62 protein-coding genes and 6 pseudogenes are annotated in these 47,698 nt (G+C 51.0%); 64 read left to right on the top strand and 4 right to left on the bottom strand.

All coding sequences use genetic code 11. From position 1 onward, the window contains the following. The 23 genes and pseudogenes from G434_RS23950 to G434_RS24035 form a co-directional block, all read left to right on the top strand. A partial coding sequence (locus tag G434_RS23950; protein ID WP_001642742.1) for an IS1 family transposase occupies positions 1 to 225 on the top strand: 225 nt, incomplete at its 5' end. 1 nt (position 226) lies between these two features. Then, positions 227 to 571, top strand: a complete 345-nt coding sequence (locus G434_RS31055; RefSeq protein ID WP_071841884.1) for a tyrosine-type recombinase/integrase — start codon at positions 227 to 229, stop codon at positions 569 to 571. Beyond that, on the top strand, positions 564 to 1,577 hold the full coding sequence (locus G434_RS23955) for a tyrosine-type recombinase/integrase (RefSeq protein ID WP_016239111.1): 1,014 nt from the start codon (positions 564 to 566) through the stop codon (positions 1,575 to 1,577). The genes G434_RS31055 and G434_RS23955 overlap by 8 nt, the downstream gene beginning before the upstream one ends. 192 nt (positions 1,578 to 1,769) lie before the next feature. Next, positions 1,770 to 2,345 (top strand): hypothetical protein, encoded by a 576-nt coding sequence (locus G434_RS23960; protein WP_001004766.1) that lies wholly within the window; start codon positions 1,770 to 1,772, stop codon positions 2,343 to 2,345. Positions 2,346 to 2,486: 141 nt separating this feature from the next. Further along, positions 2,487 to 2,666: pseudogene (locus G434_RS26655) on the top strand (DNA methyltransferase); the annotation flags it as partial. Continuing rightward, positions 2,667 to 2,888, top strand: a complete 222-nt coding sequence (locus G434_RS23965) for a hypothetical protein (protein ID WP_001104879.1) — start codon at positions 2,667 to 2,669, stop codon at positions 2,886 to 2,888. Between the two features lie 13 nt (positions 2,889 to 2,901). Then, on the top strand, positions 2,902 to 3,336 hold the full coding sequence (locus G434_RS23970; RefSeq protein WP_016239110.1) for a DUF1380 family protein: 435 nt from the start codon (positions 2,902 to 2,904) through the stop codon (positions 3,334 to 3,336). A gap of 45 nt (positions 3,337 to 3,381) precedes the next feature. Beyond that, positions 3,382 to 4,158 carry a hypothetical protein gene (locus G434_RS30190; protein WP_016230901.1) on the top strand — a complete coding sequence of 259 codons (777 nt, stop codon included), beginning with the start codon at positions 3,382 to 3,384 and terminating at the stop codon, positions 4,156 to 4,158. A gap of 416 nt (positions 4,159 to 4,574) precedes the next feature. Beyond that, positions 4,575 to 5,000, top strand: coding sequence for an antirestriction protein (locus G434_RS23980; RefSeq protein ID WP_016230902.1), 426 nt, complete (start codon positions 4,575 to 4,577; stop codon positions 4,998 to 5,000). 46 nt (positions 5,001 to 5,046) lie between these two features. Further along, entirely contained in the window at positions 5,047 to 5,469 is a 423-nt protein-coding gene (locus G434_RS23985) for a DUF1380 family protein (RefSeq protein ID WP_000271725.1), read from the top strand. Beyond that, on the top strand, positions 5,466 to 5,657 hold the full coding sequence (locus G434_RS23990; protein ID WP_016230903.1) for a hypothetical protein: 192 nt from the start codon (positions 5,466 to 5,468) through the stop codon (positions 5,655 to 5,657). Before G434_RS23985 ends, G434_RS23990 begins: the two co-directional genes overlap by 4 nt. 1,037 nt (positions 5,658 to 6,694) lie before the next feature. After that, positions 6,695 to 6,925 carry a hypothetical protein gene (locus G434_RS23995; RefSeq protein ID WP_000218642.1) on the top strand — a complete coding sequence of 77 codons (231 nt, stop codon included), beginning with the start codon at positions 6,695 to 6,697 and terminating at the stop codon, positions 6,923 to 6,925. A 51-nt stretch (positions 6,926 to 6,976) separates the two neighbouring features. Next, positions 6,977 to 8,338: a DUF3560 domain-containing protein gene (locus G434_RS24000; RefSeq protein ID WP_016239109.1), complete on the top strand. Its 1,362-nt coding sequence runs from the start codon at positions 6,977 to 6,979 to the stop codon at positions 8,336 to 8,338. A 46-nt stretch (positions 8,339 to 8,384) separates the two neighbouring features. Beyond that, a complete protein-coding gene (locus tag G434_RS24005) occupies positions 8,385 to 8,948 on the top strand; it encodes a class I SAM-dependent methyltransferase (protein WP_001377760.1) in 564 nt (187 codons plus the stop codon). Positions 8,949 to 9,099: 151 nt separating this feature from the next. Continuing rightward, entirely contained in the window at positions 9,100 to 9,357 is a 258-nt protein-coding gene (locus G434_RS30600; RefSeq protein WP_023147917.1) for a hypothetical protein, read from the top strand. A 239-nt stretch (positions 9,358 to 9,596) separates the two neighbouring features. After that, positions 9,597 to 9,802, top strand: a pseudogene (locus G434_RS31050) (single-stranded DNA-binding protein). Next, positions 9,789 to 9,866, top strand: a pseudogene (locus tag G434_RS30890) (single-stranded DNA-binding protein); the annotation flags it as partial. The pseudogenes G434_RS31050 and G434_RS30890, both read left to right, overlap by 14 nt. Before the next feature lie 613 nt (positions 9,867 to 10,479). Beyond that, positions 10,480 to 12,381: a group II intron reverse transcriptase/maturase gene (ltrA, locus tag G434_RS24010; RefSeq protein ID WP_000936285.1), complete on the top strand. Its 1,902-nt coding sequence runs from the start codon at positions 10,480 to 10,482 to the stop codon at positions 12,379 to 12,381. A 149-nt stretch (positions 12,382 to 12,530) separates the two neighbouring features. Next, a complete protein-coding gene (gene ssb / locus G434_RS24015; RefSeq protein ID WP_050572919.1) occupies positions 12,531 to 13,022 on the top strand; it encodes a single-stranded DNA-binding protein in 492 nt (163 codons plus the stop codon). Positions 13,023 to 13,079: 57 nt separating this feature from the next. Then, complete coding sequence (locus G434_RS24020) at positions 13,080 to 13,313, top strand: DUF905 family protein (RefSeq protein WP_000006012.1); 234 nt, start codon at positions 13,080 to 13,082, stop codon at positions 13,311 to 13,313. Positions 13,314 to 13,371: 58 nt separating this feature from the next. Further along, entirely contained in the window at positions 13,372 to 15,330 is a 1,959-nt protein-coding gene (locus tag G434_RS24025; RefSeq protein WP_016239107.1) for a ParB/RepB/Spo0J family partition protein, read from the top strand. 54 nt (positions 15,331 to 15,384) lie between these two features. Further along, positions 15,385 to 15,819 (top strand): conjugation system SOS inhibitor PsiB, encoded by a 435-nt coding sequence (psiB, locus tag G434_RS24030; protein WP_016239106.1) that lies wholly within the window; start codon positions 15,385 to 15,387, stop codon positions 15,817 to 15,819. Further along, positions 15,816 to 16,578: pseudogene (locus tag G434_RS24035) on the top strand (plasmid SOS inhibition protein A). Before psiB ends, G434_RS24035 begins: the two are co-directional and overlap by 4 nt. Here G434_RS24035 and G434_RS30185 read toward each other — a convergent pair. Continuing rightward, the gene (locus G434_RS30185; protein ID WP_001336239.1) at positions 16,547 to 16,735 is read right to left on the bottom strand and encodes a hypothetical protein; all 189 of its coding nucleotides are present in this window, start codon (positions 16,733 to 16,735) and stop codon (positions 16,547 to 16,549) included. The pseudogene G434_RS24035 and the gene G434_RS30185 overlap by 32 nt on opposite strands. 21 nt (positions 16,736 to 16,756) lie before the next feature. Between G434_RS30185 and mok the strand changes: the two are divergent. The 3 genes and pseudogenes from mok to G434_RS30590 all read left to right on the top strand — a co-directional run. Further along, positions 16,757 to 16,906: pseudogene (gene mok, locus G434_RS30595) on the top strand (plasmid maintenance protein Mok); the annotation flags it as partial. Next, on the top strand, positions 16,848 to 16,973 hold the full coding sequence (locus tag G434_RS0124460; protein WP_001372321.1) for a type I toxin-antitoxin system Hok/Gef family toxin: 126 nt from the start codon (positions 16,848 to 16,850) through the stop codon (positions 16,971 to 16,973). The pseudogene mok and the gene G434_RS0124460, both read left to right, overlap by 59 nt. Before the next feature lie 219 nt (positions 16,974 to 17,192). Continuing rightward, positions 17,193 to 17,423, top strand: a complete 231-nt coding sequence (locus G434_RS30590; RefSeq protein WP_071593758.1) for a hypothetical protein — start codon at positions 17,193 to 17,195, stop codon at positions 17,421 to 17,423. On the opposite strand, the pseudogene G434_RS29510 reads toward G434_RS30590, so the two are convergent. After that, positions 17,421 to 17,618, bottom strand: a pseudogene (locus G434_RS29510) (hypothetical protein); the annotation flags it as partial. The gene G434_RS30590 and the pseudogene G434_RS29510 overlap by 3 nt on opposite strands. Position 17,619: 1 nt before the next feature. On the opposite strand from G434_RS29510, the gene G434_RS24040 reads away from it, so the two are divergent. Further along, positions 17,620 to 17,907 (top strand): hypothetical protein, encoded by a 288-nt coding sequence (locus G434_RS24040; RefSeq protein ID WP_000107535.1) that lies wholly within the window; start codon positions 17,620 to 17,622, stop codon positions 17,905 to 17,907. Positions 17,908 to 18,026: 119 nt separating this feature from the next. Continuing rightward, positions 18,027 to 18,848: a DUF932 domain-containing protein gene (locus G434_RS24045; RefSeq protein ID WP_001234469.1), complete on the top strand. Its 822-nt coding sequence runs from the start codon at positions 18,027 to 18,029 to the stop codon at positions 18,846 to 18,848. Between the two features lie 294 nt (positions 18,849 to 19,142). Here the strand turns inward: G434_RS24045 and G434_RS24050 are convergent, their stop codons facing one another. Further along, the gene (locus G434_RS24050) at positions 19,143 to 19,745 is read right to left on the bottom strand and encodes a transglycosylase SLT domain-containing protein (protein ID WP_077539848.1); all 603 of its coding nucleotides are present in this window, start codon (positions 19,743 to 19,745) and stop codon (positions 19,143 to 19,145) included. Positions 19,746 to 20,065: 320 nt separating this feature from the next. On the opposite strand from G434_RS24050, the gene traM reads away from it, so the two are divergent. The 26 genes from traM (at position 20,066) to trbA (ending at position 37,538) form a co-directional block, all read left to right on the top strand. After that, positions 20,066 to 20,449, top strand: coding sequence for a conjugal transfer relaxosome DNA-binding protein TraM (gene traM, locus G434_RS24055; protein WP_001151538.1), 384 nt, complete (start codon positions 20,066 to 20,068; stop codon positions 20,447 to 20,449). 186 nt (positions 20,450 to 20,635) lie between these two features. Then, on the top strand, positions 20,636 to 21,325 hold the full coding sequence (gene traJ / locus G434_RS24060) for a conjugal transfer transcriptional regulator TraJ (protein ID WP_016239105.1): 690 nt from the start codon (positions 20,636 to 20,638) through the stop codon (positions 21,323 to 21,325). 98 nt (positions 21,326 to 21,423) lie between these two features. Then, a complete protein-coding gene (gene traY / locus G434_RS24065; protein WP_001309237.1) occupies positions 21,424 to 21,819 on the top strand; it encodes a conjugal transfer relaxosome DNA-bindin protein TraY in 396 nt (131 codons plus the stop codon). Between the two features lie 32 nt (positions 21,820 to 21,851). Then, positions 21,852 to 22,211: a type IV conjugative transfer system pilin TraA gene (traA, locus tag G434_RS24070; RefSeq protein WP_016239104.1), complete on the top strand. Its 360-nt coding sequence runs from the start codon at positions 21,852 to 21,854 to the stop codon at positions 22,209 to 22,211. Positions 22,212 to 22,225: 14 nt separating this feature from the next. Continuing rightward, positions 22,226 to 22,537, top strand: a complete 312-nt coding sequence (traL, locus tag G434_RS24075) for a type IV conjugative transfer system protein TraL (RefSeq protein ID WP_000012113.1) — start codon at positions 22,226 to 22,228, stop codon at positions 22,535 to 22,537. Positions 22,538 to 22,558: 21 nt separating this feature from the next. Beyond that, positions 22,559 to 23,125 carry a type IV conjugative transfer system protein TraE gene (gene traE / locus G434_RS24080; protein ID WP_016239103.1) on the top strand — a complete coding sequence of 189 codons (567 nt, stop codon included), beginning with the start codon at positions 22,559 to 22,561 and terminating at the stop codon, positions 23,123 to 23,125. Beyond that, complete coding sequence (gene traK, locus G434_RS24085) at positions 23,112 to 23,840, top strand: type-F conjugative transfer system secretin TraK (protein ID WP_001230787.1); 729 nt, start codon at positions 23,112 to 23,114, stop codon at positions 23,838 to 23,840. Before traE ends, traK begins: the two co-directional genes overlap by 14 nt. Next, positions 23,840 to 25,291, top strand: coding sequence for an F-type conjugal transfer pilus assembly protein TraB (traB, locus tag G434_RS24090; RefSeq protein WP_016239102.1), 1,452 nt, complete (start codon positions 23,840 to 23,842; stop codon positions 25,289 to 25,291). Before traK ends, traB begins: the two co-directional genes overlap by 1 nt. Then, positions 25,281 to 25,856, top strand: a complete 576-nt coding sequence (gene traP / locus G434_RS24095) for a conjugal transfer pilus-stabilizing protein TraP (RefSeq protein ID WP_016239101.1) — start codon at positions 25,281 to 25,283, stop codon at positions 25,854 to 25,856. The genes traB and traP overlap by 11 nt, the downstream gene beginning before the upstream one ends. Continuing rightward, complete coding sequence (locus tag G434_RS24100; RefSeq protein ID WP_001057297.1) at positions 25,843 to 26,160, top strand: conjugal transfer protein TrbD; 318 nt, start codon at positions 25,843 to 25,845, stop codon at positions 26,158 to 26,160. Before traP ends, G434_RS24100 begins: the two co-directional genes overlap by 14 nt. Further along, on the top strand, positions 26,160 to 26,675 hold the full coding sequence (gene traV / locus G434_RS24105) for a type IV conjugative transfer system lipoprotein TraV (protein ID WP_000809872.1): 516 nt from the start codon (positions 26,160 to 26,162) through the stop codon (positions 26,673 to 26,675). The genes G434_RS24100 and traV overlap by 1 nt, the downstream gene beginning before the upstream one ends. A 134-nt stretch (positions 26,676 to 26,809) precedes the next feature. After that, entirely contained in the window at positions 26,810 to 27,031 is a 222-nt protein-coding gene (traR, locus tag G434_RS26595; RefSeq protein ID WP_001278689.1) for a conjugal transfer protein TraR, read from the top strand. Then, positions 27,024 to 27,437: a hypothetical protein gene (locus tag G434_RS24110; RefSeq protein ID WP_000549589.1), complete on the top strand. Its 414-nt coding sequence runs from the start codon at positions 27,024 to 27,026 to the stop codon at positions 27,435 to 27,437. Before traR ends, G434_RS24110 begins: the two co-directional genes overlap by 8 nt. Then, positions 27,430 to 27,903: a hypothetical protein gene (locus G434_RS24115; protein WP_016249716.1), complete on the top strand. Its 474-nt coding sequence runs from the start codon at positions 27,430 to 27,432 to the stop codon at positions 27,901 to 27,903. Before G434_RS24110 ends, G434_RS24115 begins: the two co-directional genes overlap by 8 nt. Positions 27,904 to 27,983: 80 nt before the next feature. Further along, entirely contained in the window at positions 27,984 to 28,202 is a 219-nt protein-coding gene (locus G434_RS24120) for a hypothetical protein (protein WP_000556751.1), read from the top strand. A gap of 27 nt (positions 28,203 to 28,229) precedes the next feature. After that, positions 28,230 to 28,577, top strand: coding sequence for a hypothetical protein (locus G434_RS29505; RefSeq protein WP_000836682.1), 348 nt, complete (start codon positions 28,230 to 28,232; stop codon positions 28,575 to 28,577). Positions 28,578 to 28,702: 125 nt separating this feature from the next. After that, positions 28,703 to 31,333: a type IV secretion system protein TraC gene (traC, locus tag G434_RS24130; protein WP_015075088.1), complete on the top strand. Its 2,631-nt coding sequence runs from the start codon at positions 28,703 to 28,705 to the stop codon at positions 31,331 to 31,333. Beyond that, positions 31,330 to 31,716: a type-F conjugative transfer system protein TrbI gene (gene trbI, locus G434_RS24135; protein WP_000214084.1), complete on the top strand. Its 387-nt coding sequence runs from the start codon at positions 31,330 to 31,332 to the stop codon at positions 31,714 to 31,716. Before traC ends, trbI begins: the two co-directional genes overlap by 4 nt. Next, positions 31,713 to 32,345, top strand: a complete 633-nt coding sequence (traW, locus tag G434_RS24140) for a type-F conjugative transfer system protein TraW (protein ID WP_016239099.1) — start codon at positions 31,713 to 31,715, stop codon at positions 32,343 to 32,345. Before trbI ends, traW begins: the two co-directional genes overlap by 4 nt. Further along, positions 32,342 to 33,334: a conjugal transfer pilus assembly protein TraU gene (gene traU / locus G434_RS24145; protein ID WP_000830838.1), complete on the top strand. Its 993-nt coding sequence runs from the start codon at positions 32,342 to 32,344 to the stop codon at positions 33,332 to 33,334. The genes traW and traU overlap by 4 nt, the downstream gene beginning before the upstream one ends. A gap of 29 nt (positions 33,335 to 33,363) precedes the next feature. Next, entirely contained in the window at positions 33,364 to 33,669 is a 306-nt protein-coding gene (locus G434_RS24150) for a hypothetical protein (RefSeq protein WP_000224416.1), read from the top strand. An 8-nt stretch (positions 33,670 to 33,677) separates the two neighbouring features. Continuing rightward, complete coding sequence (gene trbC, locus G434_RS24155) at positions 33,678 to 34,316, top strand: type-F conjugative transfer system pilin assembly protein TrbC (protein WP_001080256.1); 639 nt, start codon at positions 33,678 to 33,680, stop codon at positions 34,314 to 34,316. Then, a complete protein-coding gene (gene traN / locus G434_RS24160; protein ID WP_001570866.1) occupies positions 34,313 to 36,163 on the top strand; it encodes a type-F conjugative transfer system mating-pair stabilization protein TraN in 1,851 nt (616 codons plus the stop codon). The genes trbC and traN overlap by 4 nt, the downstream gene beginning before the upstream one ends. Before the next feature lie 26 nt (positions 36,164 to 36,189). Next, entirely contained in the window at positions 36,190 to 36,447 is a 258-nt protein-coding gene (locus tag G434_RS24165; protein WP_000864309.1) for a conjugal transfer protein TrbE, read from the top strand. Next, complete coding sequence (gene traF / locus G434_RS24170; protein ID WP_016239098.1) at positions 36,440 to 37,183, top strand: type-F conjugative transfer system pilin assembly protein TraF; 744 nt, start codon at positions 36,440 to 36,442, stop codon at positions 37,181 to 37,183. The genes G434_RS24165 and traF overlap by 8 nt, the downstream gene beginning before the upstream one ends. Before the next feature lie 13 nt (positions 37,184 to 37,196). Beyond that, the gene (gene trbA / locus G434_RS26590; protein ID WP_000556795.1) at positions 37,197 to 37,538 is read left to right on the top strand and encodes a conjugal transfer protein TrbA; all 342 of its coding nucleotides are present in this window, start codon (positions 37,197 to 37,199) and stop codon (positions 37,536 to 37,538) included. On the opposite strand, the gene G434_RS24175 is transcribed toward trbA, so the two are convergent. Further along, positions 37,519 to 37,854: a hypothetical protein gene (locus G434_RS24175; RefSeq protein ID WP_000736414.1), complete on the bottom strand. Its 336-nt coding sequence runs from the start codon at positions 37,852 to 37,854 to the stop codon at positions 37,519 to 37,521. The two genes, trbA and G434_RS24175, sit on opposite strands and share 20 nt — an antisense overlap. Positions 37,855 to 37,934: 80 nt before the next feature. Between G434_RS24175 and traQ the strand changes: the two genes are divergently transcribed. The 10 genes from traQ to traD all read left to right on the top strand — a co-directional run. Then, complete coding sequence (gene traQ / locus G434_RS24180) at positions 37,935 to 38,219, top strand: type-F conjugative transfer system pilin chaperone TraQ (RefSeq protein WP_000624107.1); 285 nt, start codon at positions 37,935 to 37,937, stop codon at positions 38,217 to 38,219. Beyond that, positions 38,206 to 38,751 (top strand): type-F conjugative transfer system pilin assembly thiol-disulfide isomerase TrbB, encoded by a 546-nt coding sequence (trbB, locus tag G434_RS24185; protein WP_000059831.1) that lies wholly within the window; start codon positions 38,206 to 38,208, stop codon positions 38,749 to 38,751. The genes traQ and trbB overlap by 14 nt, the downstream gene beginning before the upstream one ends. After that, positions 38,681 to 39,028, top strand: coding sequence for a P-type conjugative transfer protein TrbJ (trbJ, locus tag G434_RS0124445; protein WP_001309242.1), 348 nt, complete (start codon positions 38,681 to 38,683; stop codon positions 39,026 to 39,028). The genes trbB and trbJ overlap by 71 nt, the downstream gene beginning before the upstream one ends. Beyond that, on the top strand, positions 39,009 to 39,401 hold the full coding sequence (gene trbF, locus G434_RS24190) for an F-type conjugal transfer protein TrbF (protein WP_000660700.1): 393 nt from the start codon (positions 39,009 to 39,011) through the stop codon (positions 39,399 to 39,401). Before trbJ ends, trbF begins: the two co-directional genes overlap by 20 nt. Further along, the gene (gene traH, locus G434_RS24195; protein WP_000944331.1) at positions 39,388 to 40,761 is read left to right on the top strand and encodes a conjugal transfer pilus assembly protein TraH; all 1,374 of its coding nucleotides are present in this window, start codon (positions 39,388 to 39,390) and stop codon (positions 40,759 to 40,761) included. Before trbF ends, traH begins: the two co-directional genes overlap by 14 nt. Continuing rightward, positions 40,758 to 43,580, top strand: coding sequence for a conjugal transfer mating-pair stabilization protein TraG (gene traG / locus G434_RS24200; protein WP_001007081.1), 2,823 nt, complete (start codon positions 40,758 to 40,760; stop codon positions 43,578 to 43,580). Before traH ends, traG begins: the two co-directional genes overlap by 4 nt. Positions 43,581 to 43,594: 14 nt before the next feature. Further along, a complete protein-coding gene (locus G434_RS24205) occupies positions 43,595 to 44,098 on the top strand; it encodes a hypothetical protein (RefSeq protein ID WP_000605510.1) in 504 nt (167 codons plus the stop codon). Positions 44,099 to 44,129: 31 nt separating this feature from the next. Next, positions 44,130 to 44,861, top strand: coding sequence for a conjugal transfer complement resistance protein TraT (gene traT / locus G434_RS24210; protein ID WP_000850424.1), 732 nt, complete (start codon positions 44,130 to 44,132; stop codon positions 44,859 to 44,861). 202 nt (positions 44,862 to 45,063) lie between these two features. Then, complete coding sequence (locus tag G434_RS24215; RefSeq protein ID WP_016239096.1) at positions 45,064 to 45,801, top strand: hypothetical protein; 738 nt, start codon at positions 45,064 to 45,066, stop codon at positions 45,799 to 45,801. A 50-nt stretch (positions 45,802 to 45,851) separates the two neighbouring features. Beyond that, positions 45,852 to 47,698 (top strand): type IV conjugative transfer system coupling protein TraD (gene traD, locus G434_RS24220; protein WP_016249715.1); only part of this gene is annotated, 1,847 nt, incomplete at its 3' end.

Below are 47,698 nucleotides of genomic sequence, written 5' to 3'. Positions count from 1 at the left end.
GACGTGGTGATATGGATGACGGATGGCTGGCCGCTGTATGAATCCCGCCTGAAGGGAAAGCTGCACGTAATCAGCAAGCGATATACGCAGCGAATTGAGCGGCATAACCTGAATCTGAGGCAGCACCTGGCACGGCTGGGACGGAAGTCGCTGTCGTTTTCAAAATCGGTGGAGCTGCATGACAAAGTCATCGGGCATTATCTGAACATAAAACACTATCAATAAGTTGGAGTCATTACCTTTTTTCTCCAGCCCGGAAGGTAATAGGATATGTGCTTATACACTTCAAAGTTATTTCCGTCGGCTCTGTAATAATTGCAGTATCTGGCGCCAGGATGGTGCACGATACCAGCCACGAATACATGATTTACGTCATTCATTTGCCGTGCATCGTTTAGTTTCATGGTACCAAAAAGGTGAGGATGTACAGCTGTTATTACCTCATCTTTCAGTTTATCTGGGACATGTTCATCTCCGGGCGACACAAGTCTATTTAAGCATGACCCCACAGTTGCTTGATGAGGCCAGCCTTCGCTTTGAAGCTTATGCTTTTGGAGGAAAATATGAGTAATAATCAGTTGTTAAGTACATGGGTTCGGCGTTTTCTGCTGGAATATTTGATTAGCGAACGAAATTTTTCCCATAACACACAGAAAAGCTACCGAGATATGCTCCGTTTGTTACTTCCCTTCATATCGTCTACAGTGGGAAAAGAAATAGATAAACTAACTGTCGAAGATCTTTCAGAAAGCTGCGTACGTGGTTTTCTATGTAATCTTGGCGATCATAGGCATTGCAGTGCGACAACACGAAATCAACGCCTTGCGGGAATACGTTCTTTGGCCCGTTATATAGCTATAAAGGCACCGGAATACACAGAATGGTATGGTAGCTTAAAAAGTATCCCACAGCGGAAAAGTAGTGCACCTATAATGAACTATCTGGAAAAGGATGAAATGGATGCTTTGTTGGCGGCACCTGATATCACGACCATTCAGGGGAGAAGAGATCATACCATTTTATTGTTCCTTTATAACACTGGGGCTCGTGCAGATGAAGTTGCACATGTCAAAATCGGTGATTTAACTCTAAACCGATTTGACAGACGTGAAAGCTCATCAGTTGTGTTACACGGAAAGGGTAATAAGCGTCGGCATTGCCCTATCTGGCCGGAGACTGCACGACTTCTACGATTATTAATCGGAGATCGCCAACCAGATGAAGCGGTTTTTATTAATCGAGAACATAATCCGCTGACACGCTTTGGTATCCATGACATTGTTGTACGTAACGCAGCTCTTGCTGCACGTTCACTTCCATCATTAATCAGTAAGCGAGTGAGTCCGCATACTATACGCCACACAACAGCCACTCATCTGCTTCGAGCAGGTGTGGACATTAATACTATCAGAGCATGGTTGGGACACGTTTCATTGTCTACAACACTAATATACGCAGAAGTTGATATTGAAATGAAAGCACAGGCACTCAAGATGTGTGAACCGGAGCAGAAGGAGAAAGTATTGAAACCATGGAAAAAACAGAATGATATAATGGCTTTTCTCAAATCAATATAAAATTTTCAAACTGTATATACAGGGAATATCTTCTGTTCTTATTCTAAGAATACTCATGAATAATTATTATTTGACATGTTATGCATTCATAAATTAGCTCTGGGTATAGTATAAAACAAATTTGATATATTCCAGTTAATTGTGGGTAAACTATAGTCAACACGATAAAAAACAGACGAAGGAATAGTTAACATGAACGAGAATTTTTCCAAAGAAAAACTTTTTCAGGGAATGATATTTACCCTCTTGATTACTTTTGCTACTGGTCTTGGTAACGTTCTGTCCGAGTTCTTTATGCTGGATGTAAAAAAACAAGAGGCTGAAGACAATCTACATGCGGATGCCAGACGACAAGCGACTGAACTACACTGTACAAAACTCCAGGAAAGTGCATCTTTGGCAACTGAGATTATGTTTCGGGCGGACCGCGGGTATCCCAATGTAGTTACTCTGGAAGATCTTATATACGGTGAACAAATGCCAGAAAAGAGGGTTCCTGATGAAAAAATTAAAGAAGAACAGAAAAATCTGGAACATCAGGTGTTTAAGTTGCTTCCATATCTTCTGCCTGATGAAGCACAAATAATGGAGAAAGTCATGCTACAACACTCCATATTAACGAGCATGCGCACCAGTAAGGTCCCTGCTGAACATCGGAGTGCCCCATCAGAAGGTGGATTTAATTTCAATAATGAAATGCATGAACTCCGCAGGGCAGGAACACAGATGAGCCAGATATTCAGAGAAAGATGCATGCGTGTTGATTGATTTTGAACGTTCTCTACGTCAGAGACAACATCTCCCTTCAATTCAATACTCACCGTTCGTTATGTTGTCTTCATCTTTCTCATTCACACAATTAAAAACTCCTAAAAAGATATACGCAACATAACGATCATCACAACATAAGACCCGTTTGCAGGCAGCGGCTCAACCTGCGTGGCCGCCCTCCAGTCCGGACGCCGGTATATCGGTATCGAGCTGCTTGAGCAGTATCACCGTGCCGGGCAGCAACGCCTTGCCGCCGTACAACGAGCCATGCAGCAGGGGGCCGCGAATGATGACTGGTTTATGCCGGAGGCTGCGTAAATGAACTATGCCGGACACGAAAAACTTCGCGCCGAAGTGGCGGAGGTGGCCAATGCCATGTGCGACCTGCGTACAACCATGAATGAGATGGAGCAGCGGTACAGCTTTAATGCCGACACCCTGCCGGAACGTCTGGTGCGTCAGACGCTGTTTCGCGCAAACCGCCTCCTGATGGAGGCATATACCGAAATTCTGGAACTGGATGCGTGCTTTAAAGATTGAGAAGGAGACGAGAATGTACGGAACATGCGAAACGCTATGCCGGGAGCTGGCAGTAAAGTATCCGGGAGACATGCCGCTGATGCTGCTTATCTGGTCCCCGGAAGAGATTCAGGCCCTCGCTGACGGAATGGATATTTCCCTGTCCGATCATGAAATCAGAACCGTCCTGGCGCGCCTGGAGGACATCCCGGAAGACCAGCGGACTGAATCCGGTATTTCTTCCGGCGTGGCGATGGAGATCATCAATAACGTGAGCGAAAACCGCCAGGTGACCGTCCCTGCTGAACTGCTGGCGTCCCTGATTCAGACCGCTGAACAGGCATTGTGGAAACGTGAATGGGCCGCCCGGGATCATGGCCTCGCCGTCCCGGAATGCGTCACCCGCCGTCAGGCGGTGATTAATCAGGCCCGCACCCTGCTGAAAAACAACAGACACGAAAACGACTGATGTTATCGCCGCCTCCGGGCGGCGATTCAGGGAGAACGATTAATCATGAACGAAAACACAACGCTGAACGCACTGATTTGTCGTCACGCCCGCAACCTGCTGCTGGCGCAGGGCTGGCCGGAAGAGACGGATGTTGACCAGCGGAACCCGAAGTATCCGGGCTGGATCAGCATTTATGTTCTGCTGGATGCGCCCCGGCTGGCGACGTTACTCATCAACCGTCACGGCGGCGTACTGCCGCCGCTCCTGGCCTCCGCCATTCAGAAACTGACCGGAACCGGGGCGGAACTGGTACTGTCCGGCAGTCAGTGGCAGTCGCTGCCGGTACTTCCGGCAGACGGAACACAGGTGTTTTTCCCGTATGCCGGAGAATGGCTGACCGAAGACGAAATCAGGGCAGTTCTTGATGCAGTGCGCGATGCGGTACGCAGTGTCAGTTGCCGGGTGGCAGAAGATGCGCAGCGTATCAGGGCGGCGCTGACCACAACCGGTCAGACGTTGCTGACCCGCCAGACGCGCCGCTTTCGCCTGGTGGTGAAGGAAAGCGATCACCCCTGCTGGCTCGATGAAGACGACGAAAACCTGCCCGTGGTGCTCGATGCCATCCTGAACCGGGGAGCACGTTTTTCGTCGGTGGAAAAGTATCTGGTCAGTGAGTGTGTGGAGCATATCCTGTCCAGTGGGCTGGCCTGCGATGTGCTGCGTATACCGGATGAACCGCCCCGCCGGTGGTTTGACCGTGGTGTTCTGCGGGAGGTGGTCCGGGAAGCCCGGGCTGAAATTCGCAGCATGGCGGATGCCCTGGCAAAAATCCGGAAATGATGACGATGGCGGGGAAAATCCCCGCCTTTTTCCTGCCGGTCACCGGAAAGAGCACAAAGGAAGTCGCCGCCGGCTCCGCTTTACCCGGCCATGCAGGGCATGGCCTTGTGGTTTTTCAGTTATGTGGCCTCAGCGTCGTGTGCGGGCTGTGCCGTGCCTCCATCTTAGCCGGGCTGGCGTTGATGCAAGGGTACGCTTCGCCGCTACGGTCACCCGGTCCCTCCTTCCCGTCTGCCGTGATTTTCCGGTCGTTCGCCCGCTCAGGTTTCGCGGCCTCACCCTGCAACTCCCGTCAGCCGTGTGCGTCAGGCTGCGGCTTCCCTTGCGCCCCTGCATCCCCGCCTGTTCGCCCGGCTTTTATGGAGGCACGGCACCGCCCGGTGTCGCGGAATATGTGAACAACGGAGGAAAACATCATGCAATATGCGAAACCTGTCACTCTGAATGTTGAAGAATGCGACCGCCTCTTCTTTCTGCCTTACCTGTTTGGCCTGGATTTTCTGTATGCCGAGGCATCTGTGTACGCGCTGGCGAAAAAAATGATGCCGGAATATGAAGGCGGATTCTGGCACTTCATCCGCCTGCCGGACGGTGGCGGTTACATGATGCCGGATGGCGACCGTTTCCACATGGTGAACGGTGCAAACTGGTTTGACCGTACCGTGAGTGCTGATGCCTGCGGCATCATTCTGACTTCCCTTGTGATTAACCGCCAGTTGTGGCTGTACCACGACAGCGGTGATGCAGGACTGACCCAGCTTTACCGGATGCGCGATGCGCAGTTGTGGCGTCACATCGAATTTCACCCTGAATGCAACGCGATTTACGCGGCTCTGGACTGATTAACGGACGGGGCGGCAATGCCGCCCCTGTAAAGGAGACGAGAAAATGTACTGTACTGTTAAAGAAATTATCCGCGAAGTGCTGGATACAGACGTGCCGGACAGTGAATGCGTTTTTGCCGTGGTGCTGACCCGTGGGGATGTGCGTCACATAGCCCAGGACTGGAACCTGCCAGACGATGAGCTGGAAACCGTCATGCAGCGGCTGGACGATGCCTTTGAGCATGGTGCGGATGTCAGCGTTGTTCACGACGTTGTTCGTGAACTGATGGAAGAAAAGCGCGTCAGCCGTCAGGTGACAGTCCCGGCGGTGATGCTGGAAAAAGTGATGGCGCTGGCAGGCAGTGAAATGAAGCGCCTGTATGCCGTCGGGAGTGAGAACGGGGGCGACGGTGACGCATTCGTCAGGGAAGAACGCGAAGCGATGGACGTTGTGTTACAGGCGCTGGACGGGGAGCACATGTCATGAATATCAGCACAGAAACCCGCGAAATTCTGCGCAATTACAAAGCCGTGATTAATGCGCGGCGTCGTGAAATGGGGCAGAAACCGCTCACCACTGCGCAGATTGTTGATGAAATCTGCGATTTTGTGGTGAATCAGCAGGCGGTTTTCCTCGGTGGTCACTATATCCTTCAGGGCTGCAGAAACAGGTGATACAGGGCAGGCGGTGGAGGCCGCCTGTCAGCCCGCGCGAAAATCCCTGGCAGGCTGGCGCCTGCCGGAAGGGAAGCGGGCCACGCTGGCGCGTCGCCCGTTACCCTTCCCGTCTGTGATGTGTCTGACTCAGGAGTGTTTCTTTCTTATGTTATGGAACTGTTCCTGATGTTGTTGTTCCTTTATCTGCTGCTCTGATTCTGACTACTGCAGCGTTGTTCTGTCTGCCGGGCGCACCTTCGGCTCCCGGCTGCCTGGCGGCATCCGGTCGTCAGGCCCGACTCCGACAGGCAGCTGCTGGCGCACCTGCCAGTCTCCGCCGAACCCGCTGGCGCGGTTTCGGGCTGCCGCTACGGTCCGATGCGTGAAAACCCCTGGCTTGCAGCGACCGTTCCGGTCGCGCCGCCTCTGTCGCGCCGTGGCCTGCGCTCCCGGCATCCCGGCAAAAGGCCGCCGGGATGTGAGGGGCAACGCCGTTTCGCGCACGCGCTCTCCGTCGTTGCGGCGGGTCCCTGCTCATTGCCTGCCGGGTGCCACACACCCGTATGAGTCCCTGTCGCCGGGGGCATAGACAGCCACAACCTGCCGCACTGACTGTCCAGGGTAAATGAACAGCCCACAAAATTTTTTACCCAAAACCCGGTAAAAAATTTTGCGTTCTGCCCAGGACAGGTGCGTCAGGCCGTGGCAGTGATGCCCCTTGCGGCGAAGGTTCTCAAACGGGTGAAGTTCATACCACAGGGAATACAGCAGCAGGTTCCCGCGAAACGTCAAAACCGCGGCTCCCGAAACTCAACGGGTGATGTTCTTTAAAAATCAGGATTTATTTCAGGCTCCGGCAATATGCATTTATTTGTTCTGTCAGTCATCCGGCTGGCAGGTAATGAGAACGCAGGAACAGAAGGAGGAAAACACCGGAGAACGTCAGACGCAGATATGAAAAAAGCAGGTCAGGGACCTGCTTAATCCACGCCGTAAGAATTGCGCAACCAATTTTGACGGCATTATTAACCAATTTGTCATAAGGAGTTTCATTTATGACAGTAAGTATTGTTTCACCTTCCGCAGCGGCTGTAAAGCCCCGCCGTCATCCCCGTTTCAGACGCGAAGACATCCCCGCGCCGGAAATTGACCCCGTGCTGAAAGCCTTCGGGCGACACATTGCCCGGAGTTTTCACCGGGGGCGTGGTGTACACATCCCCGCCATGAAAAACACGGCCTTCGGGCAGGTGCTCCGCACACTCGAACTGAAACGCGCTTTTAACTGATGAGGTGAGCCGCCCCGCGAGGGGCGGCAACAGACGGAAGGAGAACATTTTATGACATTAGCAGCAATCACCATGACCGCCCCGGAAGCCGCCAGCCCTGTGCAGATGTACCGCGCGACCTACTCACCGGATGACAACAAACTGCGCCTGTATGCCGCGTCACGTCTTGACCAGGAAACGTATAAAAAAGTGCATGATGCCGGTTTCCGCTGGGCACCCAGACAGGCGCTGTTTGTGGCACCGGCCTGGACACCGGGCCGGGAAGACGTGCTCCTCTCACTTGCCGGAGAGATTGAGGATGAAGACAGCACGCTCGCTGAACGTCAGGAAGCACGGGCGGAGCGGTTTACCGGATACAGCGGAAAGCGGGCCAGTGAATCCGCACAGGCACTTGATGAAGTGGAAAGACTGGCCGCGATGATCCCGCCCGGTCAGCCCATTCTTGTGGGGCATCACAGCGAACGCCGCGCCCGTCGTGATGCGCAGCGTATTGAAAACGGCATGAAACGAGCCGTGATGCTCTTTGAACGTGCGGAATACTGGGAGGAGCGGGCGCGGTCGGCACTGCTTCACGCGAAGTATAAAGAACGTCCGGACGTTCGCTGGCGTCGTATCAAAAAAATCGAAGCTGATTTGCGCAAGGCTGAAAAGACCATCGCGCAGTCGCAGAAATATCTGACGATGTGGCGGGCTGAATCGCTGGATCTGAATATGGCAAAACTCATCAGCAGTCATGACCATATCAGCGCCTGTTTCCCGCTGGATACGTATCCGCGCCCGGCAGAAAAAAGCCAGTATGAAGGGAGCCGGTCGTTATGGTCGGCCCTGGATGATGACATCATCACCACGGAGCAGGCCCGCGAAATTGCGATCCGCTGTCATGAACGGCAGATTCAGCATCAGCAACGCTGGGTTAACCACTATCAGAACCGCCTGATCTATGAGCGTGCCATGCTGGACGAAAGCGGCGGCGTGGTTACCCGGACACAGGATTTTGAGCCGGGCGGACAGGTTTTCAGCCGGGGCGAGTGGCTGACCATCATCCGCGTGAACAAAAGCAACGGGGCGGTGAGTTCAGTCACAACGCCGAATTACAGTTTTCTCGGGTACAGCGGCACGATGAAAGTGACGCCCGATCGCATCACGGACTACAAAGCACCATCGGCAGAAGAGGCTGCCATCGCCAGCCAGGCCGCGAAGCGTCCGCCGGTAGTCAACTATCCGGGGGAAGGTTTCCGGGAAATGACAAAGGCACAGTGGGCCGCCCTGCCCCGGGACTGTAAGGCCGTGCGCAGTGTGGCAGAAGCAGAAGACCACGGGGCATACCGCTACCGCCGCACAATGGACAATAATTTCCGTCTGGTGAATGTGTATATCACCGACATGAAAATTACGGAAATCCCACAGAAATAAGGTATATCCCCCCGGGAAATCCCCGGGGGATGACGGAGATAATGACATGCACAGTCAGTTAAGAGAACGTATCCGGCTGATGCGCGCAAGGCTGGATAACGCCGCGCCGGTTGCTGAAATCCGGGCTGAATCTCAGCTTTTTGTGACTCCTGCCCCGGTCTGTGATCGCCTGGTGATGCTGGCGGAGATCAGCAACCGTGATCACATTCTGGAACCCTCTGCCGGCACCGGGGCCATACTGCGGGCGATTCGGGATACCGCGCCGGGGGCCATGTGTGATGCGGTGGAAATCAACAGCGGGCTGGTCCGGTATCTGCGGGAAAATTTTAACGGTGTCAGGGTTCAGTGTGGCGACTTCATGGAATGGCAGCCGGCGCAGTATTACAGCCGGGTTATCATGAATCCGCCGTTCAGCCACGGGCAGGATATCCGGCATATCCTGCGGGCCTTTTCCCTGTTGCGTCCGGGTGGCGTGCTGGTCGCCGTCTGTCTCAACGGACCACGCCAGCAGGAGAAGCTGTTACCGTTTTCTGACGTCCGCGAGGAGCTGCCGCGCGGCACGTTTGCTTATACCGATGTCCCGACGATGATTATTCGTCTGCGTGCCTGAAGACGCCGGGCAGGCGGGAGGATAAATGCCCGTCTGCCCGCGCCGGGAAAAGACCGCGCGCCGGTGGCGCTGAAAGGGGCCGCGCTCACGCGCCGCCCCTTTCATTACGCGGACGTTCTGATGGGGGCTTCTGTTTCTTCATGCCTGTCATTTGTCTGTTACTGATGTTGTTGTTCCTGCTACTGCTACTGCTACTGCTACTGCTACTGCTACTGTTCTTCTTTTTCCTGCTGCTCTGATTCTGACTACTGCAGTGTTGTCCTGTCTGCCGGGCGCACCTTCGGCTCCCGGCTGCCTGGCGGCATCCGGTCGTCAGGCCCGACTCCGACAGGCAGCTGCTGGCGCACCTGCCAGTCTCCGCCGAACCCGCTGGCGCGGTTTCGGGCTGTCGCTACGGTCCGATGCGTGAAAACCCCGGGCTTGCAGCGACCGTTCCGGTCGCGCCGCCTCTGTCGCGCCGTGGCCTGCGCTCCCGGCATCCCGGCAAAAGGCCGCCGGGATGTGAGGGGCAACGCCGTTTCGCGCACGCGCTCTCCGTCGTTGCGGCGGGTCCCTGCTCATTGCCTGCCGGGTGCCACACACCCGTATGAGTCCCTGTCGCCGGGGGCATAGACAGCCACAACCTGCCGCACTGACTGTCCAGGGTAAATGAACAGCCCACAAAATTTTTTACCCAAAACCCGGTAAAAAATTTTGCGTTCTGCCCAGGACAGGTGCGTCAGGCCGTGGCAGTGATGCCCCATGCGGCGAAGGTTCTCAAACAGGTGATGGTGAATACCGGAGGGAACAAAGAGCAGGTCCCCGCAAAACGTCAAAACCGCGGCTCCCGAAACTCAACAGATGATGGGGGCTGAAAACATCAACAGAAGGAGACACATCATGGCAGTTCGTGGCATTAACAAGGTCATTCTTGTCGGTGTGCGCCGTTGAAGCGCGGTGTTTTATGGAGTGTTGCATGAAAAGCAACATGGCTTAGTGGTATAGCCATTGCATACTGTGGTTAGCCTCGCTTGGTAACAGGCTCGGAGATCCTGAAAAGGAGAGGTGAACATAGCATCCACAGAAAAGGGTGGTGAATACGGAAATCGTTATAAGTATCACCACTCAATGCAAGATGTATATGGATAAACTGGGTTTGTTGAAGTCGAGATCTATGTGGGAAACAGGAAACCAATAACGCAGAACGATTGAAGCGTTATTCCCGTAATAGCACAAGAAATCCGCCCTACGTTGATTGTGACCACTCTAACGGGCCAGCTATTGATGAAATAGTTAAACGATCGAAAGACATCCTAAGTACATCGCATCTCCACACCGTGAAACTACGGGACTACCTAAACTGGATTTATACCCAGCATGGTAGCGGAGTCTCCATAGTACTCAAGGTCGGCCTGTAATGGGCTACGGCAGTCCGCATTATACGGAAGCAGCAAAGGTATAAATCAACCGGAAGGGAGATGAAAGCCTCACAGTGCTGCGGGGAAGGGAGACAGTTGTTAGATACATCAATCTCTAAGAGGAGGGTTAGCCAATGCTGCCTGATGAACTTGAGAAAAGATTAGATGGAATTGAGGATGCTTCAAAAAAAGGGTATCCAGTACGTAATCTATACAAAATTGCGTGTGAGCCCGGACTGTGGCTGCAAGCCTACGTGAATATACGGGCCAATGCAGGTGCACTGACTCAAGGTGTATCAACAGATACCATTGATGGCTTCTCTATCGAAAGAGCAGAGAAGCTGGCAAAAACATTGCGGAGTAGAGAATACGTAGCGAAACCTGTACGCAGAGTTCAGATCCCAAAAAAGGACGGAAAAACCAGACCGCTGGGGATTCCAGGTGGAGACGATAAACTGGCGCAAGAAGTAGCAAGAATTATTCTGGAAAGGGTTTATGAACCAGTATTCTCTGAACACTCTCATGGATTCAGACCAAAACGTTCGTGTGAAACTGCGCTCAGATCTATTCGTCCAGTCTGGAACGGAGTTAAATGGATCGTGGATGTTGATATCAAAGGTTTCTTTGACAATATCCCCCACAAACTATTGCTGAATACACTGGCAGAGAAAATTAAGGATAAGAATTTCCTGAAATTAATCGAACAGTGGCTGAAGGCAGGATATGTGGACAATTGGAAATACCATCGCTCATATTCTGGCACGCCACAAGGTGGGATAATTTCTCCCTTACTGGCAAATATATACCTCGACAAACTGGACCGTTTTGTAGAACAGAACTTAATTCCTGCATATACAAGCGGTACAAAACGAAGAGCGAATCCAGATATGAACAGGCTGGCCCATAAGATTCATAAACTACGAAAGAAAGTAGACGGTATGGCAACTGATTCTGAATCAGAAAAAGAAGCCATAAAGAAAGAAATTGAACGACTGCTTGAAGAAAAACGTTCTATACCATCTCAGGTCATGAACGATCCAAACTTCAGGCGTATGTACTATGTTCGATATGCTGATGACTTCGTAATTGGTGTCATCGGCTCGAAGAAAGATGCTGAACATATATCAAGACAGGTCAGAAACTTTATTACTACTTCACTGGGATTGGAAGTTAATGAAGCAAAGACCAGGATCCGCCATATCTCAGAAGGAGTTAATTTTTTAGGCTATGAAATCAGACAGGCAGATGCAAAGAAATTGCTGAAGCAGAAAATGCAAGGGCGGCATGCTCTCCGGAGATCCACCACAGGAATTGTGCAGCTCTTCGTTCCTGACAATATAGCCGCTAAATTTTGTCACCAAAAGAAATATGGCTGTTATGAGAATGTGAAGGCTGTACATCGTTCAAGTCTACAAAATCTCAGTGAAGCTGAAATTGTTCTGACTTTCAACGCGGAAATGCGCGGATTGGCGAACTACTACAGTCTGGCGCTGGACATGAAATATAAATTATCAAAATTATATTTCATATGGCAAATAAGCCTTTTTAAGACCCTAGCGAATAAACGACGTAGTTCAGTGAATAAAGTCGCCAAATCGCTACGGCAAAATAATGGAGATCTGGCTATTACCGTTCAGGCCAAAAATGGATCCCGAAAGATTGAGGTTTTCAAACTCAAACATGTCAATCGCAACCGAACAACGATTGTCGATACGGAACCGAGAACCGCACATATCACAACCCGCACAACAGAGATCATGCGTCGATTAGGGGCAAGGATCTGCGAGTATTGTGCGAAGACTGGGCGCTGCGAAGTACATCATGTCAGAAAGCTAAAAGACCTGAAGAAAGGTCGTAAGGCCGGATATAAACCCAGCCTGTGGCAACTAATGATGATCGCACGCCGCCGGAAAACGATGATTTTGTGCGCAAGTTGCCACGACAAGTTACATAGCGGAAAACTACCCGATCTGAGACAGGAAAAGGGAAGAATACTCCTGCAACCACCTGTCTCAAGTGGGGATTCTGCTAAATGAGTTTATCCCCAATAAGCTAGCAATGGAGAGCCGTATGCATTGAAAGGTGCACGTACGGTTCGGAGGGGGGGTAACGGTGATCTAACTCAAGATAAGCAGGACATATTCGCCATTTATCTTGAAAGACCACACGTACCCTACCCTACCGTCTGGGAAAAGATCCGGAAGTCCGTTACATCCCAAACGGGGGCGCAGTGGCAAACCTGCAGGTGGCCACGTCAGAAAGCTGGCGCGACAAACAGACGGGGGAGATACGGGAGCAGACAGAATGGCATCGCGTGGTGCTGTTCGGCAAGCTCGCGGAAGTGGCTGGTGAGTATCTGCGCAAGGGCGCGCAGGTCTACATCGAAGGTCAGCTTCGCACCCGTAGCTGGGAGGATAACGGTATCACCCGTTACGTCACCGAAATTCTTGTTAAGACCACGGGCACCATGCAGATGCTGGGACGTGCCGCAGGTACTCAGACTCAGCCGGAAGAGGCGCAACAGTTCAGCGGTCAGCCTCAGCCGGAATCACAGCCGGAACCGAAAAAAGGAGGCGCGAAAACGAAAGGCCGTGGACGTAAGGCCGCGCAGCCCGAGCCTCAGCCGCAACCGCCGGAGGGGGAGGATTACGGGTTTTCAGACGATATCCCGTTCTGACTGGCCTGACTGTGATAACCGCCCCGCCCTGCGCGGGGCATCACCGGAGATATGAGGATGAGCGAATATTTCAGAATACTTCAGGGGCTGCCGGACGGCTCCTTTACCCGCGAACAGGCGGAAGCCGTTGCCGCACAGTACCGGAACGTCTTTATCGAGGATGACCACGGGGAACATTTTCGCCTGGTTGTCCGCAATAACGGTGCCCTGGTCTGGCGTACCTGGAATTTTGAGGACGGTGCCGGGTACTGGATGAATCATGCCATCAGGGATTTCGGGATTCTTAAGTAAGAGAGGTGCCGGACGCGCGAACGTCCGGCAGGACATAAGCAATTATAAGGGGATGATTATGCCTGTAACGAAGTGTGAACCAGAAACCACCCGCAAAGCAAGCCGTAAATATGCAAAAACGCAGGAAACAGTCCTGTCTGCCCTGCTGGCGCAGACGGAGGAAGTGAGCGTGCCGCTGGCCTCACTGATTAAATCACCGCTGAATGTGCGCACGGTGCCGTATTCTGCGGAGTCCGTCAGCGAACTGGCAGGGTCCATTCAGGGCGTCGGACTGCTGCAGAATCTGGTCGTGCATACCCTGCCTGGTGAGCGCTACGGTGTCGCCGCAGGTGGTCGCAGACTGGCAGCACTCAACATGCTGGCAGAGCGTGGAATCATTCCGGCTGACTGGCCTGTCCGCGTGAAAATTATTCCGCAGGAACTGGCGACTGCCGCATCGATGACCGAGAACGGTCATCGTCGGGATATGCACCCTGCCGAACAGATTGCCGGATTCCGCGCAATGGCGCAGGAAGGCAAAACACCTGCACACATCGGTGATTTGCTGGGCTATTCACCCCGCCACGTTCAGCGAATGCTGAAACTGGCTGACCTTGCGCCTGTCATCCTCGATGCGCTGGCAGAAGACCGCATCACCACCGAACACTGTCAGGCGCTGGCGCTGGAGAACGACACCGCGCGTCAGGTGCAGGTGTTTGAAGCCGCCTGTCAGTCGGGATGGGGCGGTAAACCGGAAGTACAGACCATTCGTCGTCTGGTGACCGAAAGTGAAGTGGCGGTGGCGGGGAACAGTAAATTCCGCTTCGTGGGGGCTGATGCCTTCTCGCCAGACGAACTGCGCACCGATTTGTTCAGCGATGACGGGGACGGTTATGTCGACCGCGTGGCGCTCGATGCTGCCCTGCTGGAAAAACTCCAGGCTGTCGCAGAGTTCCTTCGGGAAGCCGAGGGCTGGGGATGGTGCGCCGGACGCATGGAGCCTGTCGGTGAATGCCGTGAAGATGCCCGGGCATACCGCAACCTGCCGGAGCCGGAAGCGGTGCTGACGGAGGCGGAAGAAGAACACCTGAACGAACTGATGGCACGTTACGACGCGCTGGAAAACCAGTGTGAGGAATCCGACCTGCTGGAAGCAGAAATGAAGCTGATTGACTGCATGGCGAAGGTCAGGGCGTGGACGCCGGAGATGCGTGCCGGAAGTGGCGTGGTGGTGTCCTGGCGTTATGGAAACGTATGTGTCCAGCGTGGTGTGCAGTTACGCAGTGAGGATGATGTGGCTGACGACGCTGACCGCACGGAACAGGTGCAGGAGAAAGCATCAGTGGAGGAAATCAGTCTGCCACTGCTGACGAAAATGTCTTCCGAACGCACGCTGGCAGTCCAGGCGGTACTCATGCAGCAACCGGACAAATCTCTGGCACTGCTGGCATGGACGCTCTGCCTGAATGTGTTTGGCAGCGGAGCGTACAGTAAACCAGCACAAATCAGCCTGGAATGTGAACATTATTCGCTGACCAGCGATGCGCCATCGGGGAAGGAAGGTGCCGCATTCATGGCGCTGATGGCAGAAAAAGCCCGTCTTGCTGCCCTGTTACCGGAGGGATGGTCACGGGACATGACGACATTCCTGTCACTCAGTCAGGAGGTGCTGTTATCCCTGCTCAGTTTCTGCACCGCATGCAGCCTTAACGGTGTCCAGACCCGTGAGTGTGGTCACACGTCACGCAGTCCGCTTGACTCGCTGGAGAGCGCTATCGGATTCCACATGCGCGACTGGTGGCAGCCGACAAAAGCAAACTTTTTCGGACACCTGAAAAAGCCGCAGATTATCGCAGCCCTGAATGAGGCAGGACTATCCGGTGCCGCACGGGACGCGGAGAAGATGAAGAAAGGCGATGCGGCTGAACATGCAGAGTTCCACATGAAAGACAACCGCTGGGTGCCTGGCTGGATGTGTGCACCACGCCCACAGACGGATGCCACTGAACGCACCGATAACCTGGCTGATGCCGCCTGATGAACAACCACACCGCCCCGCCGGAGACGGGGCGGCAGCAAGGGAGATACCGTGATGAAAACTGAACTGACCCTGAATGTATTACAGACCATGAACACACAGGAATATGAAGATATCCGGGCTGCCGGAAGTGATGAACGCCGTGAGCTGACACACGCCGTGATGCGGGAGCTGGATGCGCCGGACAACTGGACGATGAACGGCGAGTACGGCAGCGAGTTTGGCGGATTTTTCCCCGTCCAGGTCCGTTTCACGCCTGCCCACGAACGTTTTCACCTGGCGTTATGTTCACCGGGCGATGTCTCTCAGGTCTGGGTGCTGGTTCTGGTGAATGCCGGTGGTGAGCCGTTTGCGGTGGTTCAGGTACAGCGGCGGTTTGCACCGGAAGCCGTCAGCCATTCACTGGCACTGGCGGCGTCACTGGAGGCGCAGGGGTACAGCGTCAGTGACATCATCCATATCCTGATGGCGGAAGGAGGTCAGGCATGAGCGCACGTTCACAGGCACTGGTTCCTCTCAGCACAGAGCAACAGGCCGCATGGCGGGCGGTGGCGGAGACCGAAAAACGCCGCCATCAGGGTAACACGCTGGCTGAATATCCGTATGCGGGGGCGTTTTTCCGCTGTCTGAACGGAAGCCGCAGGATATCGCTGTCTGACCTGCGATTTTTCATGCCGTCCCTGACCGCAGAAGAACTGCACGGCAACCGTCTTCAGTGGCTGTATGCCATCGATGTGCTGATTGAAACACAGGGCGAGGTCTGCCTCCTTCCCCTTCCCGGTGATGCAGCAGAGCGGTTGTTCCCGTCGGTGCGGTTTCGTGTCAGGGAACGCAGTCGCCATAAATCCGCGCTGGTCATGCAGAAGTACAGCCGCCAGCAGGCACGGGAGGCAGAGCAGAAAGCCCGTGCGTACCAGGCGCTGGTCGCCCAGGCTGAAATCGAACTGGCGTTCCATTCACCGGAAACAGTCGGAAGCTGGCATGCACGCTGGAGTGACCGGGTGGCAGAGCATGACCTGGAAACCCTGTTCTGGCAGTGGGGCGAGCGTTTTCCGTCACTGGCCGGAATGGAACGCTGGCAGTGGCAGGATATGCCGTTCTGGCAGGTTATTGCGGAAGCCAGTCTTGCAGCAAGAGAGGCCGGTCACGCTGTCCGTGAGATGGAGCGGTGGATGGTGCCGAACAAACTCCGGGAGGCAGCGTGATGCGGCAACAATCACACGGATTTCCCGTGAACGGTCTGAATGAGCGGATTATTTTCAGGGAAAGTGAGTGTGGTCAGCGTGCAGGTATATGGGCTATGATGTGCCCGGCGCTTGAGGCTTTCTGCCTCATGACGTGAAGGTGGTTTGTTGTCGTGTTGTGTGGCAGAAAGAAGATAGCCCCGTAGTAAGTTAATTTTCATTAACCACCACGAGGCATCCCTATGTCTAGTCCACATCAGGATAGCCTCTTACCGCGCTTTGCGCAAGGAGAAGAAGGCCATGAAACTACCACGAAGTTCCCTTGTCTGGTGTGTGTTGATCGTGTGTCTCACACTGTTGATATTCACTTATCTGACACGAAAATCGCTGTGCGAGATTCGTTACAGAGACGGACACAGGGAGGTGGCGGCTTTCATGGCTTACGAATCCGGTAAGTAGCAACCTGGAGGCGGGCGCAGGCCCGCCTTTTCAGGACTGATGCTGGTCTGACTACTGAAGCGCCTTTATAAAGGGGCTGCTGGTTCGCCGGTAGCCCCTTTCTCCTTGCTGATGTTGTACGGGCATGAACAACCTGACTTCAGGAAGGTCGTTTCCCTTCAGGAACGGGGATGAACGTGCGCCTGCGGCGCCCGTTCTTTTCCCCCGCCTTCTCTGGTTATGGCCTGTCAGAAATCACATCACCTTCCCTGTGATTATTCTCTTTTTCTTCCTGCTCTGATTCTGACTACTGCAGTGTTGTCCTGTCTGCCGGGCGCACCTTCGGCTCCCGGCTGCCTGGCGGCATCCGGTCGTCAGGCCCGACTCCGACTGGCAGCTGCTGGCGCCCCTGCCAGTCTCCGCCGAACCCGCTGGCGCGGTTTCGGGCTGTCGCTACGGTCCGATGCGTGAAAACCCCGGGCTTGCAGCGACCGTTCCGGTCGCGCCGCCTCTGTCGCGCCGTGGCCTGCGCTCCTGGCATCCCGGCAAAAGGCCGCCGGGATGTAAGGCGCAACGCCGTTTCGCAAACCGCGCTTCACGTCGTTGCGGCGGGTCCCGAAACTCAACAGATGATGGGGGCTGAAAACCAGAGAGAGGAGAAAGCAGGATGAGTACCCGAAATATCCACGTTAACACCGCGTCGTACACGCTTCTTGTTGCCGGGAAGAAAAAAAACACCGGGGAAGAGTGGGACGTCCTGGAATTCAGCAGCCTGACTGAGCTGAAAAAATATCGCAAAAGCCACCCGGAAAAGATGGCCTTCAGTTATAGCTACGCGCTCAGTCAGGGTGTGGATAAGCAGTTCCGCCATATCAACATTGCGGAAGCCGATCACTTCAAACAGTTCCTGCGTCAGATTAAGCGTGCCGGCCTCGATATCCGGGCGATCTGCTGACCGGATGTGATGAATATCCCTCCTGATTGTTGCAATCTTGTTAATGGAGATCGGGGGGGGATGATATTAAGCGGAAAAATTTTTTATTAAATTTATTCTTTCATAAAGGAGTAGCTGTTATGCGATTAGCTTCCCGTTTTGGTCGGTATAATTCCATCCGCCGTGAACGTCCTTTAACGGATGATGAATTAATGCAGTTCGTGCCTTCGGTATTTTCCGGTGATAAACATGAGTCCCGGAGTGAACGTTATACGTATATTCCAACAATCAATATCATCAATAAGTTACGTGATGAAGGTTTCCAGCCATTCTTTGCCTGTCAGAGTCGGGTTCGTGATTTGGGACGTCGCGAATACAGTAAACATATGTTACGTCTTCGCAGGGAAGGGCATATTAACGGACAGGAAGTTCCTGAAATTATCCTGCTTAATTCACATGATGGTTCATCCAGTTATCAGATGATCCCCGGAATTTTTCGTTTTGTCTGCACAAATGGCCTGGTGTGCGGAAATAATTTTGGCGAAATCCGCGTTCCACATAAAGGTGATATTGTCGGGCAGGTTATCGAGGGAGCGTATGAAGTGCTCGGTGTCTTTGATAAGGTCACTGATAATATGGAGGCGATGAAAGAAATTCATCTTAACAGTGACGAGCAACATTTATTTGGCAGAGCTGCACTGATGGTCAGGTATGAAGATGAAAATAAAACGCCAGTGACACCTGAACAGATAATTACTCCCCGTCGTCGGGAAGACAAACAGAACGATCTCTGGACAACCTGGCAGCGGGTTCAGGAGAATATGATAAAAGGTGGATTATCGGGGCGAAGTGCCTCCGGGAAAAATACCAGGACAAGAGCCATTACAGGTATTGATGGTGATATAAGAATCAACAAGGCGTTATGGGTGATTGCCGAACAGTTCAGAAAGTGGAAGTCATGATAATATAAGTAAAGCCCCGAAAATTTTTCGGGGCTTTACTTATATTATCATTCTTCGGCATCGCTGTGTCGTCTGATATACCTCAATTCCATCAACCGGCTTTCCGGTTGTCTGTAAATATTGTGCCCGCGAAAAATGGTCTGGCAGGAGGCTGCGCAGTTACCGGGTATATATAAGATGGGTTCCCGCTTCGCGGGGCTTCGGCCAGTCAGCATTGTCACTCATATGATATTTTTGTGTGTGGCCTTCATGCCGCTTTTGCGGCATAACCGGTATCTGACAATGTCTGTAAGATTAATTGTTCTGCACGCTGTTGATTTCCGGAAGTGATTTCTTCGTGACCGGAATCCGGATACCTTTACTGCTTTTTATCCCGGTATAAATCCGGTAAACCTCTGATGCGTAGGCAAGACGTCTCTGGTTCTGGCGTTCGGTCTTCCTGAATCCGGCATTGTATGCACCAACGGCCTCCCAGGAGACGCCCCATTTTTTAAAGGCTATTGCCAGATAATAAGCACCGGTATAAATGTTCATGCAGGGATCTGTTGTCAGATGTTCCGGCTTAATTCCATAGCGGGCCAGTTCGTTAAAATGCTGGGAATCTACCTGCATCAGTCCGCTGCCATATCCCGTTACCGGATTAATACCGATGGCATTAACCCGGTAACGGGATTCTTTCCATGATATTGCTCTCAGTAAATCAGGATCTATTTTGTAATCCCGGCCTGCAAGATCAAAGCAATCAGTGGCCTGGCAGATCTCATTTATAAACATCAGGCAGATGGCTAACATCCATTTTTTCATTTTCCCACCTCTGGTGACTTTATCCGTAAATAATTTAACCCACTCCACAAAAAGGCTCAACAGGTTGGTGGTTCTCACCACCAAAAGCACCACACCCCACGCAAAAACAATTTTTTGCTGATTTTTCTTTATAAATAGAGTGTTATGAAAAATTAGTTTCTCTTACTCTCTTTATGATATTTAAAAAAGCGGTGTCGGCGCGGCTACAACAACGCGCCGACACCGCTTTGTAGGGGTGGTACTGACTATTTTTATAAAAAACATCATTTTATATTAGGGGCGCTGCTAGCGGCGCGGTGTGTTTTTTTATAGGATACCGCTAGGGGCGCTGCTAGCGGTGCGTCCCTGTTTGTATTATGAATTTTAGTGTTCCGAAATTAACTTTATTTTATGTTCAAAAAAGGTAATCTCTAATGGCTAAGGTGAACCTGTATATCAGCAATGATGCCTATGAAAAAATAAATTCGATTATTGAGAAGCGTCGACAGGAAGGGGCAAGGGAAAAAGATGTCAGTTTTTCAGCAACAGCTTCAATGCTTCTTGAACTGGGGCTTCGTGTATATGAGGCTCAGATGGAGCGTAAAGAGTCTGCATTTAATCAGACTGAGTTTAATAAATTGCTTCTTGAATGCGTTGTAAAAACACAATCATCAGTAGCGAAAATTTTGGGTATTGAGTCTCTCAGTCCTCATGTCTCCGGAAATCCAAAGTTTGAATATGCCAATATGGTTGAAGATATCAGGGAGAAGGTATCATCTGAGATGGAACGATTTTTTCCAAAAAATGATGATGAATAAAAGAAATTTGACTTCGTTCAAATATCAGAGTTTTTATGATTTAAAAAGGTGACAGTACGAAAGATAATTAGTATATTAATTACGTGGTTAATGCCACGTTAAAATTTGAATTTGAAAATCGCCGATGCAGGGAGTTCTCTCCTCCCCGCATCGACTGTCCATAGAATCCTTTGTGAGGAGGTTCCTATGTATCCGATGGATCGTATTCAACAAAAACATGCTCGTCAAATAGATCTGCTGGAAAATCTGACGGCAGTTATTCAGGATTATCCAAATCCAGCCTGTATCAGGGACGAAACTGGAAAATTTATTTTTTGCAATACGCTGTTTCATGAGTCATTTCTTACACAAGATCAAAGTGCTGAAAAATGGCTTCTGTCGCAGAGAGATTTTTATGAATTGATCTCTGTCACAGAGATGGAAGCATACAGGAATGAGCATACGCATCTTAATCTTGTAGAGGATGTTTTTATTCAGAACAGATTCTGGACAATATCTGTCCAGTCATTTCTTAATGGACACAGAAATATTATTCTGTGGCAATTTTATGATGCTGCTCATGTTCGTCATAAAGACAGTTATAATCAAAAAACGATTGTCAGTGATGATATCAGAAATATAATCAGAAGAATGAGTGATGATTCTTCTGTATCATCATATGTAAATGATGTATTTTACTTATATAGCACCGGAATCAGTCATAATGCTATAGCAAGAATATTAAACATATCCATCTCCACATCAAAGAAACACGCATCTCTGATATGCGACTACTTCTCTGTTTCTAATAAAGATGAGTTAATCATCTTACTCTACAATAAAAAGTTTATTCATTATTTATACGAGAAGGCTATGTGTATCATAAATATGCGTTAATAAAGTGTTAATAAAATATAGGCTTTCCGTCTATTTACCTTTTCTGATTATTCTGCAAACATAAGTGGTAACCAGAAGATAAACAGCGGGAGGTGTTATTGAAAAGATTTGGTACACGTTCTGCAACAGGTAAGATGGTAAAACTAAAATTACCTGTAGATGTGGAAAGTCTATTAATTGAGGCAAGTAACAGAAGCGGAAGAAGTCGATCGTTTGAGGCAGTAATAAGACTTAAAGATCATCTTCACCGCTATCCAAAGTTTAACAGGGCAGGAAATATCTATGGTAAGTCGCTGGTTAAGTATCTGACAATGCGTCTGGATGATGAAACTAACCAGCTACTTATTGCAGCAAAAAATCGTAGTGGATGGTGTAAAACAGATGAGGCTGCAGACAGAGTTATTGATCATTTGATCAAGTTTCCTGATTTTTATAACTCGGAGATATTCAGGGAGGCAGATAAAGAGGAAGATATAACATTTAATACACTCTAGTTTTATTCATTTATCCGAAATTGAGGTAACTTATGAATACTGTTTTAAGTGTTCAGGGTGCTTCTGCGCCCGTCAAAAAGAAATCGTTTTTTTCTAAATTCACTCGTCTGAATATGCTTCGCCTGGTTCGTGCAGTGATCCCGGTTGCTGTTCTGATGATGTTGTTCCCTGAGTTAGCTATGGCTGCTGGTAAAGGCGACCTGATGGCTAAAGGTAACGATACGGTTAAGGCGACCTTCGGTAAGGACTCCAGTATCGTTAAATGGGTTGTTCTGGCTGAGGTGCTGGTCGGTGCGGTCATGTACATGATGACCAAAAACGTCAAGTTCCTGGTCGGCTTTGCCATACTCTCTGTATTTATTGCAGTAGGTATGTCTGTTGCCGGATTCTGACAGGAAATAAAACGATGTCGGGAGACGAGAATAAACTTAAGAAATATCGTTTCCCGGAAACACTGACCAACCAGAGCCGCTGGTTTGGCCTGCCACTGGATGAACTGATCCCCGCAGCAATCTGTGTTGGCTGGGGTATCACAACATCGAAATATCTGTTCGGTATTGGTGCAGCGGTTCTGGTTTATTTCGGGATTAAAAAACTGAAAAAAGGGCGAGGCAGTTCCTGGTTACGTGACCTGATTTACTGGTATATGCCAACAGCCCTGCTGCGCGGTATTTTTCATAATGTTCCCGATTCGTGTTTCCGGCAGTGGATTAAATAGAACTGATACCAGGATTGTTATATGGAACACGGTGCCCGTTTAAGTACCAGTCGTGTAATGGCCATCGCCTTTATATTTATGTCAGTGCTTATTGTTCTCAGCCTCTCTGTTAACGTCATTCAGGGGGTGAATAACTACCGCCTTCAGAATGAGCAACGCACTGCCGTGACGCCAATGGGATTTAATGTGCCCTTTGCCGTGTCACAGAACAGTGCCGATGCCTCTTATTTGCAGCAGATGGCGCTGTCATTTATTGCCCTCCGTCTGAATGTCTCACCGGAAATCGTCGATGCCTCACATCAGGCGCTTCTGCAATATATCCGCCCGGGCGCACAGAACCAGATGAAAGTTATTCTGGCTGAAGAAGCGAAACTCATTAAAAAAGATAACGTGAATTCTGCTTTTTTCCAGACCAGTGTCCGTGTCTGGCCTCAGTATGGTCGTGTGGAAATCCGTGGAATTCGGAAAACATGGATTGGTAACTCCGAACCTTTTATTGATATCAAACATTACATCCTTATTCTGAAGCGGGAAAACGGGGTGACCTGGCTGGATAATTTCGGGGAAACAGACGATGAGAAAAAATAATACGGCAATAATATTCGGCAGCCTGTTTTTTTCCTGCAGCGTGATGGCCGCAAACGGTACGCTGGCCCCCACCGTGGTGCCAATGGTGAACGGTGGTCAGGCCAGTATTGCCATCAGCAATACCAGCCCGAATCTGTTTACCGTTCCCGGTGACCGGATTATCGCCGTGAACAGTCTGGATGGTGCCCTGACCAATAATGAGCAGACCGCCTCCGGCGGTGTGGTGGTGGCCACCGTCAACAAAAAGCCCTTTACGTTCATTCTGGAAACAGAACGTGGTCTGAACCTTTCCATTCAGGCTGTTCCCCGTGAAGGCGCGGGGCGTACCATTCAGCTGGTCAGTGACCTGCGCGGAACCGGAGAAGAAGCCGGCGCGTGGGAAACGTCCACGCCTTACGAATCCCTGCTTGTGACCATCAGCCAGGCTGTCCGTGGCGGAAAATTACCCGCCGGCTGGTATCAGGTTCCTGTGACAAAGGAAACCCTGCAGGCCCCGGCGGGGCTGTCTTCAGTGGCAGATGCCGTATGGACGGGGAATCACCTGAAGATGGTCCGCTTTGCCGTGGAAAATAAAACGCTGTCTGCCCTGAATATCCGGGAAAGTGATTTCTGGCAGCCGGGAACCCGTGCCGTGATGTTCAGCCAGCCTGCCAGCCAGTTACTGGCAGGTGCGCGCATGGATGTGTATGTCATCCGTGACGGGGAGGGCAACTGATGGCCAGTATCAATACCATTGTGAAACGCAAGCAGTACCTGTGGCTGGGGATTGTGGTTGTCGGTGCAGCCTCCGCGATTGGTGGTGCACTGTATCTGTCTGATGTGGACATGTCCGGTAACGGTGAGGCGGTGGCTGAACAGGAGCCTGTGCCGGATATGACCGGTGTGGTGGATACGACCTTTGATGACAAGGTGCGTCAGCATGCCACCACAGAGATGCAGGTGACGGCAGCGCAGATGCAGAAGCAGTATGAGGAAATCCGTCGTGAACTGGATGTCCTGAACAAACAGCGCGGTGATGACCAGCGTCGTATTGAAAAGCTGGGACAGGATAATGCTGCCCTGGCAGAGCAGGTAAAAGCCCTGGGGGCAAATCCCGTCACCGCGACCGGTGAGCCTGTACCGCAGACGCCAGCCTCACCGCCCGGGCCGGAAGGCGAACCACAGCCAGGAAACACCCCCGTATCCTTCCCGCCGCAGGGCAGCGTTGCTGTTCCACCGCCGACGGCGTTTTATCCCGGGAATGGTGTCACGCCACCACCACAGGTGACGTACCAGTCTGTGCCGGTGCCTAACCGGATACAGCGTAAGGTGTTTACCCGTAATGAGGGAAAACAGGGACCATCACTGCCGTACATTCCGTCAGGAAGTTTTGCGAAAGCCATGCTGATTGAAGGGGCGGATGCCAATGCCTCTGTCACCGGTAATGAATCCACGGTGCCGATGCAGCTGCGTATCACCGGCCTGGTGGAAATGCCGAACAGCAAGACGTATGACGCAACGGGATGTTTTGTGGGTCTGGAAGCCTGGGGGGATGTGTCCAGTGAGCGTGCCATTGTACGTACCCGCAATATCAGCTGCCTGAAGGACGGCAAAACTATTGATATGCCGATTAAGGGGCATGTCAGCTTCCGGGGTAAAAACGGTATCAAGGGCGAAGTGGTGATGCGTAACGGCAAAATCCTCGGCTGGGCATGGGGCGCGGGATTTGTTGACGGTATCGGTCAGGGAATGGAGCGCGCCTCCCAGCCGGCTGTCGGGCTGGGTGCCACAGCCGCTTACGGGGCTGGTGATGTCCTGAAAATGGGTATCGGTGGCGGCGCATCGAAAGCCGCACAGACGCTCAGTGACTACTACATCAAACGTGCCGAACAGTATCACCCGGTGATACCGATTGGTGCGGGCAACGAAGTGACCGTGGTGTTCCAGGACGGCTTCCAGCTGAAAACCGTGGAGGAAATGGCGCTGGAGCAGTCACAGAGTACAGCGGAAGAGGGTAACCCGGAAAGCCCTGTGCCGAATCCTCCCTCGGCAGAAAGCCACCTGAACGGTTTTAACACCGACCAGATGCTGAAACAGCTGGGCAATCTGAATCCGCAGCAGTTTATGTCCGGAGACAAGAACCCGCTGGGCGGGGATGCCGGCAAGGAGGGCGGAAATGGCGGGTGATGCACTGACATTCCGTGTGGCGTTTGTCGTTCGCTGGCTGCTGTGGGTCGTCAGGTTTGTGGTTATCTGGCCGCTGGCCACAATGGCCACAATGGCCCTGATGGCTCTGTTTGTTTTATGGAAGGACAACACCACGCCGGGGAAATTACTGGTTAAGGAGATTAACTTCGTAAGACAAACAGCACCTGCCGGACAGTTCCCGGTCAGTGAATGCTGGTTTTCTTCCTCTGATTCTTCAGGCAGATCAGAAATACAGGATATCTGCCATTACCGCGCGGCTGATGCTGCAGATTATGTCAGGGAGACTGACCGGTCACTGATGCAACTGGTCACCGCATTCTGGGCAACGCTGGCACTGATGTATATGTCGTTTGCGGCAGGCACCGGGAAATATCCGATGTGGCCCGGAAAAATGAAATGTGTCCGGGTGGGAACCGCAGATGAACATCTGAAGGAAGTTTATACGGAAGACGCTTCCCTGCCGGAAAAAATCAGGAAATGCCCTGTTTATTTCCATGATGACAGAACAAACAGAAGCAACGGAGATAAAAATGAACATGCGTAATATTAATGTTATTACTGCCCGCGCTGTGCCGGATAAAAACGTATCAGATGATTTTATGCATGCTGTTCTCAGTAACTGCACCACAAGAATCGCACTTCCTGCGCCGAAGAAATTCAGTTCTGAATCATTGCCGCACAATTTTAATATGGCTGCTGTCGGAGTGATGAAGAAGGGTATGTCGATGAGTTTATTTTCTTCTCCGGGAAATACAGTAGTCTCCGGACAACCCTGTGCAGGAAAAACAAATCTGACAGTAGAGTTAATTTCTGCTGTTGTGGAGAGTAATAAAAAAGGAGAAGGGTAATGAAACAGATTTCTTTATTTATTCCTCTGCTGGGAACCTTATTACTTTCCGGCTGTGCAGGAACGAACTCTGATTTTGAGTGTGATGCCACCACGTCAGATACCTGTATGACGATGGAGCAGGCTAATGAGAAGGCCAAAAAACTGGAGCAGTCCTCAGAAGCAAAGCCGGTTGCGGCATCACTGCCGCGCCTGGCTGAAGGGAACTTCCGGACCACGTCGGTGCAGGCCGTTGCGGCGACAACGCCGTCCCGCAGCAGGCCTGCGGTGACAGCACATCCGGAGCAGAAACTGCTGGCACCACGCCCGCTGTTTACCGCTGCCCGGGAAGTGAAAACGGTTGTTCCGGTCAGTTCAGTTGCGCCGGTAACACCTCCCCGTCCGCTAAGAACGGGTGAGCAGACGGCTGCATTATGGATAGCGCCTTATATTGATAATCAGGATGTTTATCATCAGCCATCCAGCGTGTTCTTTGTTATTAAACCGTCTGCGTGGGGAAAACCACGTATTAATTAACTGGCCCTGAAGTTGTATATCAGCCGGCAATGCCGGCGGGCTTTCTGTATTCAAAATCTGCCTGTAAAACGAGTGCCCTGTGCGTGAAAAGGGATGGGCGGTAGCGTGTCAGAACATGTCGGGAGGAATATTCCGTGAGTGATGAAGCCGATGAAGCATATTCAGTAACAGAACAACTGACCATGACAGGAATAAACCGGATACGCCAGAAAATAAATGCTCATGGTATTCCTGTTTATCTCTGTGAAGCATGCGGAAATCCTATTCCGGAAGCCCGGCGGAAAATATTTCCCGGTGTGACGTTGTGCGTTGAATGTCAGGCGTATCAGGAAAGGCAGAGGAAACACTATGCATAAATCAGAAAATGAAAAAATAGATTTTATTCTGGATGAGCATGAGCGGATATCCAGAAAACAGGGTTCTTTGTGTATGGCACTGGGTAAGGGATTTTTAGTTATAGCTATTCTTTGTGGTGTTGCCACATTCTGTGTTTCTGGCCTGTATCTGAAATCCCTGTGCCTGTCCGTTGCCTGCTGTTGTGGGGTATTCAGTCGTATTTTTAATTATTACAGCGTACCGGAGGAATCACGCATGGTACTCAGTCGTCAGGAATTACTCCGGCTTATGCGTCTGACTGAAGACGTACCAGATGTGAGACAGGAACTGCTTAACCGTTTGTTGTCCGGTAAAAAACTGACTGGTCGGGATGAACAGGATATCCGGCGTCTCTGGCAGGAAACGCAGAGGAAACACTATGCATAAATCAGAAGCTGAAAAAATAGATTCTATTCTGGATGAACATCAACAGATATATCGCAGACATAACCGAATAGATAACATCCTGGCGTATTGTGCGTGTATTGCATGGATTCCCTGTATTATTGCTGCGTTCGGCGTTGATGGTATATATCTGAAAATCCTGTTTGCGGTCCTTGCCTGCTGTGGTGCGGTATGCTTTTTTATTTTCTTCTTCACCCTCCTGCCGGAATCACTCATGGTCCTCAGCCGTCAGAGCCTGCTTCAGCTTATGCGTCTGACTGAAGACGTACCAGATGTGAGACAGGAACTGCTTAACCGTTTGTTGTCCGGTAAAAAACTGACTGGTCGGGATGAACAGGATATCCGGCGTCTCTGGCAGGAGAAAGTGGATGCAATGCAGGAGTCTGCCACCCGTCAGCGTGAACAGGATACCATCAGGAAGTTTACTGAAGAGAAAAAATCCGAATGAAAAATCTGCAGTGTTTTATGACCTCATAAGTTAACTGAAAGGATATTCAGTGATTAATATATAAGCGGAGGTAATAAAGAATGCATACCTTTATTTTTCTTGTGCTGATAAAAAATATTAACGGTGGCGGAAGCTGGAATGTTACCCCCATGCCAAATACGGACGTATGCGTGCAGGTTCTTCGGACAATCGAAGCACACGGAGGCAGGGGCTTTGGAAATACAGGGGAATGTATTGAAGTTAAAACAAATGAACCTTTGAACAACGTGATGGAAACACTAAATGGTGGTGGGCAATGAGTGCTTACTGCTTCGAAGGAAAATGAAATGAAGTCGATATATTTAAAATCTGTTCTGGCTTTTATATTTGTTGGCGTTATGGCTATGATTGTATGTATTCCTTTTTACATCGTTTACCTTGCGCAACAACCTGCAACACCAGAACAACTGACAGAGATTTTACAGGAAACTCCCTGTGCAGCAGAAGCATTTCAGGAGACACTTAATTATCAGTCTGAACCTTTAACACTTGGTAAGGCAAATAAAATCGCATCAGAATGCAGAAAAAGAAACGAAATGGCAGAGGTGAAACGGGTAAGAGAAAATGAGCGCAATAAGATTCGCGAAAAACAAATTCAGGCATTAAATGATGCTCATTCAGTAAAGGAACGTTAATCCTGGTTTCCTGTTAAAAGCCTCCATCTCTTATTTGTGCTGTGGTTTCAGGAATGGCACTGCGTGATATATCCACGGCCACAGACTGATATTTTCCTTTTTTAAACGCACTAAGGAATACTCATATGAGTAATAACCCACTTGAGGCCGTCACTCAGGCGGTTAACTCCCTCGTCACAGCACTGAAACTGCCTGACGAATCAGCAAAGGCCAATGAAGTGCTGGGCGAAATGAGCTTCCCGCAGTTCAGCCGTCTGCTGCCGTATCGTGATTACAACCAGGAATCCGGTCTGTTCATGAATGACACCACGATGGGCTTTATGCTGGAAGCCATTCCCATCAATGGGGCGAATGAGTCCATTGTGGAGGCCCTCGATCACATGCTGCGCACCAAACTGCCGCGCGGGGTGCCGTTCTGCATCCATCTGATGTCCAGTCAGCTGGTTGGTGACAGGATTGAATACGGGCTGCGTGAGTTCTCCTGGTCAGGTGAACAGGCTGAACGGTTTAACGCCATTACCCGGGCCTATTATATGAACGCGGCAGCGACACAGTTCCCGCTGCCGGAGGGGATTAATCTGCCCCTGACCCTGCGGCATTACCGGGTATTCTTCTCGTACTGTTCTCCCTCAAAGAAAAAAAGCCGGGCCGACATTCTGGAAATGGAAAACCTGGTGAAAATCATCCGGGCGTCGTTACAGGGGGCCAGTATCGCCACACAGACGGTGGATGCACAGGCCTTTATCGATATTGTCGGGGAGATGATTAACCATAACCCGGACTCCCTGTACCCGAAAAGACGTCAGCTGGACCCGTATTCTGATCTGAATTATCAGTGTGTGGAGGACAGTTTTGATCTGAAAGTCCGGGCTGATTACCTGACGCTGGGCCTGCGTGAGAACGGCAGGAACAGCACGGCCCGCATCCTGAATTTCCATCTGGCCCGTAACCCGGAAATCGCCTTCCTGTGGAATATGGCCGACAACTACAGCAACCTGCTGAACCCGGAACTGTCCATCTCCTGTCCGTTCATCCTGACGCTGACTCTGGTGGTGGAAGACCAGGTGAAAACCCACAGCGAAGCCAACCTGAAGTACATGGACCTGGAGAAAAAGTCGAAGACCTCCTATGCCAAATGGTTTCCGTCCGTGGAGAAAGAGGCGAAGGAGTGGGGGGAACTGCGTCAGCGTCTGGGCTCCGGTCAGTCTTCTGTCGTGTCCTACTTCCTCAACATCACAGCATTCTGCAAGGACAACAATGAAACGGCGCTGGAAGTGGAGCAGGACATCCTGAACAGCTTCCGTAAAAACGGTTTTGAGCTGATTTCACCGCGCTTTAACCACATGCGCAATTTCCTGACCTGTCTGCCCTTTATGGCCGGGAAAGGGTTGTTTAAACAGCTGAAAGAGGCCGGAGTGGTTCAGCGCGCAGAGAGCTTTAATGTTGCCAACCTGATGCCGTTAGTGGCGGATAACCCCCTGACACCGGCAGGTCTGCTGGCACCCACCTACCGTAACCAGCTGGCGTTTATCGATATTTTCTTCCGGGGGATGAATAACACCAACTACAACATGGCGGTCTGTGGCACCTCCGGGGCCGGTAAAACCGGGCTGATACAGCCACTTATCCGCAGCGTGCTGGACTCCGGGGGCTTTGCCGTGGTGTTCGACATGGGGGATGGCTACAAGTCCCTGTGTGAGAACATGGGTGGCGTATATCTGGACGGTGAAACCCTGCGTTTTAACCCGTTTGCGAACATCACCGATATTGACCAGTCAGCGGAGCGTGTCCGTGACCAGTTGTCAGTGATGGCCAGCCCCAACGGTAACCTGGATGAAGTGCATGAAGGTCTGCTGCTGCAGGCGGTCAGGGCCTCCTGGCTGGCCAAAGAGAACAGGGCACGTATTGATGACGTGGTGGATTTCCTGAAAAACGCCAGTGACAGCGAGCAGTATGCCGGGTCACCGACCATCCGCAGCCGTCTGGACGAAATGATTGTGCTGCTTGACCAGTACACTGCCAACGGCACTTACGGCCAGTATTTTAACTCCGATGAGCCGTCCCTGCGGGATGATGCGAAAATGGTGGTGCTGGAGCTGGGCGGACTGGAAGACCGTCCGTCACTGCTGGTTGCGGTGATGTTCTCCCTGATTATCTACATCGAGAACAGGATGTACCGCACGCCGCGTAACCTCAAGAAACTGAACGTTATTGATGAAGGCTGGCGTCTGCTGGACTTCAAAAATCGCAAGGTCGGTGAGTTTATTGAGAAAGGTTACCGTACCGCCCGCCGTCATACCGGTGCCTATATCACCATCACACAGAACATCGTCGACTTTGACTCTGACAAGGCCTCCAGTGCGGCCCGTGCGGCATGGGGTAACTCCTCCTACAAAATTATCCTCAAACAGAGTGCGAAGGAGTTCGCAAAATACAACCAGCTGTATCCGGACCAGTTCCAGCCACTGCAGCGCGACATGATTGGTAAGTTTGGTGCGGCCAAAGACCAGTGGTTCAGTTCCTTCCTGCTGCAGGTGGAAAACCATTCCTCCTGGCACCGCCTGTTTGTGGACCCGTTAAGCCGCGCCATGTACAGCTCTGACGGCCCGGATTTTGAGTTTGTGCAGCAGAAACGTAAAGAGGGGCTGAGTATTCATGAGGCGGTGTGGCAGCTGGCGTGGAAGAAGTCAGGGCCGGAGATGGCTTCGCTGGAAGCCTGGCTGGAAGAACATGAGAAATACAGGAGTGTTGCATGACCACAACGCAAAAAACGACTGATGTTACAGCCCCCCGACGCAGCCACTGGTGGTGGACGGTGCCGGGATGCCTGGCAATGGTGTTACTGAACGCAGCCGTCAGTTACGGCATTGTCAGACTGAACGCACCGGTGACTGCCGCCTTCAACATGAAACAGACTGTGGATGCATTTTTTGACAGCGCCAGTCAGAAACAACTGTCAGAAGCACAGTCAAAAGCCCTTTCAGCGCGTTTTAATACGGCACTGGAAGCCAGCCTGCAGGCGTGGCAGCAGAAACACCACGCGGTCATTCTGGTGTCGCCTGCCGTGGTACAGGGGGCTCCGGATATCACCCGGGAAATCCAGCAGGATATTGCCCGGCGAATGAGAGCGGAACCATGAGATGCCGGGGGCTGATTGCCCTGCTGATATGGGGGCAGAGTGTGGCCGCCGCCGATCTTGGCACCTGGGGTGATCTGTGGCCGGTAAAGGAGCCGGACATGCTGACGGTGATCATGCAGCGCCTGACGGCACTGGAGCAGTCCGGTGAGATGGGCCGGAAAATAGATGCCTTTAAGGAGCGGGTGATCCGCAACAGTCTGCGGCCCCCTGCCGTGTCCGGTATCGGACGCACGGAGAAATACAGCAGCCGGTTGTTTGACCCGTCCGTCAGACTGGCTGCGGATATCCGGGATAACGAAGGGCGGGTGTTTGCCCGTCAGGGTGAAGTGATGAATCCGCTGCAGTATGTGCCTTTTAACCAGACGCTGTATTTCATCAATGGCGATGATCCGGCGCAGGTGGCCTGGATGAAACGCCAGACGCCGCCCACACTGGAGAGCAAAATTATCCTCGTGCAGGGCAGTATCCCGGAGATGCAGAAGTCTCTGGACAGCCGTATTTACTTTGACCAGAACGGTGTGCTCTGCCAGCGCCTCGGCATTGATCAGGTCCCGGCACGGGTGAGCGCCGTTCCCGGCGATCGCTTCCTGAAGGTGGAATTTATTCCGGCAGAGGAGGGCAGAAAATGAAGCGAAGCCTGTGGCTGCTGATGTTATTCCTTCTCGCCGGTCATGTCCCTGCGGCATCTGCGGATTCTGCCTGTGAGGGGCGTTTTGTAAACCCGATCACGGATATCTGCTGGAGCTGTATTTTCCCGCTCTCGCTGGGCAGTATCAAAGTCAGTCAGGGTAAGGTCCCCGACACGGCGAACCCGTCGATGCCCATTCAGATTTGTCCGGCACCGCCGCCGCTGTTCAGGCGTATCGGGCTGGCCATTGGTTACTGGGAGCCGATGGCGCTGACGGACGTCACCCGGTCACCGGGATGCATGGTGAACCTGGGCTTCAGCCTGCCGGCTTTTGGTAAAACGGCACAGGGAACGGCGAAAAAGGATGAGAAGCAGGTGAACGGGGCGTTCTATCACGTTCACTGGTACAAATACCCGCTGACGTACTGGCTTAACATCATCACATCGCTGGGCTGTCTGGAAGGTGGTGACCTGGATATCGCTTATCTTTCTGAAATTGACCCCACCTGGACGGACAGCAGCCTGACCACCATTCTCAATCCGGAAGCTGTCATCTTTGCCAATCCGATAGCACAGGGGGCCTGTGCAGCAGATGCCATTGCCAGCGCCTTTAATATGCCTCTCGATGTTCTGTTCTGGTGTGCCGGTTCGCAGGGAAGTATGTACCCGTTCAATGGCTGGGTGAGTAATGAGTCCAGTCCGTTGCAGTCCTCCCTGCTGGTCAGTGAACGCATGGCGTTCAAACTACACCGTCAGGGCATGATTATGGAAACCATCGGGAAAAATAACGCCGTCTGTAATGAATATCCGTCCCCAATCCTGCCTAAAGAACGCTGGCGTTATCAGATGGTGAATATGTATCCGGACAGCGGACAGTGCCATCCGTTCGGGCGCAGTGTGATGCGCTGGGAGACGGGAAAAAATCCGCCCAACACAAAGAAAAACTTCGGCTACCTGATGTGGCGTAAACGTAACTGTGTATTCCTGTAAATCATTTTAATGAATAAGAGGAAATGAAAATGGCAACAATGGACAGTAAATATATTCAGCACCTCAGGAAAATAAGTGCTGTACTGCTCAGGCTGATAAGCAGAACATTAAAATTATTTCCTTTTGGTCTTGTAATAGTGCCCGTTATATTATTTTATTTTGCACCTGACAGTTTTCTCGCTGAAATTATTCATGAATGGAAGAACGCAGATATATCAGAACAAGTGACACTTGTCAGATTATATCTGAAGGTGACATTTACATGTGCGTTTGTGGCTGTTTTTCTCAATTATCTTTTTTCTGATGAGTTCATGCCTGTAAATAGCAGAAAGTGAGAAATATCATGAACCGGAAAATATTTGCACTTTTTGCTCTGACAGCAGGGATGCATCTTGCTGTTCATGCTTCAGAAAATGTGAACACAACTGAAAACCGCCAGTTCCTGAAGCAGCAGGAAAATTTAAGCAGACAACTGCGAGAGAAACCTGACCATCAGCTGAAAGCCTGGGCGGAGAAACAGGTGCTGGAAAACCCCCTTCAGCGTTCAGATAACCATTTTCTGGATGAGCTGGTTCGTAAACAGCAGGCTTCGCAGGACGGGAAACCCCGGCAGGGTGCCCTGTATTTTGTGTCGTTTTCCATTCCCGAAGAGGGGCTGAAACGGATGCTGGGCGAAACCCGGCACTACGGTATACCCGCCACACTGCGGGGCATGGTGAACAATGACCTGAAGACCACCGCTGAAGCCGTGCTGTCCCTGGTGAAAGACGGCGCGACTGATGGTGTTCAGATCGACCCGACGCTGTTTTCACAGTACGGCATTCGCAGTGTACCGGCACTGGTGGTGTTCTGCAGTCAGGGATACGACATCATCCGGGGAAACCTGCGGGTCGGCCAGGCGCTGGAGAAAGTGGCCGCCACGGGTGACTGCCGGCAGGTGGCTCATGATTTACTGGCAGGGAAAGGAGATTCCGGGAAATGAAACGTATTTTACCTCTGATACTGGCTCTGGTTGCCGGCATGGCACAGGCTGACAGCAACAGTGATTACCGGGCCGGTTCTGATTTTGCCCGTCAGATTCAGGGGCAGGGTACAGGCAGTATTCAGGGCTTTAAGCCACAGGAGAGTATCCCCGGCTATAACGCGAATCCGGACGAGACAAAATATTACGGTGGCGTGACTGCCGGCGGGGATGGCGGCCTGAAAAATGACGGCACCACGGAATGGGCGACCGGTGAAACCGGAAAAACTATCACAGAGTCCTTCATGAACAAGCCGAAAGACATTCTGTCACCGGATGCACCGTTCATTCAGACCGGCAGGGATGTGGTGAACCGGGCTGACAGCATTGTGGGAAATACCGGACAGCAGTGCAGTGCGCAGGAGATAAACCGCAGTGAATTCACAAACTATACCTGTGAGCGGGACACGATGGTGGAGGAGTACTGCACACGGACTGCCAGTATCACCGGGGACTGGAAATACACGGATGAATATCGTGAAGTGACGATACCGCACTCACAGTTCCGGTTCAGTATGAACGGGCTGAAACTGGTGTTCAGTGTCACGGCTCCGGTAACCGGTACAGTGGAAAGTGCATCATTGTCTGTATACGCCGCTTTTTTCTTCCTGAACTCCCGTTATACCTTCATGAATACAACCTTTAATGTCGGCCTGGCAAACGGGCAGTCGGATACTTACCCCCTGTCCGGGGCGACAGGTTTGCAGGTGACACAGGGGCAGGTTCTGACCGGTAGTGGCTGTACTGCTAACGGTAATTGCCTCCCGCACGGGAATGGTGACAGGAAAGTCTATGAATCGCTTGTCAGTGGGGCTTCCACCTTTACGCTGAAACTCAGGATGAAGGTCCGTGATAAAGAATGGGTTCCCCGGGTGGAGTGGGTGGAGAGTTGTCCGTTTAATAAAGCGGATGGCGTGCTGAAAGGCACTGAGTGTTCAGAGCCGGGTGGTACGAAAACCGGAGTGATGGAAGGTAAACCCTGGAGCATCACACAGGCATGCTGGGCATACCGGGATAAATATGTCACTCAGTCCGCAGATAACGGCACCTGTCAGAAATATGTCGATAATCCGGCCTGTACGCTGGCCTCACGTCAGTGCGCGTTTTATTCCGATGAGGGAACCTGTCTGCATGAGTACGCCACGTACTCCTGCGAGTCAAAAACATCCGGGAAAGTGATGGTCTGTGGGGGAGACGTCTTCTGTCTCGATGGCGAATGTGATAAGGCTCAGAGCGGGCAGAGTAATGATTTTGCCGAAGCCGTTTCTCAGCTGGCGGCACTGGCCGCAGCAGGTAAGGATGTTGCGGCGCTGAACGGGGTGGATGTCCGTGCTTTCACCGGTCAGGCGAAATTTTGTAAGAAGGCTGCAGCCGGATACAGCAACTGCTGTAAGGACAGCGGCTGGGGACAGGATATCGGGCTGGCCAAATGCAGCAGTGATGAAAAGGCCCTGGCTAAAGCAAAATCAAACAAACTGACCGTCAGTGTCGGAGAGTTCTGTTCGAAGAAAGTGCTGGGTGTCTGTCTGCAGAAAAAACGCAGCTACTGTCAGTTTGATTCGAAGCTGGCGCAGATAGTCCAGCAGCAGGGGCGCAACGGTCAGCTGCGTATCAGTTTTGGCCGTGCGAAGCATCCTGACTGTCGGGGGATTACGGTTGATGAGCTGCAGAAAATTCAGTTCGACAGACTGGATTTCACTAACTTCTACGAAGACCTGATGAATAACCAGAAAATCCCGGACAGTGGCGTTCTGACGCAGAAAGTGAAAGAGCAGATTGCTGACCAGCTGAAACAGGCAGGACAGTAAGGTATGGAAAATAACCGGGGGAAATGATGAAAGTCATATTCACGTCGAACCGTTTTATTGATTTTCTTATCCGGCTTTTGATTACAGCGTTTGTCATTTCCCCGGTAATTATCTGGTCGTGGGATACGGTAAAAGAAACCACTGCAGGTGAGATGCTTGCTGCTGCTTTCGTTATCCTTTACTCCGGTGTGCTTCTGTTTATTCTGTATTTTTGTTTTTCTGCCCTGACTGACCTGCAGAAACCTGATGAAAGAAAAAGTGATGAAAGGAATGAAGATGAATAAAGCATTACTGCCACTGTTACTCTGCTGCTTTATTTTTCCGGCGTCAGGAAAAGATGCAGGCTGGCAGTGGTATAACGAGAAAATAAATCCGAAGGAAAAAGAAAATAAACCAGTACCTGCAGCCCCCCGTCAGGAGCCGGACATTATGCAGAAACTGACCGCGCTGCAGACGGCAACAAAGCGGGCGCTGTACGAAGCTATTCTGTATCCCGGCGTGGATAATTTTGTGAAATATTTCCGGCTGCAGAATTACTGGACTCAGCAGGCCGGGCTTTTCACCATGAGCGCCAAAAAAGCCATGCTGGCGCATCCCGAACTGGACTATAACCTGCAGTACAGCCATTACAACGGCACGGTCCGGAACCAGCTGGCGGCAGACCAGGCGCAGCAGCGACAGGCCATTGCGAAACTGGCTGAACACTACGGCATCATGTTCTTTTACCGGGGGCAGGCCCCCATCGACGGGCAACTGGCGCAGGTCATTAATGGCTTCAGGGATACCTATGGTCTGAGTGTTATTCCCGTTTCCGTGGATGGCGTGATTAATCCGCTGTTGCCGGATTCCCGGACTGACCAGGGGCAGGCGCAGCGCCTCGGTGTGAAATATTTCCCGGCCATGATGCTGGTTGACCCGAAACAGGGCAGTGTTCGCCCGTTATCATACGGCTTTATTTCACAGGACGACCTGGCAAAACAGTTCCTGAACGTTTCTGAAGATTTTAAACCGAATTTTTAACCAAAGGTTATATATGCATACAGGGGATTTGTGTTTTTTTACAGGTGCCAGCCTGTTTATCGTGGGGGTTGTTGGTTATTTCTTTACAGGACCAAATAATAAAGGAGTTTATCTGCTGAGCTCGTTTGTCTTCTTTGTAGTAAATGTCATAAGTGTATGTATGCTGCCAGATAATTTCTTGTTTCTTTGTGGTGCGGTTATGAATCAGTGTGCCGTACCGGTTGTTTCAATGGCAGTCAGTACCATACCGGTTATCACGAAGTTTGACAGTTTCAGAAGGATGTTTGTTTGTATTATGTTGTCAGCCATATGGTCTGGAGTGATGTGGTTTTTTATTATTTCATTAGTGAAATGACTGGTGCTAATTTGTCATAAATGCCAAATCCAATAGTGAGGTTGATTACCACAGACCAGAGGATAAACCAGACTGCTATCCAGTGACTTCTGAATAACTCACAAAAATAAACATAGATGATTAGAAATAGCCATATCACAACAGCGATAATCGCTATAAATAACAGTATCGTCACAAATAAATCAGCAAAGGTTTTAATGGGGAGGGAGTGCAATAATGAATACACCAGTAAAGCAAAAGCCGCATTACCTGATAATGACTCTCTTATGATGTTTCTCACTATTTCCAGTTTTTCTTTAAAAGATAACTTTTTCATTTGTACCTCTGATTAATATCACACAAACGCGAATATTACAGACATGAATACTCTCATGTAAATAATAACCGGAGTTTAACATGATAAGTAAACGCAGATTCTCTTTACCCCGGCTTGATATTACGGGAATGTGGGTATTTTCCCTGGGTGTCTGGTTTCATATCGTCGCCCGTCTTGTTTACAGCAAACCCTGGATGGCTTTTTTTCTGGCGGAGTTGATTGCAGCCATCCTTGTGCTGTTCGGCGCATACCAGGTGCTGGATGCATGGATTGCACGTGTCAGCCTGGAAGAGCGTGAGGCACTGGAAGCCAGGCAACAGGCCATGATGGAAGGGCAGCAGGAGGGCGGACATGTCTCTCACTAAATTACTGCCGGTCATTTTGTTGATGATGGCCACAGGTGTGCAGGCCTCCACCCGGGATGAAATTGAACGACTCTGGAATCCGCAGGGTATGGCCGTGCAGCCTGCACAACCGGCAGCAGACACATCAGCCAGAACAGAAAAGCCGGCTCCCCGCTGGTTCCGCCTCAGCAACGGCAGGCAGGTTAACCTGGCCGACTGGAAGGTGGTGCTGTTTATGCAGGGGCATTGCCCTTACTGTCACCAGTTTGACCCGGTACTGAAACAGCTGGCACAGCAGTACGGCTTTTCCGTTTTTCCCTACACCCTGGATGGTCAGGGGGATACCGCCTTTCCGGAAGCATTACCGGTGCCACCGGACGTGATGCAGACCTTCTTCCCGAATATCCCGGTGGCCACACCGACTACCTTCCTGGTCAACGTCAACACACTTGAGGCATTACCGCTTTTGCAGGGGGCAACGGATGCCGCCAGTTTTATGGCGCGGATGGATACCGTTCTGCAGATGTACGGAGAGGAAAAAGGTACGAAATAAGCAGGTGGTGTTACTCATTGCCGGAATATCCGGCATCGCGACGGGAATAATCGTCAGCCTGAATATCCCCTTTATCCGTCAGGGGCTTTTTTATCCCGCCAGCCCTGTGGAAATTGTCGTTTCGCTGTGTCTTACCTTTTCTGTTTCTGTTGTGTTTTTTGTGGGGGCAATTGTGGGATGGATTTCGGTGTCTGAAATATATTACAGCCGCATGAACGGTCTGAATGAATCATCGGAAATATCAGAGGAAACTTATAATGAAAGAAAAAAGAAATGATGCGGAACTAAAAAACAGAAAAACTAAACGGGATTATGATTATGAACGCAGGGTTTCTGATATATATTTTGATCTGTTTTTTGTGTTCGTTGCTGCCGGAACTTTTTTATGGGTGATTATGCATAGTATTTTTGATGCCTGTATTGATTCGTGGAAAGCTGACCCGGAATTAAATAATTTTCGTTATATGTGGAACATCCTGATGTATGTCATTCCGTATACGTTATGGGCGTTTGCAGGTGGATTTCTTATCGTATACGTCAGGAACCCTTTAAATGAATTAATAAACGGGGGGATCAGAATATTCCGGCTGAAACGCCGTATGCGCCGGGAGAACAAATTAAGGGAGGGTGGCAATAATGCTTCGCATTAAACCTCTTCTGGTTCTTTGTGCCGCTTTACTGACGGTCACACCCGCAGCGTCAGCGGATGTGAACAGCGACATGAATCAGTTCTTTAATAAGCTGGGATTTGCTTCCAATACCACACAACCGGGCGTCTGGCAGGGGCAGGCCGCCGGGTATGCCTATGGTGGCTCCCTGTATGCCCGCACCCAGGTCAAAAATATCCAGCTGATTTCCATGACGCTGCCGGATATCAATGCCGGATGTGGCGGCATCGACGCCTATCTCGGCTCGTTCAGTTTTATTAATGGCGATCAGTTGCAGCGTTTTGTTAAGCAGATTATGAGCAACGCTGCCGGTTACTTTTTTGACCTTGCCCTGCAGGCAACGGTGCCGGAAATCAAAACCGCAAAAGACTTCCTGCAGAAAATGGCAAGCGACATTAACAGTATGAACCTCAGCTCCTGTCAGGTGGCGCAGGGGATTGTCGGAGGATTATTTCCTCAGACTCAGGTGTCACAGCAGAAGGTCTGTCAGGACATTGCCGGTGAGAGCAATATTTTTGCTGACTGGGCCGCGTCCCGTCAGGGCTGCACGGTCGGAGGACAGTCATCGTCTGTTCGTGACAAGGCCAGTGACAAAGATAAGGAACGGGTGCTGAAGAACATCAATATCATCTGGGACTCGCTGTCCAAAAACAGGATGCTTGATGGTAACAAAGAACTGAAAGAATTTATTATGACGCTCACCGGTACGCTGATTTTTGGGGAAGACAGCGAGATTACCCCCCTGCCGGCGCGTACCACTGACCGCGATATCCTCCGGGCGATTATGGAGGGGGGAACGGCAAAAGTTTATCACTGCAACGATTCGGACAAGTGTCTGAAGGTGGTGGCGGATGCAAATGTGACCATCGCCCGGGATAAAGCCCTGAAATCACAGATTACAAAACTGCTCACCAGTATTCAGAATAAAGCGGTGAGTGATACTCCACTGGATGACAGGGAAAAAGGCTTCATTTCCAGCACCACCGTCCCCGTCTTTAAATATCTTATTGACCCGCAGATGCTCGGTGTGTCCAGCAGCGTGGTTTACCAGCTGACGGACTATATCGGCTACGACATCATGCTCCAGTACATTCAGGAACTGCTTCAGCAGGCCCGGGCCATGATTGCCACCGGGAACTATCCACAGACCGTGCTGGACAGTGTGCTGGAGAATCTGAATCAGGCACAGCAACAGATTGCGGTTTTCCAGGGGCAGGTAAAGGTCCAGCAGGATGCATTGCTGGTTGTTGACCGTCAGATGAGCTACATGCGCCAGCAGCTTTCCGCCCGCATGCTCAGCCGTTACCAGAACAACTATCACTTCGGAGGGAGCACGCTGTGAATGAAGTCTATGTGATTGCCGGTGGTGAGTGGTTAAGCAATAACCTGAACGCCATTGCCGCCTTTATGGGGACCCGGACGTGGGATTCCATCGAAAAAATTGCGCTCACATTGTCTGTTCTCGCGGTGGCCGTGATGTGGGTACAGCGGCACAACGTGATGGATTTGCTGGGCTGGGTGGCCGTGTTTGTGCTTATCAGCCTGCTGGTTAATGTCCGTACATCGGTGCAGATTATTGATAACAGTGACCTGGTCAAAGTTCACCGGGTGGATAATGTGCCGGTCGGACTGGCGATGCCACTTTCACTGACGACCCGTATCGGGCATGCAATGGTGGCCAGTTACGAGATGATATTCACCCAGCCGGACAGTGTCACCTACAGCAAAACGGGGATGCTGTTCGGCGCAGAACTGGTATCAAAAAGCACCGACTTTTTGTCCCGCAATCCGGAAATCGCCAATCTTTTTCAGGATTATGTGCAGAACTGTGTGATGGGGGATATTTACCTGAACCACAAATACACGCTGGAGGAGCTGATGGCCTCCGCTGATCCCTACACGCTGATTTTTTCCCGCCCCAGTCCGCTGCGGGGCGTTTACGACAGCAATAATAATTTCGTGACCTGTAAGGACGCGTCGGTTTCGCTGAAAGACAAGCTGAATCTGGACACACAGAGTGGCGGAAAAACCTGGCATTATTATGCCCAGCAGTTATTTGGTGGTCGCCCTGATCCGAACCTGTTGTTCAGTACGCTGATTGGCGACAGTTACAGTTACTTCTATGGCTCAAGTAAATCAGCCAGCCAGATCATCCGCCAGAATGTCACCATCAATGCGCTGAAGGAGGGGATCACCAGTTATGCCGCACGTAATGGTGATTCGGCCAGCCTGGTGAATCTGGCCACCACATCATCGATGGAGAAGCAACGTCTGGCACATGTCTCCATCGGTCATGTGGCGATGCGGACACTGCCCATGACGCAGACCATCCTGACGGGGATCGCCATCGGTATTTTCCCGCTCCTGGTACTGGCGGCTGTCTTCAACAAACTGACGCTGTCCGTCCTGAAAGGCTATGTGTTTGCCCTGATGTGGTTGCAGTCATGGCCAATGTTGTACGCCATTCTGAACAGTGCCATGACATTTTATGCGAAGCAGAACGGTGCACCGGTGGTGCTCTCAGAAATTTCACAGATACAGCTGAAATACTCCGATCTGGCTTCCACTGCCGGGTATCTTTCCATGATGATCCCGCCATTATCCTGGATGATGGTCAGGGGACTCGGGGCCGGATTTTCCAGTGTGTACAGCCATTTCGCTTCCTCTGCTATCAGCCCGACCGCCAGTGCGGCAGGCAGTGTGGTTGACGGTAATTACTCCTACGGCAACATGCAGACGGAAAACGTGAACGGCTTCAGCTGGAGCACCAACAGCACCACGTCGTTTGGTCAGATGATGTACCAGACCGGCAGTGGCGCAACTGCCACACAGACCCGTGACGGTAATATGGTGATGGATGCGAGCGGGGCGATGTCCCGGTTACCGGTTGGTATCAATGCAACGCGTCAGATTGCAGCGGCACAACAGGAAATGGCCCGGGAGGCGTCGAACAGAGCAGAAAGTGCCCTGCATGGTTTCAGCAGCAGTATTGCCAGTGCCTGGAACTCGCTCAGTCAGTTTGGTTCTAACCGGGGGAGCAGTGATTCTGTCACCGGTGGTGCTGACAGCACGATGAGCGCACAGGACTCCATGATGGCCAGCCGTATGCGCAGCGCAGTGGAAAGCTATGCGAAGGCGCATAATATCAGTAATGAGCAGGCGACAAGAGAACTGGCATCAAGAAGTACGAGAGGTTCTGCGGGGATGTATGGCGATGCTCATGCTGAATGGGGGGTTAAACCTGGAATTCTTGGTGTTGGTGGTGGCGTAGGTGTTAGAGGTGGTGGTCGGGCAAGTATTGACTGGAGTGATGAGGATGCGCATCAGGCCAGCAGTGGTTCCCGGGCCAGCCATGATGCTCGCCATGATATCGATGCCAGGGCTACACAAGACTTTAAAGAGGCCAGCGATTACTTTACCAGTCGCAAGGTCAGTGAATCCGGCAGCCATACGGACAATAATGCCGATTCCCGTGTGGACCAGCTGTCTGCAGCCCTGAACTCAGCAAAACAGAGTTACGACCAGTACACGACGAATATGACCCGCAGCCATGAATATGCTGAAATGGCATCCCGTACTGAAAGCATGAGTGGGCAGATGAGTGAAGACCTGTCGCAACAGTTTGCACAGTATGTGATGAAACACGCCCCGCAGGATGCCGAAGCTATTCTGACAAACACCAGTTCACCGGAGATTGCAGAACGCCGTCGGGCTATGGCGTGGTCTTTTGTTCAGGAACAGGTGCAGCCTGGTGTTGATAATGCCTGGCGTGAATCCCGTGGGGACATCGGTAAAGGAATGGAGAGCGTACCTTCGGGTGGTGGCAGCCAGGATATTATTGCTGATCATCAGGGGCATCAGGCCATTATTGAGCAAAGAACGCAGGACAGTAATATCCGTAATGATGTAAAACATCAGGTTGATAATATGGTCACAGAATACCGAGGCAATATCGGAGATACTCAGAGCAGCATACGTGGCGAAGAAAATATTGTAGGAAGACAGTATTCTGAACTACAAAATCACCATAAAACAGAGGCATTATCTCAGAATAATAAATATAATGAAGAAAAATCGGGTCAGGAAAGAATGCCCGGGGCTGACAGTCCACAGGAACTGATGAAAAGAGCAAAGGAGTATCAGGATAAGCACAAGCAATAATATTGTATGGGGAGATGATAATGAAAAATTTAGCTCATATTGCTCTGGTGACGGTGATACAGTTCATTGCCTGTTATCTGGCTGATTGGGGGAGTGCCGAAACAGTTTTTATCCTGTGCTTTATTGTACTATGGCAGGGATTGTTTATATGGTTATTTTCTCAAATACGAAAAAAACGGCATGTGTCGGATGAGTTTAAATTCAGTAAAGGCGTTTGGTATATACTGATGCCAGTATCTTCCTTACTCTCTCCGTTATTAAGCCTGATGGTTTTTATCATTGGTACACTATACGAATTAAGGCGAATTAGTGGTTGTGTAAGTGTAAGAGAATGGATGCAATCTCAGGTAAATGAACAAACTAATGAAGATTTGCATCTGGATTTTGATGATGTGAATTTTGATTATGTGGATTTTTATCGTACTAATCCAGCAACAGGATTAGCTATGCATGGAGGATTTGATTCAGCAGGAAATACTTTTGGGACTTGTTGGCAGGACTATGATGACAGGCGATAAGAAAACTGTGGTTTGTAAAAAAGGTAATTTGATGAAAACAAAAAAATTGATGATGGTTGCACTGGTCAGTTCCACTCTGGCCCTTTCAGGGTGTGGTGCGATGAGCACAGCAATCAAGAAGCGTAACCTTGAGGTGAAGACTCAGATGAGTGAGACCATCTGGCTTGAACCCGCCAGCGAACGCACGGTATTTCTGCAGATCAAAAACACGTCTGATAAAGACATGAGTGGGCTGCAGGGCAAAATTGCTGATGCTGTGAAAGCAAAAGGATATCAGGTGGTGACTTCTCCGGATAAAGCCTACTACTGGATTCAGGCGAATGTGCTGAAGGCCGATAAGATGGATCTGCGGGAGTCTCAGGGATGGCTGAACCGTGGTTATGAAGGCGCAGCAGTTGGTGCAGCGTTAGGTGCCGGTATCACCGGATATAATTCCAGTTCTGCCGGTGCCACACTCGGTGTGGGCCTTGCTGCCGGTCTGGTGGGTATGGCTGCAGATGCGATGGTGGAAGATGTGAACTATACCATGATCACGGATGTACAGATTGCAGAGCGTACTAAGGCAACGGTGACAACGGATAATGTTGCCGCCCTGCGTCAGGGCACATCCGGTGCGAAAATTCAGACCAGTACTGAAACGGGTAACCAGCATAAATACCAGACCCGTGTGGTCTCAAATGCGAACAAGGTTAACCTGAAATTTGAAGAGGCGAAGCCTGTTCTCGAAGACCAGCTGGCCAAATCAATCGCAAATATTCTCTGAACCTCGTCAGGAGGCTGATCTGACCGGCCTCCTTGCTGACGCCTCGCGTTGCTCGTTGTCCAACCCCGGGATGTAACAAAATAAATTTTGTCACCTCCCGGCGTTTCCGAAATAAATATGAAAACACTGAGCGGTTGTGCAAATTCTTTGTGCGACCGTGAAGTGTTGCCGGCGAAGCCGGGATCTTCCGGAGAAAGTCATTATGACATCAGACAATATCGCTGAATATGTTGGTGAGAATAATCAATTTACTGAGAAGCCTGTAACTGAATACCCCCCGGTGATACAGGATAATACAGTGACCACTAAAGACTATCTGTACAGCAATAATATTGATACTGACCTTTTAGTGGTTATCGGAGGGCTTATTGTTATATTGTTTCTCATGATGCTTATCATGTACTTTATTAATTCTCTCAGGCATAAGGAATTAACTGAAATACTGACAAAAATATCTTTTCCTGAAAAATCCGGGAGCAATTTGCTTAAACCGGAGGCGGTCAGCTGTAATTTGTTGTCCCTGTGTGTGCTGGCACCGGTATTCTGTACACCCAGAAAGCTGGCTGAAGTTTCCAGGGAGATCATCGTGGCGAGTGCGCAGGAAATTGCATGGACGCCGGGGAGCAGTCGTATTGATGGCCACCAGGCGGAGAATATCACCTGGGCGATTTCATCGCAGTCTCCTGCCGATAAGTATGATCTCATCAATAAAACGTCCCGTGTTTCTCCTGACAGTGGCTGTTTTTATGAACCGGACACAGTTCTGGATCACCGTGAACGGGTACGCCTTTTTATTCAGATCCAGTTTCCGCATGGGAGTGACTGGTCTGAAGTATTGCGCCTGACTGACATTGTTACAGAGAAGGTCTCTTCCGGCAGGACTGCAGGCGGGTATCACCACCGGCATACAGGGTACACCTGGTCTGTTTCTGTGAATTAACCCCACATCATCCTTTTCTGCCCTGTTCCAGATTTTCCCGGAGTTTCATCATGAGTTTTAACGCAAAGGATATGACCCAGGGCGGTCAGATTGCGTCCATGCGTATCCGCATGTTCAGCCAGATCGCCAATATCATGCTTTACTGCCTGTTTATTTTTTTCTGGATCCTCATTGGTCTGGTCTTATGGGTAAAAATAAGCTGGCAGACGTTTATCAACGGCTGTATTTACTGGTGGTGTACGTCACTGGAAGGCATGCGGGATTTAATAAAATCCCAGCCGGTCTATGAGATCCAGTATTACGGCAAAATCTTCCGGATGAACGCTGCCCAGGTACTGCATGATAAATATATGATCTGGTGCGGAGAGCAGCTATGGTCTGCATTCGTTCTGGCGTCTGTCGTGGCCCTGGTTATTTGCCTGATCACCTTCTTTGTTGTCTCCTGGATTCTGGGGCATCAGGGGAAACAGCAGAGTGAAAATGAGGTGACCGGCGGGCGTCAGCTGACGGATAACCCGAAAGAAGTGGCCCGGATGCTGAAAAAAGACGGCAAGGACTCCGATATCCGGATTGGCGACCTGCCGATTATCCGGGATTCCGAAATCCAGAACTTCTGTCTGCACGGCACGGTCGGGGCCGGTAAGTCGGAGGTTATCCGTCGTCTGGCCAACTACGCCCGTCAGCGCGGTGATATGGTGGTGATTTATGACCGTTCAGGGGAATTTGTTAAAAGTTACTATGATCCCTCCATCGATAAAATCCTGAATCCGCTGGATGCCCGCTGTGCCGCATGGGATTTGTGGAAGGAGTGCCTGACACAGCCGGATTTTGATAATACCGCAAATACTCTGATCCCTATGGGAACAAAAGAAGACCCGTTCTGGCAGGGTTCAGGGCGTACCATTTTTGCGGAAGCGGCGTACCTGATGCGTAATGACCCCAACCGCAGCTACAGCAAACTGGTGGACACACTGCTTTCCATCAAAATCGAAAAACTGCGTACCTTCCTGCGTAATTCACCGGCGGCCAACCTGGTGGAAGAGAAAATTGAGAAAACGGCGATTTCCATCCGTGCTGTGCTGACCAACTACGTGAAAGCCATCCGTTACCTGCAGGGGATTGAGCATAACGGTGAGTCTTTTACCATCCGTGACTGGATGCGTGGTGTCCGGGAAGATCAGAAAAACGGCTGGCTGTTTATTTCGTCGAACGCCGACACCCATGCCTCCCTGAAGCCGGTGATCTCCATGTGGCTGTCCATTGCCATTCGTGGTCTGCTGGCAATGGGAGAAAACCGTAACCGTCGTGTGTGGTTTTTCTGTGACGAGTTACCCACGTTACACAAACTGCCGGACCTGGTGGAGATCCTGCCGGAAGCCCGTAAGTTCGGTGGCTGTTATGTGTTTGGTATCCAGTCCTATGCCCAGCTGGAAGATATCTACGGTGAGAAAGCGGCGGCCACGCTGTTTGACGTCATGAACACCCGTGCCTTTTTCCGTTCTCCCAGCCATAAGATTGCAGAGTTCGCTGCCGGTGAAATTGGTGAGAAAGAGCACCTGAAAGCCAGCGAGCAGTATTCCTACGGTGCTGACCCGGTACGTGACGGGGTATCGACCGGTAAGGATATGGAGCGTCAGACGCTGGTCAGTTATTCCGACATTCAGTCTCTGCCGGATCTGACCTGCTATGTCACTCTGCCCGGACCGTATCCGGCAGTCAAACTCTCTCTGAAATATCAGGCACGACCGAAGGTCGCTCCGGAGTTTATTCCGCGTGACATCAACCCGGAAATGGAGAACCGTCTGAGTGCCGTACTTGCCGCAAGGGAAGCAGAAGGTCGTCAGATGGCCAGCCTCTTTGAACCGGAGGTTGCCTCCGGAGAAGATGTGACTCAGGC

Origin of the sequence: Escherichia sp. KTE172 (genome assembly GCF_000408845.1) — a bacterium.
Taxonomy (GTDB): domain Bacteria; phylum Pseudomonadota; class Gammaproteobacteria; order Enterobacterales; family Enterobacteriaceae; genus Escherichia; species Escherichia coli.
The sequence above is the reverse complement of the archived record's forward strand: the minus strand, read 5'-3'. Positions and strand labels throughout refer to the sequence as shown.

Excerpts from the sequence above, each read along its gene's own strand:
- G434_RS23955 (WP_016239111.1), top strand. The coding sequence starts at position 564 with ATGAGTAATAATCAGTTGTTAAGTACATGGGTTCGGCGTTTTCTGCTG.
- G434_RS23960 (WP_001004766.1), top strand. The coding sequence starts at position 1,770 with ATGAACGAGAATTTTTCCAAAGAAAAACTTTTTCAGGGAATGATATTT.
- G434_RS23965 (WP_001104879.1), top strand. The coding sequence starts at position 2,667 with ATGAACTATGCCGGACACGAAAAACTTCGCGCCGAAGTGGCGGAGGTG.
- G434_RS23970 (WP_016239110.1), top strand. The coding sequence starts at position 2,902 with ATGTACGGAACATGCGAAACGCTATGCCGGGAGCTGGCAGTAAAGTAT.
- G434_RS30190 (WP_016230901.1), top strand. The coding sequence starts at position 3,382 with ATGAACGAAAACACAACGCTGAACGCACTGATTTGTCGTCACGCCCGC.
- G434_RS23980 (WP_016230902.1), top strand. The coding sequence starts at position 4,575 with ATGCAATATGCGAAACCTGTCACTCTGAATGTTGAAGAATGCGACCGC.
- G434_RS23985 (WP_000271725.1), top strand. The coding sequence starts at position 5,047 with ATGTACTGTACTGTTAAAGAAATTATCCGCGAAGTGCTGGATACAGAC.
- G434_RS23990 (WP_016230903.1), top strand. The coding sequence starts at position 5,466 with ATGAATATCAGCACAGAAACCCGCGAAATTCTGCGCAATTACAAAGCC.
- G434_RS23995 (WP_000218642.1), top strand. The coding sequence starts at position 6,695 with ATGACAGTAAGTATTGTTTCACCTTCCGCAGCGGCTGTAAAGCCCCGC.
- G434_RS24000 (WP_016239109.1), top strand. The coding sequence starts at position 6,977 with ATGACATTAGCAGCAATCACCATGACCGCCCCGGAAGCCGCCAGCCCT.
- G434_RS24005 (WP_001377760.1), top strand. The coding sequence starts at position 8,385 with ATGCACAGTCAGTTAAGAGAACGTATCCGGCTGATGCGCGCAAGGCTG.
- ltrA (WP_000936285.1), top strand. The coding sequence starts at position 10,480 with ATGCTGCCTGATGAACTTGAGAAAAGATTAGATGGAATTGAGGATGCT.
- G434_RS24020 (WP_000006012.1), top strand. The coding sequence starts at position 13,080 with ATGAGCGAATATTTCAGAATACTTCAGGGGCTGCCGGACGGCTCCTTT.
- G434_RS24025 (WP_016239107.1), top strand. The coding sequence starts at position 13,372 with ATGCCTGTAACGAAGTGTGAACCAGAAACCACCCGCAAAGCAAGCCGT.
- psiB (WP_016239106.1), top strand. The coding sequence starts at position 15,385 with ATGAAAACTGAACTGACCCTGAATGTATTACAGACCATGAACACACAG.
- G434_RS30185 (WP_001336239.1), bottom strand. The coding sequence starts at position 16,735 with ATGAAAATTAACTTACTACGGGGCTATCTTCTTTCTGCCACACAACAC.
- G434_RS30590 (WP_071593758.1), top strand. The coding sequence starts at position 17,193 with ATGGCCTGTCAGAAATCACATCACCTTCCCTGTGATTATTCTCTTTTT.
- G434_RS24040 (WP_000107535.1), top strand. The coding sequence starts at position 17,620 with ATGAGTACCCGAAATATCCACGTTAACACCGCGTCGTACACGCTTCTT.
- G434_RS24045 (WP_001234469.1), top strand. The coding sequence starts at position 18,027 with ATGCGATTAGCTTCCCGTTTTGGTCGGTATAATTCCATCCGCCGTGAA.
- traM (WP_001151538.1), top strand. The coding sequence starts at position 20,066 with ATGGCTAAGGTGAACCTGTATATCAGCAATGATGCCTATGAAAAAATA.
- traJ (WP_016239105.1), top strand. The coding sequence starts at position 20,636 with ATGTATCCGATGGATCGTATTCAACAAAAACATGCTCGTCAAATAGAT.
- traA (WP_016239104.1), top strand. The coding sequence starts at position 21,852 with ATGAATACTGTTTTAAGTGTTCAGGGTGCTTCTGCGCCCGTCAAAAAG.
- traL (WP_000012113.1), top strand. The coding sequence starts at position 22,226 with ATGTCGGGAGACGAGAATAAACTTAAGAAATATCGTTTCCCGGAAACA.
- traE (WP_016239103.1), top strand. The coding sequence starts at position 22,559 with ATGGAACACGGTGCCCGTTTAAGTACCAGTCGTGTAATGGCCATCGCC.
- traK (WP_001230787.1), top strand. The coding sequence starts at position 23,112 with ATGAGAAAAAATAATACGGCAATAATATTCGGCAGCCTGTTTTTTTCC.
- traB (WP_016239102.1), top strand. The coding sequence starts at position 23,840 with ATGGCCAGTATCAATACCATTGTGAAACGCAAGCAGTACCTGTGGCTG.
- traP (WP_016239101.1), top strand. The coding sequence starts at position 25,281 with ATGGCGGGTGATGCACTGACATTCCGTGTGGCGTTTGTCGTTCGCTGG.
- G434_RS24100 (WP_001057297.1), top strand. The coding sequence starts at position 25,843 with ATGAACATGCGTAATATTAATGTTATTACTGCCCGCGCTGTGCCGGAT.
- traV (WP_000809872.1), top strand. The coding sequence starts at position 26,160 with ATGAAACAGATTTCTTTATTTATTCCTCTGCTGGGAACCTTATTACTT.
- G434_RS24110 (WP_000549589.1), top strand. The coding sequence starts at position 27,024 with ATGCATAAATCAGAAAATGAAAAAATAGATTTTATTCTGGATGAGCAT.
- G434_RS24115 (WP_016249716.1), top strand. The coding sequence starts at position 27,430 with ATGCATAAATCAGAAGCTGAAAAAATAGATTCTATTCTGGATGAACAT.
- G434_RS24120 (WP_000556751.1), top strand. The coding sequence starts at position 27,984 with ATGCATACCTTTATTTTTCTTGTGCTGATAAAAAATATTAACGGTGGC.
- G434_RS29505 (WP_000836682.1), top strand. The coding sequence starts at position 28,230 with ATGAAGTCGATATATTTAAAATCTGTTCTGGCTTTTATATTTGTTGGC.
- traC (WP_015075088.1), top strand. The coding sequence starts at position 28,703 with ATGAGTAATAACCCACTTGAGGCCGTCACTCAGGCGGTTAACTCCCTC.
- trbI (WP_000214084.1), top strand. The coding sequence starts at position 31,330 with ATGACCACAACGCAAAAAACGACTGATGTTACAGCCCCCCGACGCAGC.
- traW (WP_016239099.1), top strand. The coding sequence starts at position 31,713 with ATGAGATGCCGGGGGCTGATTGCCCTGCTGATATGGGGGCAGAGTGTG.
- traU (WP_000830838.1), top strand. The coding sequence starts at position 32,342 with ATGAAGCGAAGCCTGTGGCTGCTGATGTTATTCCTTCTCGCCGGTCAT.
- G434_RS24150 (WP_000224416.1), top strand. The coding sequence starts at position 33,364 with ATGGCAACAATGGACAGTAAATATATTCAGCACCTCAGGAAAATAAGT.
- trbC (WP_001080256.1), top strand. The coding sequence starts at position 33,678 with ATGAACCGGAAAATATTTGCACTTTTTGCTCTGACAGCAGGGATGCAT.
- traN (WP_001570866.1), top strand. The coding sequence starts at position 34,313 with ATGAAACGTATTTTACCTCTGATACTGGCTCTGGTTGCCGGCATGGCA.
- G434_RS24165 (WP_000864309.1), top strand. The coding sequence starts at position 36,190 with ATGAAAGTCATATTCACGTCGAACCGTTTTATTGATTTTCTTATCCGG.
- traF (WP_016239098.1), top strand. The coding sequence starts at position 36,440 with ATGAATAAAGCATTACTGCCACTGTTACTCTGCTGCTTTATTTTTCCG.
- trbA (WP_000556795.1), top strand. The coding sequence starts at position 37,197 with ATGCATACAGGGGATTTGTGTTTTTTTACAGGTGCCAGCCTGTTTATC.
- G434_RS24175 (WP_000736414.1), bottom strand. The coding sequence starts at position 37,854 with ATGAAAAAGTTATCTTTTAAAGAAAAACTGGAAATAGTGAGAAACATC.
- traQ (WP_000624107.1), top strand. The coding sequence starts at position 37,935 with ATGATAAGTAAACGCAGATTCTCTTTACCCCGGCTTGATATTACGGGA.
- trbB (WP_000059831.1), top strand. The coding sequence starts at position 38,206 with ATGTCTCTCACTAAATTACTGCCGGTCATTTTGTTGATGATGGCCACA.
- trbJ (WP_001309242.1), top strand. The coding sequence starts at position 38,681 with ATGCCGCCAGTTTTATGGCGCGGATGGATACCGTTCTGCAGATGTACG.
- trbF (WP_000660700.1), top strand. The coding sequence starts at position 39,009 with ATGAAAGAAAAAAGAAATGATGCGGAACTAAAAAACAGAAAAACTAAA.
- traH (WP_000944331.1), top strand. The coding sequence starts at position 39,388 with ATGCTTCGCATTAAACCTCTTCTGGTTCTTTGTGCCGCTTTACTGACG.
- G434_RS24205 (WP_000605510.1), top strand. The coding sequence starts at position 43,595 with ATGATAATGAAAAATTTAGCTCATATTGCTCTGGTGACGGTGATACAG.
- traT (WP_000850424.1), top strand. The coding sequence starts at position 44,130 with ATGAAAACAAAAAAATTGATGATGGTTGCACTGGTCAGTTCCACTCTG.
- G434_RS24215 (WP_016239096.1), top strand. The coding sequence starts at position 45,064 with ATGACATCAGACAATATCGCTGAATATGTTGGTGAGAATAATCAATTT.